Source organism: Thermomonas flagellata (assembly GCF_022419185.1).
GTDB classification, from domain to species: Bacteria; Pseudomonadota; Gammaproteobacteria; order Xanthomonadales; family Xanthomonadaceae; genus Thermomonas; species Thermomonas flagellata.
In genome coordinates, this window is the sequence record NZ_JAJOZK010000009.1 from 1 (window position 1) to 53,804 (window position 53,804).

Annotated in this window: 60 protein-coding genes (1 of these 60 running past the window's edge); 51 read left to right on the forward strand and 9 right to left on the reverse strand. The window is 71.2% G+C overall.

The genetic code is table 11. The annotated features are described in order from the left end of the window. Positions 1–483 precede the first annotated feature (483 nt). From rpsJ to ML340_RS09310, 29 genes are all read left to right on the forward strand, one after another. On the forward strand, positions 484–795 hold the full coding sequence (gene rpsJ, locus ML340_RS09170) for a 30S ribosomal protein S10 (RefSeq protein WP_005408208.1): 312 nt from the start codon (positions 484–486) through the stop codon (positions 793–795). Positions 796–807: 12 nt separating this feature from the next. Next, complete coding sequence (gene rplC / locus ML340_RS09175) at positions 808–1,464, forward strand: 50S ribosomal protein L3 (RefSeq protein WP_240098921.1); 657 nt, start codon at positions 808–810, stop codon at positions 1,462–1,464. A 3-nt stretch (positions 1,465–1,467) separates the two neighbouring features. Beyond that, complete coding sequence (gene rplD, locus ML340_RS09180; protein ID WP_240098923.1) at positions 1,468–2,070, forward strand: 50S ribosomal protein L4; 603 nt, start codon at positions 1,468–1,470, stop codon at positions 2,068–2,070. Next, positions 2,067–2,363, forward strand: coding sequence for a 50S ribosomal protein L23 (gene rplW / locus ML340_RS09185; protein ID WP_240098924.1), 297 nt, complete (start codon positions 2,067–2,069; stop codon positions 2,361–2,363). The genes rplD and rplW overlap by 4 nt, the downstream gene beginning before the upstream one ends. A 10-nt stretch (positions 2,364–2,373) precedes the next feature. After that, entirely contained in the window at positions 2,374–3,201 is an 828-nt protein-coding gene (gene rplB / locus ML340_RS09190; protein WP_240098926.1) for a 50S ribosomal protein L2, read from the forward strand. A gap of 6 nt (positions 3,202–3,207) precedes the next feature. Further along, a complete protein-coding gene (gene rpsS / locus ML340_RS09195) occupies positions 3,208–3,474 on the forward strand; it encodes a 30S ribosomal protein S19 (RefSeq protein WP_240098927.1) in 267 nt (88 codons plus the stop codon). 10 nt (positions 3,475–3,484) lie between these two features. Further along, positions 3,485–3,820: a 50S ribosomal protein L22 gene (rplV, locus tag ML340_RS09200; protein WP_240098929.1), complete on the forward strand. Its 336-nt coding sequence runs from the start codon at positions 3,485–3,487 to the stop codon at positions 3,818–3,820. Between the two features lie 2 nt (positions 3,821–3,822). Then, complete coding sequence (gene rpsC / locus ML340_RS09205; RefSeq protein WP_240098931.1) at positions 3,823–4,578, forward strand: 30S ribosomal protein S3; 756 nt, start codon at positions 3,823–3,825, stop codon at positions 4,576–4,578. A gap of 3 nt (positions 4,579–4,581) precedes the next feature. Further along, on the forward strand, positions 4,582–4,995 hold the full coding sequence (gene rplP, locus ML340_RS09210; protein WP_240098932.1) for a 50S ribosomal protein L16: 414 nt from the start codon (positions 4,582–4,584) through the stop codon (positions 4,993–4,995). Next, positions 4,995–5,180, forward strand: coding sequence for a 50S ribosomal protein L29 (gene rpmC / locus ML340_RS09215; RefSeq protein WP_240098934.1), 186 nt, complete (start codon positions 4,995–4,997; stop codon positions 5,178–5,180). The genes rplP and rpmC overlap by 1 nt, the downstream gene beginning before the upstream one ends. 11 nt (positions 5,181–5,191) lie before the next feature. Further along, on the forward strand, positions 5,192–5,455 hold the full coding sequence (gene rpsQ, locus ML340_RS09220) for a 30S ribosomal protein S17 (RefSeq protein ID WP_240098935.1): 264 nt from the start codon (positions 5,192–5,194) through the stop codon (positions 5,453–5,455). Positions 5,456–5,470: 15 nt separating this feature from the next. Further along, positions 5,471–5,839: a 50S ribosomal protein L14 gene (rplN, locus tag ML340_RS09225; protein ID WP_240098937.1), complete on the forward strand. Its 369-nt coding sequence runs from the start codon at positions 5,471–5,473 to the stop codon at positions 5,837–5,839. 15 nt (positions 5,840–5,854) lie between these two features. Further along, on the forward strand, positions 5,855–6,169 hold the full coding sequence (gene rplX / locus ML340_RS09230; protein ID WP_240098939.1) for a 50S ribosomal protein L24: 315 nt from the start codon (positions 5,855–5,857) through the stop codon (positions 6,167–6,169). Between the two features lies 1 nt (position 6,170). Beyond that, entirely contained in the window at positions 6,171–6,713 is a 543-nt protein-coding gene (gene rplE / locus ML340_RS09235; RefSeq protein ID WP_240098940.1) for a 50S ribosomal protein L5, read from the forward strand. Between the two features lie 9 nt (positions 6,714–6,722). Further along, complete coding sequence (gene rpsN, locus ML340_RS09240) at positions 6,723–7,028, forward strand: 30S ribosomal protein S14 (protein WP_240098942.1); 306 nt, start codon at positions 6,723–6,725, stop codon at positions 7,026–7,028. Positions 7,029–7,145: 117 nt separating this feature from the next. Further along, the gene (rpsH, locus tag ML340_RS09245) at positions 7,146–7,541 is read left to right on the forward strand and encodes a 30S ribosomal protein S8 (RefSeq protein WP_240098944.1); all 396 of its coding nucleotides are present in this window, start codon (positions 7,146–7,148) and stop codon (positions 7,539–7,541) included. Between the two features lie 14 nt (positions 7,542–7,555). Further along, positions 7,556–8,083: a 50S ribosomal protein L6 gene (rplF, locus tag ML340_RS09250; RefSeq protein WP_240098946.1), complete on the forward strand. Its 528-nt coding sequence runs from the start codon at positions 7,556–7,558 to the stop codon at positions 8,081–8,083. Between the two features lie 54 nt (positions 8,084–8,137). After that, on the forward strand, positions 8,138–8,491 hold the full coding sequence (rplR, locus tag ML340_RS09255; protein ID WP_240098948.1) for a 50S ribosomal protein L18: 354 nt from the start codon (positions 8,138–8,140) through the stop codon (positions 8,489–8,491). Between the two features lie 137 nt (positions 8,492–8,628). Then, positions 8,629–9,168 carry a 30S ribosomal protein S5 gene (rpsE, locus tag ML340_RS09260; protein ID WP_240098950.1) on the forward strand — a complete coding sequence of 180 codons (540 nt, stop codon included), beginning with the start codon at positions 8,629–8,631 and terminating at the stop codon, positions 9,166–9,168. After that, positions 9,161–9,355 carry a 50S ribosomal protein L30 gene (rpmD, locus tag ML340_RS09265; protein WP_240098952.1) on the forward strand — a complete coding sequence of 65 codons (195 nt, stop codon included), beginning with the start codon at positions 9,161–9,163 and terminating at the stop codon, positions 9,353–9,355. Before rpsE ends, rpmD begins: the two co-directional genes overlap by 8 nt. A gap of 4 nt (positions 9,356–9,359) precedes the next feature. Then, entirely contained in the window at positions 9,360–9,797 is a 438-nt protein-coding gene (rplO, locus tag ML340_RS09270) for a 50S ribosomal protein L15 (protein WP_240098954.1), read from the forward strand. Between the two features lie 7 nt (positions 9,798–9,804). Beyond that, positions 9,805–11,157, forward strand: coding sequence for a preprotein translocase subunit SecY (gene secY / locus ML340_RS09275; protein WP_425608309.1), 1,353 nt, complete (start codon positions 9,805–9,807; stop codon positions 11,155–11,157). 362 nt (positions 11,158–11,519) lie between these two features. Next, complete coding sequence (gene rpsM, locus ML340_RS09280; RefSeq protein WP_240098956.1) at positions 11,520–11,876, forward strand: 30S ribosomal protein S13; 357 nt, start codon at positions 11,520–11,522, stop codon at positions 11,874–11,876. Positions 11,877–11,891: 15 nt separating this feature from the next. Further along, positions 11,892–12,287: a 30S ribosomal protein S11 gene (gene rpsK, locus ML340_RS09285; protein WP_240098958.1), complete on the forward strand. Its 396-nt coding sequence runs from the start codon at positions 11,892–11,894 to the stop codon at positions 12,285–12,287. A 19-nt stretch (positions 12,288–12,306) separates the two neighbouring features. Beyond that, positions 12,307–12,936, forward strand: a complete 630-nt coding sequence (gene rpsD / locus ML340_RS09290; protein ID WP_240098960.1) for a 30S ribosomal protein S4 — start codon at positions 12,307–12,309, stop codon at positions 12,934–12,936. Positions 12,937–12,991: 55 nt separating this feature from the next. Beyond that, positions 12,992–13,990, forward strand: coding sequence for a DNA-directed RNA polymerase subunit alpha (locus tag ML340_RS09295; protein WP_240098962.1), 999 nt, complete (start codon positions 12,992–12,994; stop codon positions 13,988–13,990). Between the two features lie 200 nt (positions 13,991–14,190). Next, on the forward strand, positions 14,191–14,562 hold the full coding sequence (gene rplQ, locus ML340_RS09300) for a 50S ribosomal protein L17 (RefSeq protein ID WP_240098964.1): 372 nt from the start codon (positions 14,191–14,193) through the stop codon (positions 14,560–14,562). Between the two features lie 182 nt (positions 14,563–14,744). Next, positions 14,745–15,263, forward strand: a complete 519-nt coding sequence (locus tag ML340_RS09305; protein ID WP_240099149.1) for a disulfide bond formation protein B — start codon at positions 14,745–14,747, stop codon at positions 15,261–15,263. Between the two features lie 63 nt (positions 15,264–15,326). Then, the gene (locus ML340_RS09310) at positions 15,327–16,715 is read left to right on the forward strand and encodes a class II 3-deoxy-7-phosphoheptulonate synthase (RefSeq protein ID WP_240098966.1); all 1,389 of its coding nucleotides are present in this window, start codon (positions 15,327–15,329) and stop codon (positions 16,713–16,715) included. A 15-nt stretch (positions 16,716–16,730) separates the two neighbouring features. Here the strand turns inward: ML340_RS09310 and ML340_RS09315 are convergent, their stop codons facing one another. The 3 genes from ML340_RS09315 to typA all read right to left on the reverse strand — a co-directional run bounded on the left by ML340_RS09315 (position 16,731) and on the right by typA (position 20,771). After that, complete coding sequence (locus ML340_RS09315; RefSeq protein WP_240098968.1) at positions 16,731–18,353, reverse strand: amidase; 1,623 nt, start codon at positions 18,351–18,353, stop codon at positions 16,731–16,733. 68 nt (positions 18,354–18,421) lie between these two features. After that, positions 18,422–18,901 (reverse strand): DUF2127 domain-containing protein, encoded by a 480-nt coding sequence (locus ML340_RS09320; protein ID WP_240098970.1) that lies wholly within the window; start codon positions 18,899–18,901, stop codon positions 18,422–18,424. 13 nt (positions 18,902–18,914) lie between these two features. Beyond that, positions 18,915–20,771, reverse strand: coding sequence for a translational GTPase TypA (gene typA, locus ML340_RS09325; RefSeq protein ID WP_240098972.1), 1,857 nt, complete (start codon positions 20,769–20,771; stop codon positions 18,915–18,917). A 102-nt stretch (positions 20,772–20,873) separates the two neighbouring features. On the opposite strand from typA, the gene ML340_RS09330 reads away from it, so the two are divergent. The 6 genes from ML340_RS09330 to ML340_RS09355 all read left to right on the forward strand — a co-directional run bounded on the left by ML340_RS09330 (position 20,874) and on the right by ML340_RS09355 (position 26,407). Then, positions 20,874–21,368 carry a peptidylprolyl isomerase gene (locus ML340_RS09330; RefSeq protein WP_240098974.1) on the forward strand — a complete coding sequence of 165 codons (495 nt, stop codon included), beginning with the start codon at positions 20,874–20,876 and terminating at the stop codon, positions 21,366–21,368. Between the two features lie 117 nt (positions 21,369–21,485). Then, positions 21,486–22,685: a pyridoxal phosphate-dependent aminotransferase gene (locus tag ML340_RS09335; protein ID WP_240098976.1), complete on the forward strand. Its 1,200-nt coding sequence runs from the start codon at positions 21,486–21,488 to the stop codon at positions 22,683–22,685. 52 nt (positions 22,686–22,737) lie between these two features. Then, positions 22,738–23,724, forward strand: a complete 987-nt coding sequence (locus ML340_RS09340) for a malate dehydrogenase (protein ID WP_240098977.1) — start codon at positions 22,738–22,740, stop codon at positions 23,722–23,724. Between the two features lie 107 nt (positions 23,725–23,831). Then, entirely contained in the window at positions 23,832–24,713 is an 882-nt protein-coding gene (prpB, locus tag ML340_RS09345) for a methylisocitrate lyase (RefSeq protein ID WP_240098979.1), read from the forward strand. 30 nt (positions 24,714–24,743) lie between these two features. Next, positions 24,744–25,898 (forward strand): bifunctional 2-methylcitrate synthase/citrate synthase, encoded by a 1,155-nt coding sequence (gene prpC, locus ML340_RS09350; RefSeq protein WP_240098981.1) that lies wholly within the window; start codon positions 24,744–24,746, stop codon positions 25,896–25,898. Between the two features lie 8 nt (positions 25,899–25,906). After that, entirely contained in the window at positions 25,907–26,407 is a 501-nt protein-coding gene (locus tag ML340_RS09355; RefSeq protein WP_240098983.1) for an ion channel, read from the forward strand. Positions 26,408–26,429: 22 nt separating this feature from the next. On the opposite strand, the gene ML340_RS09360 is transcribed toward ML340_RS09355, so the two are convergent. Both ML340_RS09360 and ML340_RS09365 read right to left on the reverse strand, forming a co-directional pair. Then, on the reverse strand, positions 26,430–26,888 hold the full coding sequence (locus tag ML340_RS09360) for a cell wall hydrolase (RefSeq protein ID WP_240098985.1): 459 nt from the start codon (positions 26,886–26,888) through the stop codon (positions 26,430–26,432). Between the two features lie 269 nt (positions 26,889–27,157). Then, positions 27,158–29,176, reverse strand: coding sequence for an NADPH-dependent 2,4-dienoyl-CoA reductase (locus ML340_RS09365; RefSeq protein ID WP_240098987.1), 2,019 nt, complete (start codon positions 29,174–29,176; stop codon positions 27,158–27,160). Between the two features lie 234 nt (positions 29,177–29,410). On the opposite strand from ML340_RS09365, the gene ML340_RS09370 reads away from it, so the two are divergent. The 6 genes from ML340_RS09370 (at position 29,411) to glcF (ending at position 35,723) form a co-directional block, all read left to right on the forward strand. Beyond that, positions 29,411–30,496 carry an OmpA family protein gene (locus tag ML340_RS09370; protein ID WP_240098989.1) on the forward strand — a complete coding sequence of 362 codons (1,086 nt, stop codon included), beginning with the start codon at positions 29,411–29,413 and terminating at the stop codon, positions 30,494–30,496. A gap of 147 nt (positions 30,497–30,643) precedes the next feature. Then, entirely contained in the window at positions 30,644–31,126 is a 483-nt protein-coding gene (locus ML340_RS09375) for a hypothetical protein (RefSeq protein WP_425608310.1), read from the forward strand. Further along, the gene (locus ML340_RS09380; RefSeq protein ID WP_240098991.1) at positions 31,039–31,896 is read left to right on the forward strand and encodes a pseudouridine synthase; all 858 of its coding nucleotides are present in this window, start codon (positions 31,039–31,041) and stop codon (positions 31,894–31,896) included. Before ML340_RS09375 ends, ML340_RS09380 begins: the two co-directional genes overlap by 88 nt. A gap of 73 nt (positions 31,897–31,969) precedes the next feature. Continuing rightward, positions 31,970–33,421 (forward strand): FAD-linked oxidase C-terminal domain-containing protein, encoded by a 1,452-nt coding sequence (locus ML340_RS09385; protein WP_240098993.1) that lies wholly within the window; start codon positions 31,970–31,972, stop codon positions 33,419–33,421. Between the two features lie 5 nt (positions 33,422–33,426). Then, positions 33,427–34,482 carry a glycolate oxidase subunit GlcE gene (gene glcE / locus ML340_RS09390; protein WP_240098995.1) on the forward strand — a complete coding sequence of 352 codons (1,056 nt, stop codon included), beginning with the start codon at positions 33,427–33,429 and terminating at the stop codon, positions 34,480–34,482. A gap of 2 nt (positions 34,483–34,484) precedes the next feature. Further along, positions 34,485–35,723 (forward strand): glycolate oxidase subunit GlcF, encoded by a 1,239-nt coding sequence (gene glcF, locus ML340_RS09395; protein ID WP_240098997.1) that lies wholly within the window; start codon positions 34,485–34,487, stop codon positions 35,721–35,723. Positions 35,724–35,735: 12 nt separating this feature from the next. Here the strand turns inward: glcF and kbl are convergent, their stop codons facing one another. Then, positions 35,736–36,956 carry a glycine C-acetyltransferase gene (gene kbl / locus ML340_RS09400; protein ID WP_240098999.1) on the reverse strand — a complete coding sequence of 407 codons (1,221 nt, stop codon included), beginning with the start codon at positions 36,954–36,956 and terminating at the stop codon, positions 35,736–35,738. Between the two features lie 124 nt (positions 36,957–37,080). Next, complete coding sequence (tdh, locus tag ML340_RS09405; RefSeq protein ID WP_240099001.1) at positions 37,081–38,115, reverse strand: L-threonine 3-dehydrogenase; 1,035 nt, start codon at positions 38,113–38,115, stop codon at positions 37,081–37,083. 137 nt (positions 38,116–38,252) lie between these two features. Here tdh and ML340_RS09410 point away from each other — a divergent pair, with 137 nt between their 5' ends. From ML340_RS09410 to ML340_RS09440, 7 genes are all read left to right on the forward strand, one after another. Beyond that, complete coding sequence (locus ML340_RS09410; RefSeq protein WP_240099003.1) at positions 38,253–40,409, forward strand: S46 family peptidase; 2,157 nt, start codon at positions 38,253–38,255, stop codon at positions 40,407–40,409. A gap of 145 nt (positions 40,410–40,554) precedes the next feature. After that, a complete protein-coding gene (locus ML340_RS09415) occupies positions 40,555–42,648 on the forward strand; it encodes a S46 family peptidase (RefSeq protein ID WP_240099152.1) in 2,094 nt (697 codons plus the stop codon). A gap of 69 nt (positions 42,649–42,717) precedes the next feature. Continuing rightward, positions 42,718–43,368, forward strand: coding sequence for a histidine phosphatase family protein (locus ML340_RS09420; RefSeq protein ID WP_240099004.1), 651 nt, complete (start codon positions 42,718–42,720; stop codon positions 43,366–43,368). Positions 43,369–43,536: 168 nt separating this feature from the next. Further along, positions 43,537–44,814 carry a bifunctional tetrahydrofolate synthase/dihydrofolate synthase gene (gene folC, locus ML340_RS09425; protein WP_240099005.1) on the forward strand — a complete coding sequence of 426 codons (1,278 nt, stop codon included), beginning with the start codon at positions 43,537–43,539 and terminating at the stop codon, positions 44,812–44,814. A 74-nt stretch (positions 44,815–44,888) separates the two neighbouring features. Then, positions 44,889–46,010 carry an SPOR domain-containing protein gene (locus ML340_RS09430; protein ID WP_240099006.1) on the forward strand — a complete coding sequence of 374 codons (1,122 nt, stop codon included), beginning with the start codon at positions 44,889–44,891 and terminating at the stop codon, positions 46,008–46,010. Positions 46,011–46,038: 28 nt separating this feature from the next. After that, on the forward strand, positions 46,039–47,508 hold the full coding sequence (gene purF, locus ML340_RS09435) for an amidophosphoribosyltransferase (RefSeq protein WP_240099007.1): 1,470 nt from the start codon (positions 46,039–46,041) through the stop codon (positions 47,506–47,508). 72 nt (positions 47,509–47,580) lie between these two features. Beyond that, positions 47,581–48,384 (forward strand): ferritin-like domain-containing protein, encoded by an 804-nt coding sequence (locus ML340_RS09440; RefSeq protein ID WP_240099008.1) that lies wholly within the window; start codon positions 47,581–47,583, stop codon positions 48,382–48,384. Between the two features lie 12 nt (positions 48,385–48,396). Here the strand turns inward: ML340_RS09440 and lpxH are convergent, their stop codons facing one another. Continuing rightward, on the reverse strand, positions 48,397–49,128 hold the full coding sequence (lpxH, locus tag ML340_RS09445) for a UDP-2,3-diacylglucosamine diphosphatase (RefSeq protein WP_240099009.1): 732 nt from the start codon (positions 49,126–49,128) through the stop codon (positions 48,397–48,399). 86 nt (positions 49,129–49,214) lie between these two features. On the opposite strand from lpxH, the gene gltX reads away from it, so the two are divergent. Both gltX and ML340_RS09455 read left to right on the forward strand, forming a co-directional pair. Further along, the gene (gltX, locus tag ML340_RS09450; protein ID WP_240099010.1) at positions 49,215–50,621 is read left to right on the forward strand and encodes a glutamate--tRNA ligase; all 1,407 of its coding nucleotides are present in this window, start codon (positions 49,215–49,217) and stop codon (positions 50,619–50,621) included. A gap of 9 nt (positions 50,622–50,630) precedes the next feature. Next, complete coding sequence (locus tag ML340_RS09455) at positions 50,631–51,122, forward strand: transcriptional repressor (protein ID WP_240099011.1); 492 nt, start codon at positions 50,631–50,633, stop codon at positions 51,120–51,122. Between the two features lie 254 nt (positions 51,123–51,376). On the opposite strand, the gene ML340_RS09460 is transcribed toward ML340_RS09455, so the two are convergent. Further along, positions 51,377–53,431, reverse strand: coding sequence for a TonB-dependent receptor (locus ML340_RS09460; protein ID WP_240099012.1), 2,055 nt, complete (start codon positions 53,429–53,431; stop codon positions 51,377–51,379). Between the two features lie 108 nt (positions 53,432–53,539). On the opposite strand from ML340_RS09460, the gene ML340_RS09465 reads away from it, so the two are divergent. Continuing rightward, positions 53,540–53,804, forward strand: partial view of a MerC domain-containing protein gene (locus ML340_RS09465; protein WP_240099013.1) — the 5' portion only. 143 nt of this gene lie beyond the right edge of the window; only the first 265 of its 408 coding nucleotides appear in the window; the start codon lies at positions 53,540–53,542; its stop codon lies beyond the right edge, outside the window.

Below are 53,804 nucleotides of genomic sequence, written 5' to 3' on the forward strand. Positions count from 1 at the left end.
GCGAGGGCGGGCGCACGGTCGGCGCCGGCGTGGTGTCGAAGATCCTCAAGTAAGCCCCTGCGTGTCCCCCGTTCCCGGCGACGGGAACGGGCCGGGGTCGAGGCAGGCGGCGCAAGCCGCCTGCGGGCCGGAAGATTTTGCGCGGGCATGCTTGCAAGCGCGACCGGCGTCGATTTACAATGCAAGACCCTTCGGCAATGTGTGTTGCCGGGGTAGCGAAATGAGGCGCAGGATGCGCCTCGTGTTCGCCAGACAGGGAGATGTCGCGCGGCAGGGCCTCGTCCGTTCCGGAAAGTAGTCCGGAGCATATCGGCGGGGCCTTTCGGCGCGTTCATGGATTCCCGAGGCTGGCGGGCCGGGCGACCGGGCCGCCAGCGTGTTTTTCCGGGCCGCGCCGCGGCCCGCCTGCAGTACCCGCAGTACCCGGGGGTGCGGCGCACGACGCCGCCGCGCCTGTCGCTCTTTCGATACGAGGCATTCCTCATGGCGGACCAGAAGATTCGCATCCGGCTGAAGGCGTTCGATCACCGCCTGATCGACCGCTCGGCCAGCGAGATCGTCGAGACGGCCAAGCGGACCGGCGCGCAGGTGCGCGGCCCGATCCCGCTGCCGACCAAGATCGAACGCTACACCGTGCTGGTGTCGCCGCACGTCGACAAGGACGCGCGCGACCAGTACGAGACCCGCACGCACAAGCGCGTGCTCGACATCGTCGACCCCAACGACAAGACCGTGGACGCGCTGATGAAGCTCGAGCTCGCGGCCGGCGTCGACGTCCAGATCAAGCTGACCTAAAGGAGGCCCGTGATGAGCGCGAAGAAGCATTCGCTCGGCATCGTCGGCCGCAAGGCCGGCATGAGCCGGATGTTCACCGAGGACGGCAAGTCGGTGCCGGTGACCCTGATCGAGGCCACCCCGAACCGCATCACCCAGGTCAAGACCCTGGAGACCGACGGCTACTGCGCGGTGCAGGTGACCGCCGGCGTCAAGCGTGCCAGCCTGCTGACCAAGCCGGAGGTCGGGCACTTGGCCAAGGCCAAGGTCGAGGCCGGGCGTGGGTTGTGGGAGCTGCGGGTCGAGCCCGACCAGATCGGCAAGTACGAGGTCGGCGGCGAGATCCGCGCCGACATCTTCGAGGTCGGCCAGAAGGTCGATGTGCAGGGCGTGACCAAGGGCAAGGGCTTCCAGGGCACCATCAAGCGCTGGAACTTCACCATGGGCGATGCGACCCACGGCAACTCGCTGTCGCACCGCGCGCCGGGCTCGATCGGCCAGCGCCAGACCCCGGGCCGCGTGTTCCCGGGCAAGAAGATGGCCGGCCACATGGGCCACGTCACCCAGACCACCCAGAACCTGCAGGTGGTCAAGGTCGACGCCGAGCGCGGTCTGATCGCCGTGCGCGGCGCGGTCCCGGGTGCGCCGGGCGGCGACGTGATCGTGCGCCCGACCAGCAAGGGAGTCTGATCCATGGAACTGAACGTCAACGGCGGCGCCAAGCTGGCCGTGTCCGAGGCGGTGTTCGGCCGCCCCTTCAACGAGGACCTGGTGCACCAGGTCGTCGTCGCCTACCGCAACGCGGGCCGCGCCGGCACCAAGGCCCAGAAGACCCGCTCGGAAGTCCACGGCACCACCAAGAAGTCCAAGCGCCAGAAGGGCGGCGGCGCCCGCCACGGCGCGCTGACCGCGCCGATCTTCGTCGGCGGCGGCGTGACCTTCGCGGCCAAGCCGCGCAGCTTCGCGCAGAAGGTCAACCGCAAGATGTACCGCGCCGCGATCGCGACCATCCTGTCCGAGCTCAACCGCCAGGGGCGCATCACGGTGGTCGAGGCGTTCGACGTGGATGCGCCGAAGACCCGTGGCCTGGTCGCCAAGCTGGCCGACCTCAAGGCGGGGCAGCGCCCGCTGATCGTCACCGAGGACGCCTCGGAGAACCTGTACCTGTCGGCCCGCAACCTGCCGTACGTGCAGGTGCGTGACGTGCAGGGGCTGGACCCGGTCGCGCTGGTCGGCGCCGACACCGTGGTCGTGACCACCGACGCGGTCAAGAAGATCGAGGAGTGGCTGGCATGAGCGCCAATCTGTACGAAGTGATCCGTGCGCCGCGCGTGTCCGAGAAGACCGCGCGCCTGCAGGAAGTGTCCAACCAGTACGTCTTCGAGGTCGCCAAGACCGCCACCAAGGCCGACGTGAAGGCCGCGGTGGAGAAGATTTTCGACGTCAAGGTCGAGGCGGTGAACGTGGTGAACGTGAAGGGCAAGAACAAGACCTTCAAGTTCCGCCAGGGGCGCCGCGGCGACTGGCGCAAGGCCTACGTCACGCTGGCCGAGGGCCAGTCGATCGACGTCATGACCGTCTCGGCCTGAGGAAGCATCCATGGCATTGATGACCTTCAAGCCCACCTCGCCCGGCCGCCGCGCCGCGGTGCGCGTGGTGACGCCCGACCTGCACAAGGGCGCGCCGTACGCGCCGCTGCTGGAGAAGCAGGGCAAGACCGGTGGCCGCAACCACCACGGCCGCATCACCACCCGCCACATCGGCGGCGGCCACAAGCACCACTACCGGATCATCGACTTCAAGCGCGACAAGGAAGGCATCCCCGCGCGCGTGGAGCGCATCGAGTACGACCCCAACCGCACCGCGCACATCGCGCTGCTGTGCTACGCCGACGGCGAGCGCCGCTACATCATCGCGCCCAAGGGCCTGAAGGCGGGCGACCAGGTGATCGCCGGCCGCGACGCCCCGATCAAGACCGGCAACACCCTGCCGCTGCGCAACATCCCGGTCGGCTCCACCGTGCACTGCATCGAGATGAAGCCGGGCAAGGGCGCGCAGCTGGCGCGCGCCGCCGGCGCCGGCGTGCAGCTGATCGCGCGCGAGGGCGTGTACGCGCTGCTGCGCCTGCGCTCGGGCGAGATGCGCAAGGTCCCGGCCGAGTGCCGCGCCACCATCGGCGAGGTCGGCAACGACGAGCACAACCTGGAGAAGCTGGGCAAGGCCGGCGCCAAGCGCTGGCGCGGCGTGCGGCCGACCGTGCGCGGCGCCGCGATGAATCCGGTCGACCACCCGCATGGCGGCGGCGAGGGCCGCTCCGGCCAGGGCAACCCGCACCCGGTCACCCCGTGGGGTGTGCCGACCAAGGGTTACAAGACCCGCAAGAACAAGCGCACCCAGCAGTTCATCGTGCGCGACCGCAGGAGCTAATCGGCAATGGCACGTTCACTGAAGAAAGGCCCGTTCGTCGACCACCACCTGATGAAGAAGGTGGAGGCCGCGGGCAGCAGCAAGAAGCCGATCAAGACCTGGTCGCGCCGCTCGACGATCCTGCCGGAGATGATCGGGTTCACCATCGCCGTGCACAACGGCAAGAACCACGTCCCGGTGCTGGTCAACGAGAACATGGTCGGCCACAAGCTCGGCGAGTTCGCCCTGACCCGGACCTTCAAGGGTCACGGCGGCGACAAGAAGTCGAAGTAAGGAGATGACAATGGAAGCGAAAGCCATCCTGCGCACCGCGCGCATCTCCCCGCAGAAGGCCCGCCTGGTCGCCGACCAGGTGCGCGGGCTGTCCGCCGAGCGCGCGGTCAACCTGCTGAAGTTCTCCGACAAGAAGGCCGCCGCCATGATCCGCAAGGTGGTGGAGTCGGCCATCGCCAACGCCGAGAACAACCAGGGCGCCGACATCGACGCCCTGAAGGTCAAGACCATCATGGTCGACGAGGGCCCGATCCTGAAGCGCTTCATGGCGCGGGCGAAGGGCCGTGGCACGCGCATCAGCAAGCGCACCAGCCACATCACCGTGGTCGTGGGCGAGGGCAAGTAATCATGGGTCACAAAGTCAATCCGATCGGCATCCGCCTGGGCATCGCCAAGGACTGGAACTCCAAGTGGTATGCCGGCAAGAAGCAGTACGCCGACTACCTCGCCGCCGACCTGAAGGTGCGCGACATGCTGCGCAAGAAACTGGCGCAGGCGGGGATCAGCAAGATCCTGATCGAGCGCCCGGCCAACAACGCGCGCGTCACCATCCACACCGCCCGCCCGGGCGTGGTGATCGGCAAGCGTGGCGAGGACATCGAGAAGCTGCGCAAGGAGGTCTCGGACGTGATGGGCGTGCCCGCCCACATCAACGTGACCGAGGTGCGCAAGCCGGAGCTGGACGCGCAGCTGGTGGCGGAGTCGATCGCGCAGCAGCTCGAGCGCCGCATCATGTTCCGCCGCGCGATGAAGCGCGCGGTCGGCAATGCGATGCGCCTGGGCGCGCTCGGCATCAAGGTCAACGTCGCCGGCCGCCTGAACGGCGCCGAGATCGCGCGTTCGGAGTGGTACCGCGAGGGCCGCGTGCCGCTGCACACCCTGCGCGCGGACATCGACTACGGTTTCGCCGAAGCGCACACCACCTACGGCGTGATCGGGATCAAGGTCTGGATCTACAAGGGTGAGATCTTCGATTTCAGCCAGGTCGGCCAGGAGAAGCAGGACGACGCCCCGGCCGCGCGCGAGCGCGGCGACCGCGAGCGTCCGCGCGGCCCGCGCCGCGACCGTGGCGACCGCGCCGAGCGCGGCGAAGCGAGGGAGTAAACCATGCTGCAACCCAAGCGAACCAAATACCGCAAGGTCCACAAGGGCCGCAACGAGGGCCTGAGCTGGAACGGCAACGCCGTCAGCTTCGGCGAGTACGGCCTGAAGGCGACCGCCCACGGCCAGCTCACCGCCCGCCAGATCGAGGCCGCGCGCCGCTCGATCAGCCGCTACGTCAAGCGCGGCGGCAAGATGTGGATCCGCGTGTTCCCCGACAAGCCGATCACAAAGAAGCCGATCGAAGTCCGAATGGGCTCCGGTAAGGGCAACGTGGAGTACTGGGTCGCGCAGATCCAGCCCGGCCGCATGATCTACGAGATCGAGGGCGTCAGCGAGGAGGTCGCGCGCGAGGCGTTCCGCCTGGCCGCCGCCAAGCTCTCGGTCACCACCCAATTCGTGACCCGGACGGTGCGCTGATGGAACTCAAGCAACTGCGTCAGAAGTCGGCGGACGAGCTCAAGGCCCACCTGGCCGAGCTGCACAAGGAGCGCTTCGCGCTGCGCATGCAGAAGGCCACCGGTCAGCTCGCCAAGACCCACGAGGCCCGCCGCGTGCGGCGCGAGATCGCGCGCGTCAACACGCTGCTCGGGCAGAAGAAGTAAGGACGGCCGCCATGACCGAACAAACCAAGAAGCTGCACACGGTCGAAGGCCGCGTGGTCAGCAACAAGATGGACAAGACCGTGACGGTGCTGGTCGAGCGCCACGTCAAGCACGCGCTGTACGGCAAGTACATCCGCCGCTCGACCAAGCTGCACGCCCACGACGCCGACAACGCCTGCAACGAGGGCGACTACGTGCGCGTGGCCGAGTGCGCGCCGATTTCCAAGACCAAGAACTGGCGCGTGGTGGAAATCATCACCCGCGCGGCCGAGTAAGCAGGAGAGACAGCCATGATCCAGATGCAGAGCTATCTCGACGTCGCCGACAACTCGGGCGCCAAGGAACTGATGTGCATCAAGGTGCTGGGCGGCTCCAAGCGTCGCTACGCCGGCATCGGCGACATCATCAAGGTGTCGGTGAAGGATGCGATCCCGCGCGGCAAGGTGAAGAAGGGCGACGTGTACAACGCGGTCGTCGTGCGCACCCGCAAGGGCGTGCGCCGTCCGGACGGGTCGCTGATCCGCTTCGACGGCAACGCCGCCGTGCTGCTCAACAACAAGCATGAGCCGATCGGCACCCGCATCTTCGGGCCCGTCACCCGCGAGCTGCGTTCCGAGAAGTTCATGAAGATCGTCTCGCTCGCCCCCGAAGTGCTGTGAGCGCAGGAGACTGACATGAACCGTATCCGCAAGGGCGACCAGGTGGTGATCACCACCGGCAACAAGAAGATCAAGGGCCAGACCGGCGAGGTCCTGCGCGTCGAGGGCGACCGCGTGTACGTCGCCAACCTGAACCTGGTCAAGCGCCATACCAAGCCGAACCCGCAGGCCGGCCAGCCCGGCGGCGTGATCGAGCGCGAGGCGTCGATCCACATTTCCAACGTGATGCTCTACAACCCGGCCACGGGCAAGGGCGAGCGCGTTGCCACCAAGGTGCTGGAGAATGGAAAGCGCATCCGCGTGTTCCGCTCCAGCGGCGAGGCCGTCTGACATGACTACCCGACTCGAGAAGTTCTACAAGGACGAGGTGGTGCCGAAGCTGATGCAGCAGTTCGGTTACACCAATCCGATGGAAGTGCCCAAGCTGGTCAAGATCACGCTGAACATGGGCGTGGGCGAGGCCGCGACCAACAAGAAGGTGCTGGAGAACGCGGTGGCCGACATGGCCAAGATCGCCGGCCAGAAGCCGGTGGTCACCAAGTCGCGCATCTCGGTGGCTTCGTTCAAGATCCGCGACGGCTGGCCGATCGGCTGCAAGGTGACCCTGCGCCGCGCGCGCATGTACGAGTTCCTGGACCGCCTGATCAACATCGCGCTGCCGCGCGTGCGCGACTTCCGCGGCGTGTCGGGGCGTTCGTTCGACGGCCGCGGCAACTACAACATGGGCGTGAAGGAGCAGATCATCTTCCCGGAGATCGACTTCGACGCCGTCGACGCCATGCGCGGCATGGACATCGCGATCACCACCACGGCGAAGACCGACGCGGAGGCCAAGGCCCTGCTCGAGGCCTTCCGCTTCCCGTTCCGCAACTAAGGACAGGCCATGGCCAAGACCTGCATGATCAACCGTGAGGCCAAGCGCGCCAAGCTGGCCAAGCAGTACGCTGCCAAGCGCGAGGCCCTGAAGAAGATCATCTCCAGCCAGGACGCGTCCTACGAGGAGAAGATGGCTGCGGCGGTGAAGCTGCAGAAGCTGCCGCGCGACTCCTCGCCGAGCCGCCAGACCACCCGCTGCGTGCTGACCGGGCGCCCGCGCGCGGTCTACAGCAAGTTCGGCCTCGGCCGCAACAAGCTGCGCGAGGCGACCATGCGCGGCGACGTGCCCGGCCTGCGCAAGGCCAGCTGGTAATTGCTACAATACGCGGCTTGCCCTGCCGGGCAAGCCAACCCAGCCGCCGCCATCCGGGGCGGCCGCATCCCCAGACCCATTCGCGCAAGCGGATATCGGTGCTACGCAAGGTGACCCATGAGCATGACTGATCCCATCGCCGACATGCTGGTCCGCATCAAGAATGCGGCGGCGGTCGGCAAGCCGACGGTGAAGATGCCGTCCTCCAAGATCAAGGTCGCGATCGCCAACGTCCTCAAGGCCGAGGGCTACATCGCCGACGCCCGCGTGACCCAGGACGGCGCCAAGGCCGAGCTGGAGATCGCGCTGAAGTACTACGAGGGCAAGCCGGTGATCGAGACCCTCAAGCGCGTCTCGCGCTCGGGCCTGCGCCAGTACCGCGGCAAGGACGCGCTGCCGAAGGTGCTCGGCGGCTTGGGCGTGGCCATCATTTCCACCTCCAAGGGCATCATGACCGACGCGCAGGCGCGCCAGCAGGGCGTCGGCGGCGAAGTCCTGTGCATCGTGGCCTAAGGGAGGAGACGAACATGTCCCGCGTTGCCAAGAAGCCCGTGGCCCTGGCCAAGGGCGTTGAACTCACCGTCCAGGCCGAATCGGTCAGCGTCAAGGGCCCGAAGGGCACCCTGAGCGTGGCCAAGCCGGCCGGCGTGCAGGTCGAGGCCGCCGACGGCCAGGCCCGCATCACCGCCAACGACCCGGCGCTGGTGCCGATGGCCGGCACCCTGCGTGCGATCCTCGCCAACATGGTGCAGGGCGTCAGCCAGGGCTTCGAGCGCAAGCTCGAACTGGTCGGCGTCGGCTACCGCGCCTCCGCCCAGGGCAAGGACCTGAACCTGTCGCTCGGCTACTCGCACCCGGTGGTGTTCAAGGCCCCCGAGGGGATCACCATCACCACCCCGAGCCAGACCGAGATCGTGGTCGCCGGCGCCGACAAGCAGCTGGTCGGCGAGGTCGCCGCCAAGATCCGCGGCTACCGTCCGCCGGAGCCCTACAAGGGCAAGGGCGTCAAGTACGCCGGCGAGAACATCATCCGCAAGGAAGCCAAGAAGGCCTAACGGCGCCTCCCAGACCAGGGACGTCCCGCCTTCAGCTTCCGGAGAGAGAAGACCATGGAAAAGAAGATCGCCCGCCTGCGCCGCGCCAAGTCCACCCGCGCGCGCATCCGCATCCTCGGCGTGCCGCGCCTGTCGGTGCTGCGCACCGGCCAGCACCTGTACGCGCAGGTGTTCACCGCCGACGGCGCCCAGGTCCTGGCCGCCGCGTCGACCGTCCAGGCCGACGTCAAGGACGGCCTCAAGAGCGGCAAGAACATGGAGGCCGCCGCCAAGGTGGGCCGCATGATCGCCGAGCGCGCGCGTGCGGCCGGGATCGAGAAGGTCGCCTTCGACCGCTCGGGCTACCGCTACCACGGCCGCATCAAGGCGCTGGCCGACGCCGCGCGCGAGGGCGGCCTGCAGTTCTGACGCCGTCGCGCACCGCCCGCCGGCGCGGGGTGCGCCGGACGCCGTTCCCGGTTGCGGGGCCGGCGGAACGCCCGCAGCAGACCACAACCACAAGCGGCCCCGCCGCACATCCCATACACACCTGACGAGACATCGAAATGGCAGAGCAGCGCGAACCGCGCGGGCGCGACCGCAACCGCGAACGCGAAGAGATCGATGACGGCATGATCGAGAAGCTGATCGCGGTCAACCGCGTCAGCAAGACGGTCAAGGGCGGCCGGCAGTTCACCTTCACCGCGCTGACCGTGGTCGGCGACGGCGCCGGCAAGGTCGGCTTCGGCTACGGCAAGGCCCGCGAAGTGCCGGTGGCGATCCAGAAGTCGATGGAGTACGCCCGCCGCAACATGAGCACGGTCGAGCTCAACAACGGCACCCTGTTCCACGCGGTCAAGGCCGGCCACGGCGCGGCCCGCGTGTTCATGCAGCCGGCGTCCGAGGGCACCGGCGTGATCGCCGGCGGCGCCATGCGCGCCGTGCTCGAGGCGGTCGGGGTGAAGAACGTGCTGGCCAAGGCGGTCGGCTCGCGCAACCCGATCAACCTGGTGCGCGCCACCGTCAAGGGACTGCAGGCCATGCACTCGCCGGCCAAGATCGCGGCCAAGCGCGGCAAGAAGGTGGAGGACCTGATCCATGGCTAACGAGAATGCCGTCAAGACCATCAAGGTCCGCCTGGTCAAGGGCCTGCGCGGCACCCAGTCCCGCCACCGCCTGTCGGTGCGCGCGCTCGGCCTCGGCAAGGTGGGCAGCGTGCGCGAGCTGAAGGACAGCCCGCAGGTGCGCGGCCTGATCAACCAGTTGCACTACCTGGTGCAGGTGGAGGAGTAATCGCATGAAGCTCAACACGCTCAAGCCCGCCGAGGGCGCCCGCACCGAACGCACCCGCGTCGGCCGCGGCATCGGTTCCGGCCTCGGCAAGACCTGCGGCCGCGGCCACAAGGGTTCGTTCGCGCGCGCCGGCAAGGGCAAGATCAAGGCCGGCTTCGAGGGCGGCCAGATGCCGATGCAGCGCCGGCTGCCGAAGATCGGCTTCCGCTCGCCGCTGGCCAAGGACACCGCCGAGGTCCTGCTGTACCGCCTCGACAGCCTGCCGGCCGGCGAGGTCGACTTCGCCGCCCTGCGCGCCGCCGGGCTGGTGCCGAGCACCGCCAAGCGCGCCAAGGTCGTCGCCAAGGGCGAGGTCACCAAGGCCTACGTGCTGAAGGGCATCGCCGCCACCGCGGGCGCCAAGGCCGCGATCGAGGCGGCCGGCGGCAAGCTGGCGGAGTAATCGGCGCATGTCGCGAACCGCGGACGCGCTGTCGGGCCTGATGGGCGCGGGCAAGTTCACCGAACTGCGCTCGCGCCTGCTGTTCGTGATCGGCGCGCTGATCGTCTTCCGGATCGGCTGCTACATCCCGGTCCCGGGGGTCAACCCCGAGGCCATGCTGCAGCTGATGGAATCGCAGAAGGGCACCATCGTGGACATGTTCAACATGTTCTCCGGCGGCGCCCTGCACCGGTTCAGCATCTTCGCGCTGAACGTCGTGCCCTACATCTCGGCCTCGATCGTGGTCCAGCTGATGACCCAGATCCTGCCGAGCTGGAAGGCGATGTCCAAGGAGGGCGAGTCCGGCCGCCGCAAGATCACCCAGTACTCGCGCTACGGCGCGGTCCTGCTGGCGATCTTCCAGGCCGCGGGGATCGCGATCGCGTTGCAGCACCAGGGCGCGGCCGGCGGCATCCCGGTGGTGTACAACCCGGGTCCCGGCTTCGTCATGACCGCGGTGGTCTCGCTGACCGCCGGCACCATGTTCCTGATGTGGCTGGGCGAGCAGGTGACCGAGCGCGGCATCGGCAACGGCGTCTCGCTGATCATCTTCTCCGGCATCGTCGCCGGCCTGCCCGGCGCGGTGATCAACACCCTGCAGCAGGCCAATGCCGGCGAGATGCAGTGGATCACGGTGTTCTTCATCCTCGCCATCGTGCTCGGTTTCACCTGGTTCGTGGTGTTCATGGAGCGCGGCCAGCGCCGCATCACCGTGAACTACGCGCGCCGCCAGGGCGGGCGCGGCGCCTACATGAACCAGAGCTCGTTCCTGCCGCTCAAGCTCAACATGTCCGGCGTGATCCCGCCGATCTTCGCCTCCTCGATCATCATGTTCCCGGCGACCGCCTCGACCTGGTTCGGGCAGTCCGGCAGCGCGGCCACCACCTGGCTGCAGAAGGTCAGCCAGATGCTGGCCCCGGGCGAGCCACTGCACATGATTCTGTACGCGGCGCTGATCATCGGCTTTGCGTTCTTCTACACCGCGCTGGTATTCAATTCGCAGGAAACCGCGGACAACCTGAAGAAGTCCGGCGCGCTGATCCCGGGCATCCGCCCCGGCAAGGCGACCGCCGACTACATCGACGGGGTGCTCACGCGCCTGACCGGCGCCGGGGCGCTGTACCTGGTGCTGGTCTGCCTGCTGCCGGAGGTCATGCGCACCGAACTGGGCACCTCGTTCTACTTCGGCGGCACCTCGCTGCTGATCGTGGTGGTGGTGGTGATGGATTTCATCGCGCAGATCCAGGCGCACCTGATGTCGCACCAGTACGAGAGCCTGCTCAAGAAGGCCAACCTGAAGGGTGGCCTGCGCACGCGCTGAAAGCGCGTCCCCGCCCGGCCGGAGTGCCAGGCGGCGTGGGCCTCGGGCCCGCGCTATCATGGATGGACGAACACCCGCCGGCACGGAACATACGCGTCCGTACGGCACGATGGGCGACCTGCGCAGCGGTTCCGGGCGCAGGTGGCCGGCGACCGATCCCCGCGCTGGAGGAGCGCGGGGGCGGGGCGGGGCGCAAGCCCGGCCACCGCCAGTCACCGGCCGTCGCCGGAGCATGGGCACACTCCCCATGCCGGCCGCGGCTCGCCGCGGCTTTCCTGAACTGCCGGAACCTTGCTAGAATTCCACGTTTCCCGGCGCCGTGGCCGCAAGGCCCTGCGCACATCGTCATCGGAGATCGCCACATGGCGCGTATTGCAGGCGTCAACCTGCCTGCCCAGAAGCACGTCTGGGTCGGGCTGCAAAGCATCTACGGCATCGGCCGTACCCGTTCCAAGCAGGTTTGCGAAGCGGCGGGCGTGAATGCGTCCACCAAGATCCGCGACCTCACCGAGCCCGAGGTCGAGCGCCTGCGCGCCGAGGTCGGCAAGTTCGTGGTCGAGGGCGACCTCCGCCGCGAGGTCGGCATGGCGATCAAGCGCCTGATGGACCTGGGCTGCTACCGCGGCCTGCGCCACCGCCGCGGCCTGCCGGTGCGCGGCCAGCGCACCCGCACCAACGCGCGCACCCGCAAGGGCCCGCGCAAGGCCATCAAGAAGTAAAGGGAACCTGAGACCATGGCCAAGCCGGCTGCCGCCACCAAGACCAAGAAGAAGGCCAAGCGCGTCGTCACCGACGGCATCGCGCATGTCCACGCTTCGTTCAACAACACCATCGTCACCATCACCGACCGCCAGGGCAACGCGCTGAGCTGGGCGACCTCGGGCGGCGCGGGCTTCCGCGGCTCGCGCAAGTCCACCCCGTTCGCGGCGCAGGTCGCCGCCGAGAAGGCTGGCAAGGCCGCGCTCGACTACGGCGTGAAGTCGCTGGAAGTGCGCATCAAGGGCCCGGGCCCGGGGCGCGAATCGGCCGTGCGTTCGCTCAACGCGGTCGGCTACAAGATCCTCAACATCATCGACGTGACGCCGATCCCGCACAACGGGTGCCGTCCGCCGAAGAAGCGTCGCGTCTGACGCGCGGGAGCACACCAACATGGCTCGTTACATCGGTCCCACCTGCAAGCTCGCGCGCCGCGAAGGCGCCGACCTGTCCCTGAAGTCGCCCGCGCGTGCGCTGGACTCCAAGTGCAAGCTGGAGCAGAAGCCAGGCCAGCACGGCCCGAACGCGCGCAAGGGCAAGCTGTCCGACTACGCCACCCAGCTGCGCGAGAAGCAGAAGGTCAAGCGCATCTACGGCCTGCTCGAGCGCCAGTTCCGCAACTACTACAAGAAGGCCTCCAACCGCAAGGGCAACACCGGCGAGAACCTGCTGCAGATGCTGGAGACCCGCCTGGACAACGTCGTTTACCGGATGGGCTTCGCCGTCACCCGCCCGGCCGCCCGCCAGCTGGTCAGCCACCGCGGCGTGCTGGTCAACGGCAAGCCGGTCAACCTACCGTCCTACGCGGTCAAGGCCGGCGACGCCATCACCCTGTCCGACAAGGCCAAGGCGCAGCTGCGGGTCAAGGAGTCGCTGACCCTTGCCCAGCAGATGGACCTGTCGCCGTCGTGGGTCGAGGTCGATGCCGACAAGTTCAGCGGCGTGTTCAAGGCGGTGCCCGACCGTGCCGACCTGCCGGCCGACATCAACGAAGCGCTGATCGTCGAGCTGTACTCGAAGTAAGCCATTGCCACCGCCCCCGGTATCCGGATGCCGGGGGCCGACGGAGACACCACGAATGACGGTTACCGCCACCCAAGTGCTGCGCCCGCGCGCGCCGCAGATCGAGCGCATCACCCAGAACCGCGCCAAGGTCGTGATCGAGCCCCTGGAGCGCGGTTACGGCCACACCCTCGGCAACGCCCTGCGCCGGGTGCTGCTGTCCTCGATCCCGGGCTTTGCCATCACCGAGGTCGAGATCGACGGCGTCCTGCACGAGTACACCACGGTCGAGGGCATGCGCGAGGACGTGCTCGAGGTCCTGCTGAACCTCAAGGACGTGGCCATCCGCATGCACAGCGGCGAGTCCGACACCCTCGAGCTCAAGAAGCAGGGTCCGGGCGTGGTCACCGCCGGCGACATCAAGACCAGCCACAACGTCGAGGTGCTCAACCCCGACCACGTGATCGCCACCCTGACCAAGGACGTGGCGCTGAACATGCGCCTGACCATCCAGCGCGGCTTCGGCTACCAGCCGGCCGCCGCGCGCCGCCGCCCGGACGAGGAGGCCCGCGCAATCGGCCGGCTGGTGCTGGACGCCTCGTTCTCGCCGGTCCGCCGCGTCGCTTACGCGGTCGAGGCTGCGCGCGTCGAGCAGCGCACCGACCTCGACAAGCTGGTGCTGGAGATCGAGACCAACGGCACCATCGACGCCGAGGAGGCGGTGCGCACCGCCGCCGACATCCTCACCGACCAGCTGTCGGTGTTCGGCGACTTCACCCACCGCGAGCGCGGCAGCAAGCCGCAGCAGGCGCCGGGCGTGGACCCGCTGCTGCTGCGCCCGATCGACGACCTCGAGCTGACCGTGCGCTCGGCCAACTGCCTGAAGGCCGAGAGCATCTACTACATCGGCGACCTCATCCAGAAGACCGAGGTCGAGCTGCTCAAGACCCCGAACCTCGGCAAGAAGTCGCTGACCGAGATCAAGGAGGTGCTGGCGCAGCGCGGGCTCGCGCTGGGCATGAAGCTCGACAACTGGCCGCCGGCCGGCATCGCCAGCCACGGCATGCTGGGCTGAGGCGTACTTCCGCGCGGCGGGGCCGGCCACCCCGGTCCGCCGCGCCCGCCCGCCGCGAGGCGGGCCATGCCGACGGGCCGTCCGGCCCGCGGCGCGCCGGCCATGGACGGGCCGGCTTCGGGCCAGCGTAGCCCACTGCAACAACGCCGGGATGGCGACAGCGACGTACAGCGTTCCAACATTCCACCAGGAGTTCCGCCATGCGCCACCAGAAAGCCGGTCGCAAGTTCAACCGCACCAGCGCCCACCGCCAGTCGATGCTGTCCAACATGGCGGCCTCGCTGTTCAAGAACGAGATCATCCGCACCACCCTGCCCAAGGCCAAGGAGCTGCGCCGGGTCGCGGAGCCGCTGATCACCCTGGCCAAGACCGACGGCGTGGCCAACCGCCGCTTGGCGTTCGCGCGCCTGCGCGACAAGGAAGCGGTGGGGACCCTGTTCACCGTGCTGGGTCCGCGCTACGCGCAGCGCCCGGGTGGCTACCTGCGCATCCTCAAGTGCGGGTTCCGCGCCGGCGACAATGCGCCGATGGCCTACGTCGAGCTGGTGGACCGCCCGCAGGCCGAGGCCTGAGCCAAGTCCCCCTGCACCTGCGCCTGCGCGCAGGGCGGCGATACGCAACCCCGGGCCCGGCCCGGGGTTTTGCGTTTGATCCGGCCCGCGCCACGCGCGATCGGCGCTGCGCCGAGGGATGCCGGGGTGTCGCCTGCCATCGCCCTGGCCCATAATCGGCCGACTCCGTGCCCGGGCTGCCGATGAATCCGTTCCGCTGGTCGTTCCGCACCCAGTTCCTGCTGGGGTTTGCCGTCTGCGCCGGGCTGATCGCCTATGCCCTGTACCTGCAGCTGGTGCAGCAGCTGCAGCCGTGCCCGTTCTGCATCTTCCAGCGCCTGAGCTACGCGGCGCTCGGCGTGGTGTTCCTCGCCGGTGGGTTGCTGGCGCCGCGCGCGGCGGGCGCACGCCGCGCCTGGGCGGTGCTCGCGCTGTTGCCGGCCCTGGTCGGCATGGGCTATGCCGGCCGCCATGTCTGGGTGCAACTGCACCCGCCGCCGCTGCCCAGTTGCGGGCCGGGGCTGAACTTCCTGGTCGAACAGCATTCCTGGCTAGGTGCGGCGCGCCGCGTGCTGCAGGCGACCGGCGACTGCAGCAATATCGACTGGAGCTTCCTCGGCCTGACCATGCCGATGTGGTCGCTGCTGTGGTTCGTGCTGTTGGCGGCCTGGGCGCTGCTGGCCGGCTGGCGCGCGCGCCCGGGATACCGGTTCCGGCGGTAACGGTTGCAGCCGCGCGGTACGCGCGGGATGATGCGACGCATCATCCTCGCAGAGCCTGCCCGCATGTCATCCGCGCTGCCCTTGATCCGTCCGTCCGCCGCCGCCGACTGGGCGCCGGACAGCTGGCGCGCGCGCCCGGCCCTGCAGCTGCCGCAGTACCCGGATGCCGCGGCGCTCGCGCGCGCGCAGGAGGAACTGCGCGGCCTGCCGCCGCTGGTGACCTCGTGGGAGATCCTCGCGCTCAAGCAGCAGATCGCCGAGGCCCAGGAGGGCCGCCGCTTCCTGCTGCAGGGCGGGGATTGCGCCGAGAGCTTCGCCGACTGCACCTCGTCGGTGATCTCCAACCGGCTCAAGGTGCTGCTGCAGATGAGCCTGGTGCTGGTGCACGGGCTGAAGCTGCCGGTGGTCCGCGTCGGGCGCTTCGCCGGCCAGTACGCCAAGCCGCGCTCGGCCGACACCGAGACGATCGACGGCGTGACCTTGCCCTGCTACCGCGGCGACATGGTCAACGCGCCGGAGTTCAGCGCCGCCGCGCGCACGCCCGACCCGCAGCGCATGGTGCGCGCGCATGCGCGCTCGGCGATGACCATGAACTTCGTGCGCGCGCTGATCGACGGCGGCTTCGCCGACCTCCACCACCCCGAGTACTGGGACCTGGCGTGGGTGCGGCATGCGCCGCTCGCGCACGAGTACCAGCGCATGGTCGGCGCGATCGGCGATGCGGTGCGGTTCATGGAGACCCTCGCCGGCGGCCAGGTGCACAACATCAACCGGGTCGATTTCTACACCTCGCACGAGGCGCTGCTGCTGCCCTACGAGGAGGCGCTCACCCGCCAGGTCCCGCGCCAGCACGGCTGGTTCAACCTGTCCACCCACTACCCGTGGATCGGCATGCGCACCGCCGCGCTGGACGGCGCGCACGTGGAGTACTTCCGCGGCATCCGCAACCCGATCGCGCTCAAGCTCGGGCCGTCGGTCGGGGTCGACCAGCTGCTGCGCCTGATCGACGTGCTCAACCCGGACGACGAACCCGGCCGGCTGGCGCTGATCCACCGCCTGAGCGCGGCCAGCATCGGCGAGAAGCTGCCGCCGCTGCTGGAGGCGGTCAAGCGCGAGGGGCGGCGCGTGCTGTGGGTGTGCGACCCCATGCACGGCAACACCGAATCCACCCGCAACGGCTACAAGACCCGCCGCTTCGACAACATCCGCAGCGAGCTGGAGCAGGCGTTCGACATCCATGCCGCGTGCGGCACCCGCCTGGGCGGCGTGCACCTGGAGTTGACCGGCGAGAACGTCACCGAGTGCCTGGGCGGGGCGCGCGAGCTGACCGAGCTCGACCTGCAGCGCGCCTACCGCACCACCGTGGACCCGCGCCTCAACTACGAGCAGGCATTGGAGATCGCGATGCTGATCGTGCGCAAGCACGGCCAGCTCGCCGCCGCCGCCGGCTGAGCCGGCGCGCGGCGGTCACGGCAGCGGCGCGTAGGCCACCGTCGGCAACAGCTTGGGCGGCCGCCGCGCGCGGCTGGCCTGCTCATAGGCATAGGCCAGTTCGATCAGGCGCGGTTCGCTCCAGGCGGTGCCCATGAACACGATCCCGACCGGCAGGCCGTGCACCTGGCCCATCGGCACGGTGATGCTGGGATAGCGCGCGACCGCGGCCACGCCGTAGCCGGCGCCGGTGAAGTGGTCGCCGTTGATCCAGTCGATCGGCCACGCCGGGGACATCGCCGGCGCCACCAGCGCATCCAGCTTGTGCTGGCGCAGGGCGGCGTCGATCCCCTCCGGCCCGGCCAACCGGCGCGCGGCGTCGCGCGCGCGCCGATAGGCCGGCTCGGTCAGCGGCCCCTTGGCCTGCGCCTGCTCGAACAGCTCTTGGCCGAAGTAGGGCATTTCCTGCGCGGCATGCGCCTTGTTGTAGGCGATCAGGTCCGCCAGCGTCTTGTACGGGGTGTCGGCGCCGGCCAGGTAGCGGTTCAGGCCGTCCTTGAACTCGTACAGCAGCACGTCCATCTCCGGCGCGTCCCAGCGCCGGAAGCTGGGCAGGCGGGCGTCCACCACGGTGGCGCCGGCGGCCTTGAGCGCCGCGACCGCGCGCTCGAACTGGGCATCGGTGTCCGGGTGGTAGCCCATGAGCTGGCGCAGCACGCCGATCCGCGCACCCTTGAGGGCGTCGGCCTTCAGGTGCGCGGTGTAGTCGATCGGGGTCGGGTCCTTGCGCTCGCCGGCGGCAGGATCGGCGGGGTCGGGCGCGGCGATCGCGGTCAGCAGCGCGGCCGCGTCGGCCACGCTGCGCGCCATCGGGCCGGCGGTGTCCTGCGAGACCGAGATCGGGATGATGCCGCTGCGGCTGACCAGGCCGACGGTCGGCTTGATGCCGACCAGCGCGGCCACCGCCGAGGGGCAGATGATGCTGCCGTCGGTCTCGGTGCCGATCCCGGCGGCGGCGAGGTTGGCCGCGACCGCGGTGCCGGTGCCGGAACTGGAGCCGCACGGATTGCGGTCGAGCGCGTAGGGGTTCTTGGTCTGCCCGCCGCGGCCGCTCCAGCCGGAGCTGGAGCGGGTGGAACGGAAGTTGGCCCATTCCGACAGGTTGGTCTTGCCCAGGATCACCGCGCCGGCCGCGCGCAGGCGCGCGACCAGGAAGGCATCGGCCTTGGGGCGGTGGTCGGCCAGCGCCAGGGAGCCTGCGGAATTGGCCATCGGGGTGGCGTCGATGTTGTCCTTGAGCAGCACCGGGATGCCGTGCAGCGGGCCGCGGGGTTTGCCGGCCTGGCGCTCGGCGTCCCGCGCCTCGGCCTCCTTCAAGGCGTCCGGATTGAGCTCGATCACCGCGTTCAGCCGTGGCCCGGCGCGGTCGATCGCGGCGATGCGGTCGAGGTAGGCCTGGACCAGCGCGCGGCTGGTGAGCGTGCCGGCGGCCATCTTCGCCTGCAGGTCGGCGATGCTGGCCTCCTCGAACGCGAATGCGGGCTGCGCTGCCGCCGCCGGCGTGGCGGCGGGCTTGGCCGCGGGTGGCGCAGGCGGCGTGGCGGGCTGGCAGGCGGCCAGCAGCAGGGTGCAGGCGAGGGCGAGCGGCAGGCGGCGCATGGGCGGCTCCGGGCGGTCAGGCCCGCAGGATTGCGCGTCGCGCGCGCGCGGGCAAGCCCGCAGGGGCTTCAGTGGCGGCGTCTTCGCCAGAGGTCGCGCGCCAGGGCGTACACCACCACCAGGTTGATGATCAGCACCGCTGCCGACAACCAGCCCGGATGGCGCAGCAGGGCACCGACGTCCAGCGGCAGGTACAGCGCCGCCGAGATCAGGCCCAGCCACGAGCCCCAGGCGCGCGCGCGCCACAGGCCCCAGGCTTCGGCGAAGCGCAGGGCCGCGTAGCCGATCAGGAACAGCGCCGTCATGTGCACCGCATGCGGGTTGATCGCATCCAGCAGATGCGCGATCGGGCCGCGCTCCGGGTGCAGGTGCAGCCGCCAGGTCAGCACCCGGATCGCATGCCGGATCCAGTCCGGCCCGAGCAGTTCCAGCCCGCTGGCGGACGCCAGCGCCAGCGCGCCCTTGAACGCCTCGAACAGCGCGATCAGGTGCAGCCCGGGGTGGTGCCGGGGATCCGGATCGTAGCCGCGGGGCGGGGCGGGAGACATCGCCGGGATCCGGTCAGCTGCGGCTGGCGCGCTTGCGCTCGACTTCGGTGCGCAGCTTCTTGCGCAGGCGGATCTGCTTGGGCGTGACCTCCACCAGCTCGTCGTCGTCGATGAACTCCAGCGCCTGCTCCAGCGAGAACTTGATCGGCGGGATCAGGCCCTCGTCGTCGTCCTTGCCGGCGGCGCGGAAGTTGGTCAGCTGCTTGGCGCGCAGGGCGTTGACGGTGAGGTCGTTGTCCTTGGCGTGGATGCCGACGATCTGGCCCTCGTAGATCTCCTCGCCGGGCTCGATGAACAGCCGCCCGCGTTCCTGCATCGCCGCCTGCGCATAGGCCGGCGAGCTGCCGGTGGCATTGGAGATCAGCACCCCGTTCTGGCGCTGGCCGATGCTGCCTTCCGACTTCGGCCCGTAGTGGTCGAACACGTGGAACAGCAGGCCGGTGCCGGCGGTGAGGGTGCGGAACTCGGTCTGGAAGCCGATCAGCCCGCGCGCCGGGATCAGGTATTGCAGGCGCACGCGGCCCTTGCCGTCCTGCTCCATGTTCTGCAGCAGTGCCTTGCGCTCGCCGAGGCGGCCCATCACCCCGCCCTGGTACTGCTCGTCCATGTCCACCACCAGCGACTCGTACGGCTCGGACAGCACGCCGTCGATCTCCTTGACGATCACCTCCGGGCGCGACACCGCCAGCTCGTAACCCTCGCGGCGCATGGTCTCGATCAGGATCGACAGGTGCAGCTCGCCGCGCCCGCTGACCTTGAACTTGTCGGCGTCCGCGGTGTCCTCCACCCGCAGCGCGACGTTGTGCTGGGCCTCGCGCAGCAGGCGGTCGCGCAGCTGGCGGCTGGTCAGGAACTTGCCGCCGCTGCGCTCCTTGTGGCCGGCGAACGGCGAATCGTTGACCTGGAAGGTCATGCTGATGGTGGGCTCGTCCACCGCCAGCACCGGCAGCGGCTCGACCGCGGCCGGGTCGCACAGGGTGTCGGAGATGCCGATGCCCTCGATGCCGCTGAAGGCGATGATGTCGCCGGCGCGCGCCTCGCCGACCTCGATCCGCTCCAGCCCCATGAAGCCCAGCACCTGCAGCACCTTGGCGTTGCGGCGGCTGCCGTCGGCGGCCACCACCGTCACCGGCTGGTTGGTGCGGACCTTGCCGCGCTGGATGCGGCCGATGCCGATCACGCCGACGTAGTTGTTGTAGTCCAGCGAGGTGACGCGCATCTGGAACGGGCCGTCCGGGTCCACCGGCGGCGCCGGCACGTGGCGGCAGATGGCCTCGAACAGCGCCGTCATGTCGCCCTCGCGCACGTTCTCGTCGAGGCCGGCATAGCCCTGCAGGCCGCTGGCGTACACCACCGGGAAGTCCAGCTGCTCGTCGGTCGCGCCGAGGCGGTCGAACAGGTCGAAGGTCTGGTCCAGCACCCAGCCGGGACGCGCGCCCGGGCGGTCCACCTTGTTGATGACCACGATCGGGCGGAAGCCCATCGCGAACGCCTTCTGGGTCACGAAGCGGGTCTGCGGCATCGGCCCGTCCATCGCGTCCACCAGGATCAGCACCGAATCCACCATCGACAGCACGCGCTCGACCTCGCCGCCGAAGTCGGCGTGGCCGGGGGTGTCGACGATGTTGATGCGCCACGGCTCGCCGGTCTTGGGGTCGGTCCAGCGGATCGCGGTGTTCTTGGAGAGGATGGTGATGCCGCGCTCCTTCTCCAGGTCGTTGCTGTCCATCACCCGCTCGGGCACCACGGCGCGCTCGCTGAGCGTGCCGGACTGCTTGAGCAGCTGGTCGACGAGGGTGGTCTTGCCATGGTCGACGTGGGCGACGATGGCGATGTTGCGCAGGCGTTCGACGGAATCGGAGGCGGACATGCGGGCGGGCGCCGGATGCGGGGCAGGCCAGGCGCGGAAGATCGTGGGGGCAAGCCCGCTATCATACGGGAACCGGGCGATCCCCGCCCGCAGGAGCGCCCCATGTCCCTCACCGCCATCCTCGACACCGACCGCGGCCCGATCCGCATCGAACTGGCCGCCGCCGAGGCGCCGCTGACCGTGGCCAACTTCGTCAACCTGGCCCGGCGCGGCTTCTACGACGGCCTCACCTTCCACCGCGTGATCGCCGACTTCATGATCCAGGGCGGCTGCCCGGAGGGCAGCGGCCGCGGCGGCCCCGGCTACCGCTTCGAGGACGAGACCGGCAACGGCCTGCGCCACGAGCGCGGGGTGCTGTCGATGGCCAATGCCGGCCCCAACACCAATGGCAGCCAGTTCTTCATCACCCACGTGCCCTGCGGCTGGCTGGACGGCAAGCACACCGTGTTCGGCAAGGTGGTCGCCGGCATGGACGTGGTGGACGCGGTGCGCCAGGGCGACGTGATCCGGTCGGTGACGATCGAGGGCGACGCCGAGGCGGCGCTGGCGGCCAAGGCCGACCGCGTGGCCGAGTGGAACAAGATCCTGGCGGCCTGATCCCGTCCCGCGCCGGCCGCCGCGCGGCCGGCCGGCGCGGGTGGCTGTGCTAGCATTCGCCGCATCCTCCCAACGTGGCAGCGCCGCCTCCGGCGGCGGTCGCCGAGGTTCCCCACGATGCCCCAGCTCGCCCGGCGCATGAGCCGCGCCAAGCCCAGTGCGATCATGGCGGTGGCCGAGAAGGCCAAGCGCCTGAAGGCCGAAGGCCGCGACATCATCAGCTTCTCGATCGGCGTCCCCAACTTCCTGCCCGGCGAGCACGTGTATGCCGCGGCGCGCGAGGCGCTGGCCAAGGACAGCGGCCAGTACGGCAGCAACCGCGGCAGCGACCGCCTGCTGGACGCCTTCCTCGCCCACCTGGAGGGGCTCGGCCTGACCGGCTACGGCCGGGTCAACTGCGCCACCGGGATCGGCGCCAAGCATGTGATCTACAACCTGGCCGAGGTGCTGCTCGACGAGGGCGACACCATCGCCTTCGCGGTGCCGTACTGGACCAGCTACCTGGACATCGCCGAGATCGTCGGCGCGCGCGTCGAGCTGCTGCCGTGCCCGCCCGAGCAGGACTACAAGCTGACCCCGGCCCAGCTGGACGCGGCGCTGGCGCGCAAGCCCAAGGTGTTCCTGTTCAACAACCCGAACAACCCGACCGGGATGGCCTACACCGCGGCCGAGGTCGACGCCCTGGCCGAGGTGGTGGCGCGCCACCCGGACACCTGGGTGATCACCGACGACATCTACAACCGGATGGTGTTCGACGGCATCGGCTACCGCAATTTCCTGCACAGCCGGCCGGAGCTGCGCGAGCGGGTGATCTTCATCGACTCGCTGTCCAAGACCTACGGCATGCCCGGCTGGCGGGTCGGTTTCATGGCCGGCCCGGAGGCGGTGGCCGCCGCGGTCACCACCATGAACTCTAACCACATCACCAACATCCCGGAGATCGTCACCGCCGCCGCGATCGCCGCGCTGGAGGGCCCGCAGGACGTGCCGGCCGCCAAGTGCGCGGAGTTCCAGGCGCGCCGCGACCAGGTGATGGCCGCGCTGGCGGCGATCCCGGGCATCGTCTGCCCGCGCCCGCAGGGGGCGTTCTACGTGTTCCCCGACGTCAGCGCGTATTTCGGCAAGTCGCACGCCGGGCGCCGGATCGAGAACGACGTGGACCTGTGCAACGCGCTGCTGGAGGCCAAGGGCGTCGCCTGCGTGCCGGGCTCGGCGTTCGGCGAGCCGCGCGCGCTGCGGATCAGCTACACCTGCCCGGCGGCGCAGCTGGCGCCGGGCCTGCAGCGGTTCGCCGAGTTCTTCGCCGAACTGTCCTGACCGACTTCCGGGCGCGCCGCGCGCGCCTTTCCCACCGCGAGGATCCCGTCCCATGAAAGCCCCCGTTCGTGTCGCCGTGACCGGTGCCGCCGGCCAGATCGGCTACGCCCTGCTGTTCCGCATCGCCTCCGGCGAGATGCTCGGCAAGGACCAGCCGGTGATCCTGCAGATGCTGGAGCTGCCGCTGGACAAGGCGCAGGCCGCGCTGAAGGGCGTGATGATGGAGCTGGAGGACTGCGCGTTCCCGCTGCTGGCGGGGATGGTCGGCACCTCCGACCCGAACGTCGCGTTCAAGGACGCCGATTACGCCCTGCTGGTCGGCGCGCGCCCGCGCGGGCCCGGCATGGAGCGCAAGGACCTGCTGTTGGAGAACGCCAAGATCTTCATCGAGCAGGGCAAGGCGCTGGACGCCGTCGCCCGCCGCGACGTCAAGGTGCTGGTGGTCGGCAACCCGGCCAACACCAATGCCTACATCGCCATGAAGTCCGCGCCCGGGCTGCCGGCCAAGAACTTCACCGCGATGCTGCGCCTGGACCACAACCGCGCGCTCAGCCAGCTGGCGGCCAAGGCCGGGGTGGCGGTGGCCGACATCGAGCACCTGGTGGTGTGGGGCAACCACAGCCCGACCATGTACCCCGACTACCGTTTCGCCACCGCCGGCGGGGTGTCGCTGAAGGACAAGATCGCCGACGCCGACTGGAACGCGAACGTGTTCATCCCGACCGTGGGCAAGCGCGGCGCTGCGATCATCGAGGCGCGCGGGCTGTCCTCGGCGGCCTCGGCGGCGAACGCCGCGATCGACCACATGCGCGACTGGGCGCTCGGCACCGGCGGCAAGTGGGTGACCATGGGCGTGCCCTCGGACGGCAGCTACGGCATCCCGGAGGGGATCATCTACGGCGTGCCGGTGACCTGCGCGGGCGGCGAGTACACCCGCGTGCAGGACCTGCCGATCGACGCCTTCAGCCGCGAGCGCATGGACAAGACCCTGGCCGAGCTCGAGGAAGAGCGCGCGGGCGTCGCCCACCTGCTGGGCTGAGCGCCGGCATGGCTGCCGGCGATCCATCCGCCGCGCCGGCATGACCGATGGCATGCCGGGCCCGCGGGCCTGGTCGCTACAATCGCCACACTCGCGGAGTCCAATCCATGAGCAGTAGTCCCGGGGCGCGCTTCCGCGCCGCGCTGGCCGCCGAATCGCCGCTGCAGGTGATCGGTGCGATCAACGCCAACCATGCCTTGCTGGCGCAGCGCGCCGGCTTCCGTGCGCTGTACCTGTCCGGCGGCGGGGTCGCGGCCGGCTCGCTGGGCCTGCCGGACCTCGGCATCAACACGCTGGAGGACGTGCTGGTCGACACCCGCCGCATCACCGACGTGTGCGAGTTGCCGCTGCTGGTGGACATCGACACCGGCTTCGGCCCCAGCGCCTTCAACATCGCGCGTACGGTCCGGAGCCTGATCAAGGCCGGCGCCGCCGCCTGCCACATCGAGGACCAGGTCGGGGCCAAGCGCTGCGGGCACCGCCCGGGCAAGGAGATCGTGCCGCTGGCGGAGATGGCCGACCGGGTCAAGGCCGCGGCGGACGCGCGCACCGATCCGGCGTTCTTCCTGATCGCGCGCACCGACGCGATCGCGGTCGAGGGCGTGGAGGCCGCGCTGGAGCGCGCGGTGGCCTGCGTCGAGGCCGGCGCCGACGGCATCTTTGTCGAAGCCGCGCACGACCTGCCGACCTACAAGCGGTTCGTGGACGTGCTCAAGGTGCCGGTGCTGGCCAACATCACCGAGTTCGGCAAGACCCCGCTGTACACCCGCGACGAGCTGGCCGCGGTCGGGGTCGCGATCCAGCTGTTCCCGCTGTCGGCGTTCCGTGCCGCCAACAAGGCCGCCGAGCAGGTGTACCAGGCGATCCGCCGCGACGGCCACCAGCACGCGGTGCTGGACACCATGCAGACCCGCGAGGAGCTGTACGACCGCATCGGCTACCACGCCTACGAGCAGCGCCTCGACGCGCTGTTCGCCGGCAAGCACTGACCGGGCCACCCGGCCCACGGAGTCCCATCCATGAGCGAGCCTGCCATCGCCCCCGGCATCAAGCCGAAGAAGTCCGTCGCCTTGAGCGGCACCCTCGCCGGCAACACCGCGCTGTGCACGGTGGGCCGCAGCGGCAACGACCTGCACTACCGCGGCTACGACATCCTCGACCTGGCAGAGGCCTGCGAGTTCGAGGAGGTCGCGCACCTGCTGGTGCACGGCAAGCTGCCCAACCGCGCCGAGCTGGCCGCCTACAAGGCCAAGCTGAAGGCGCTGCGCGGCATCCCGGCCGCGGTCAAGGCCGCGCTGGAGGAGCTGCCGCCGTCGGCGCACCCGATGGACGTGATGCGCACCGGCGTCTCGGTGCTGGGCTGCGTGCAGCCGGAGAAGGACGACCACAACCATCCCGGCGCGCGCGACATCGCCGACAAGCTGATGGCCTGCCTGGGTTCGATGCTGCTGTACTGGTACCACTACAGCCACAACGGCCGGGTGATCGACGTCGAGACCGACGACGACTCCATCGGCGGCCACTTCCTGCACCTGCTGCACGGCGCGCCGCCGCCGGCCTCCTGGGTGCGCGCGATGCACACCTCGCTGATCCTGTATGCCGAGCACGAATTCAACGCCTCCACCTTCACTGCGCGGGTGATCGCGGGGACCGGCAGCGACATGCACTCCTGCATCGCCGGCGCGATCGGTGCGCTGCGCGGGCCCAAGCACGGCGGCGCCAACGAGGTCGCGTTCGAGGTGCAAAAGCGCTACGAGACGCCGGACGAGGCGGAGGCCGACATCCGGGCGCGGGTCGAGCGCAAGGAAGTGGTGATCGGCTTCGGCCACCCGGTGTATACCGTGTCCGACCCGCGCAACAAGGTGATCAAGGAAGTCGCACGCCGGCTCTCGGCCGAGCAGGGCAACATGAAGATGTTCGCCATCGCCGAGCGCCTGGAGGCGGTGATGTGGGACATCAAGAAGATGTTCCCCAACCTCGACTGGTTCAGCGCGGTCAGTTACCACATGATGGGCGTGCCCACCGCGATGTTCACCCCGCTGTTCGTGATCGCGCGCACCAGCGGCTGGAGCGCGCACGTGATCGAGCAGCGCATCGACGGCAAGATCATCCGCCCGTCCGCGAACTACACCGGGCCGGAAGACCGCCTCTTCGTCCCCCTCGATCAGCGCTGAACCGCGCCGTGGACTGGCTGCTGCCGGCCGACCAGGGGATCGAGTACGGCATGGTTGCCGTGGCGACCGTGCTGGTGACGGCGCTGGCGGTGGTCATCCACCACCTTGGGCTGGATGCGCTGGCGCGCCGGCTCGGCGGGCGTCGCCACCGCCGCCACCGTTTCGTGATGGCCGGGGTGATCCTGGCCCTGCTCGGCCTGCACGTGCTCGAGATCGCCTGCTACGGGGCCGCCTACTGGGGCCTGGACCAGATCCCGGACATGGGCTTCGTCGAGAACCGCCTGAACCTGGGGCATGTGCACGGCGGCCCGAACATGGCGCATCTATTCGACGCGATCTACTTCTCGGCGATGGCCTACAGTACGGTCAGCTTCGGCGACGTGGCGCCGACCGGGGCGATGCGCATCCTCGCCGCGACCGAGGCGATCGCGGGGTTGATCCTGATCGCGTGGTCGGCCAGCTTCACCTACCTCGAGATGTCGCGCATGTGGACGCCGCCGCGCGAGTGAGCGGCGGCACCTGCGGCGCGCGTCAGCCGCGGCGCGGCTTGAGGTTTTGCACCCGGTAGAAGGTGTGGTCGCCGATCGTGGCGACCTGGTAGGCGGTGCGCCAGTTGGGGCTGGCGATCGCATGCGCGGCGAAGTGGCTGGCCCCGGGCACGATCTCGCGGCGCTGTCCCGGCGGCAGGGCCCAGTTGCGCTGCGATTCCAGGGCGACGGTGACCGCTTCCGCCCAGGCCTCGGTATTGGCCAGCCGCGTCTGCGGCGGCAGCAGGGTGGGCGCGAACTGGTTGCGCGCGGTCACCACCTGGCACACGTTGCGGCCCCATAGGCCGCTGTCGCGGCGGCGCAGGGCGACCTCCGCGACCGCCTGCTGGCCGCGCGGCGACTGGTCGCGCGCCTCCAGGTAGACGGTGGTGGACAGGCACAGCGAATCGGCCATCGGCTGCGGCAGCACATGCGCCAGCCACAGGATCCACGCCAGTTTCATGTCGGACTCCTTGCTCCGTTGCGGCGCCGGGCGGGGCATCGGTGGAACGGATGCCGCACGTCGGCGTCATGGCGTACTGGGGAGGGCGGCGGCTCTGCGGCCGCCTTTGCCCGGGCCACCGCGCCAGGCGGGAGTGGCGGTGGCCGGTGTCCTGCCGAACGCCAGACGCGGGCGGGGCAGGCCGGAAGTGCGCGCACCTTAGGGGCGCGATTTGGAACGAATGCTGAATGCAATCCGGCAAGCGCTTGATTTTCAAGGCGTGCGCTGGATCAGAGCGCGGCGCCCAGCCGGCTGCCTTCATCGATCGCGCGCTTGGCGTCCAGTTCGGTCGCGAGCCGGGCGCCGCCGATCAGGTGCACGCGCCGGCCCTGTACCTGCAGGGCATCGAACAGGTCGCGCCGCGGCTCCTGGCCGGCGCAGACCACCACGTGGTCCACCGCCAGCACCTGCTCGCTGCCCTCCATCCGGATGCGCAGCCCGGCCGCGTCCATCCCGAGGTACTCCACCCCGCCCAGCATCCGCACGCCCTTGGCCTTGAGCGTGGCGCGGTGGATCCAGCCGGTGGTCTTGCCCAGGCGGGCGCCGGGCTTGCCGGGCGAGCGCTGCAGCAGCCACAGCTGGCGCGCCGGCGGCGCCGGTTGCGCCGGCACCAGCCCGCCGGCCGCTTCGAAGGTCGGGTCCACGCCCCATTCGCGCATCCAGCGTGCCGGGTCCAGGCTGGGCGAGGGCCCGGCCTCGGCCAGGAACTCGGCCACGTCGAACCCGATCCCGCCGGCGCCGATGATGGCGGCGCGGGCACCGACCGTGACCCGGCCTTCCAGCACGTCGAGGTAGCCGACCACGCGCGGATCGTCCGCACCGGGGAATGCCACCCGGCGCGGCGTCACCCCGGTGGCGACCACGACTTCATCGAACCCCGCCAGATCCGCCGCCGCCACCCGCGTGCCCAGCCGCCGCTCCACCCCGGCGTCCGCCAGGCGGTGGTCGAAGTAGCGCAGGGTCTCGTGGAACTCCTCCTTGCCGGGGATGCGCTTGGCCAGGTTGAACTGGCCGCCGATGGCCGTCGCCGCGTCGAACAGCACCACCCGGTGCCCGCGCTCGGCGGCGACGCTGGCGCAGGCGAGGCCGGCGGGCCCGGCGCCGACCACCGCAACGGTCTTGGGCGTGGGGGTCGGGCGGTAATTCAGCTCGGTCTCGGCACCGGCGCGCGGGTTCACCAGGCAACTGGCGCGCTGGTAGGCGAACACGTGGTCGAGGCAGGCCTGGTTGCAGGCGATGCAGGTGTTGATCGCATGCGCGCGGCCACTGCGCGCTTTTTCCACCCATTGCGGGTCGGCCAGCAGCGGGCGCGCCATCGACACCAGGTCGGCATGGCCCTGCGCCAGCACGTGCTCGGCCACGTCCGGCATGTTGATGCGGTTGGTCGCCACCAGCGGCAGCGCCACGTGCGGCTTCAGCTTGGCGGTGACCGCGGTGAACGCGGCGCGCGGCACCGAGGTGGCGATGGTGGGGATGCGCGCCTCGTGCCAGCCGATGCCGGTGTTGATGATCGTCGCGCCGGCGGCCTCGACCGCCCGCGCCTGGGCCACGATGTCGTCCCAAGCGTTCCCGTCTTCCACCAGGTCCAGCAGCGACAGGCGGTAGATCAGGATGAAGTCCGGGCCGCAGGCCTCGCGCACTCGGCGCACGGTCTCCACCGCGAAGCGCATCCGCCGCTGCGCATCCCCGCCCCAGGCGTCGCGGCGGTGGTTCGTGCGCGGGGCGGTGAACTCGTTCAGCAGGTAGCCTTCCGAGCCCATGATCTCCACCCCGTCGTAGCCGGCCTCGCGCGCGCGCGCGGCGGCACTGGCGAAGTCGCGCAGGGTGCGTTCGATGCCGCGCGGGCTGAGCGCGCGCGGGGTGAACGGATTGATCGGCGCCTTCAGCGCGCTCGGCGCCACCGACAGCGGGTGGTAGGCGTAGCGCCCGGCGTGCAGCAGCTGCAGGCAGATCTTGGCGCCGTGCGCGTGCACTGCGGCGGTCACCTGGCGGTGCCGGGGCACGTGCCAGGGCAGGCTCATGCGCCCGGCGAAGGGCTTGAGCCAGCCGCGCAGGTTGGGCGCGAAGCCGCCAGTCACCATCAGCCCGACCCCGCCGGCCGCGCGCTCGGCGAAGTAGGCCGCCAGCTTCCGGAAGTCGCGGGCATGGTCTTCCAGCCCGGTATGCATCGAGCCCATCAGGACCCGGTTGCGCAGGGTGGTGAAGCCGAGGTCGAGCGGCGCCAGCAGATGCGGGTAGGGCGTGTCCATGGCACCAGCATACCCGTCCGTATGGATGGGTGCGGGGCTGCGGGTCCCGCACTGTCCGGATCGGGCCGGGCGCTTGCGCGCGGAGCGTGTTTTGCAAGCCTTGGGGCGTTATGCTAGCGTTAACACGGCTTTCACGGCTCCCGCCCTACCGTGATCGGGATGTCGGGGGCGAGCCGTCTGCATCGCATCACTGTTGGCCTCACCGGTTTCTTTAAAACGATCAAGGAGCTGCACATGAAGAAGAAACTCCTCTGCGCTGCCCTGCTGGGCGGTCTGGCGCTGGCCCAGGCGGCGTCCGCTCAGAGCTGGGATGACCGCTGGTACGTGTCCGGCTCGACCGGCGTGAACTTCCAGGACAAGGACCGCCACACCGAAGACACGATTTTCGGGACCCTGGGCTTTGGCAAGTTCCTCAGCCCGCACTTCTCGCTCGATGCCGAGGTCAACTACCAGAACCCGGACAAGAAGGTCAATCCGAATCTGTGGTGGAGCCAGTACGGCGTGTCGCTGGATGGCCGCTACCACTTCCGCAACCCGGATTCCAAGTGGTGGCCCTATCTGCGCGGCGGCCTGGGCTGGCAGCGCCATGAGGAGGAGTACAATGCCTTCCCGAACCCGAATTCCCCGGGCCAGCGCGAAGGCTCCAACCTCGCGGTCAACCTCGGCGCCGGCCTGCAGTTCGATTTTGGCCGCGTCAATATGCGTACCGAGGTCGGCGGCCGGGTGGACTTCGACGACAAGTCCTGTTGCTCGCGCGCCAACCAGTTCACCGACCTGCTGGCCTCGGTCGGCCTGACCGTGGCCCTGGGTCCGGAGCCGGTCGCGCCGGTGGCCCCGGCCCCGGCGCCGGCCCCGGCGGCCCCGAGCTGCGCGGATCTGGATGACGACGGCGACGGTGTCAACAACTGCAACGACAAGTGCCCGAACTCGCAGCCCGGCCAGACCATCGGTCCGGACGGCTGCCCGGTGCCGGTCTCGATCGACCTGAAGGGCGTCAACTTCGACTTCGACAAGGCCACCCTGCGTCCGGATGCGATCGCCATCCTGAACGAGGCGGTCGAGATCCTGAAGCGCTATCCGGAGCTGAAGGTCGAAGTGGCGGGCAACACCGACCAGTGCGGTACCGCCGCCTACAACCAGAAGCTCTCCGAGCGCCGCGCCAAGGTGGTGTACGACTACCTGGTCAAGAACGGCATCGACAGCAGCCGTCTGGCCGGCCCGATCGGCTACGGTTTCAGCCGCCCGCTGGAGGACAAGGGTCACAAGTACCCGCAGTGCCGCAGCGAGATCAACCGCCGCACCGAGCTGAACTCGCAGTAAGCCCGGCGCCTGCCCTGCAGGCCCATCGCGGAGCCCGGCCTTGGCCGGGCTCCGTTTTTTCGAGGCATGCGCATTACCGAAAAACCCGATTGCAGCACGCGATCCAGAGCCACTAGACTGACCCCGCCGTCGAGAGCCGCCATGCCGATGCCGTCGCGTCGTTTCCCTTGGATCTTGTCCTGCCTGTTGCCACTGGCCATGCCGGCGCAGGCGCAGGTGTGCACGGCCGAGGTGTTGGCCGCGCTGCCGGTGCGCACCGGCGTACTCAACCCGGTCGCGATCGAACTGGACAACGGCGGCAGCCAGCTCGGGGTCTCCAGCGGAGTGCTGGGGCAGGCGCTGGACGAGGCGCTGTCGGTCGACAATGTGCTGCTGCGGATCCGGCAGGACGGCTGCCGTGCGTTGGCCAAGGCGCGTCCCGCGGCGCTGCCGGATCCGAACGATCCGGCGGCCTATAAGCCCAAGACCCAGTTCGACAACACGCCGTGGCGGTTCAACATGACCCAGAACGGCAAGCGCATGACTGCCGACGAGTTCGACGCATGGATGAAGGCCAAGGGCGTGCGCGTGGTCGGGCGCAAGGACCCGACGCCGGCCGAGGTGCCGGCCGCGGACGCCCCCAAGCCCTGACCGCGGCGACACCGGCGCGTGGCCATGAGCGCCGGGTGGGGCTGGCGCGGGCATTGTCCAAACACGGCATCGCCTCGCGCACGCAGGCGGCGGCGTGGATTCGCGCCGGGCGGGTGGAGGTCGACGGTCGCTGCGTGCGCGATCCGGAGCACCCGACGACCGCCGGCAGCCGCATCCGCATGGATGGCCAGCCTCTCGAGGCGCTGCAGCCGCCGCGCCGTTACCTGATGCTCAACAAGCCGCGCGGCCTGGTGACCACGGCCTGCGACGAGCGCGGCCGCGACACGGTCTATCGCTGCTTCGACGGCGCCGGGCTCGGCTGGATCGCCCCGGTCGGTCGCCTGGACAAGGCCAGCGAAGGGCTGCTGCTGTTCAGCAACGACCCGCAGTGGGCGGCGCGGATCACCGATCCGGCGACCGGGCCGCACAAGATCTACCACGTGCAGGTGGACGGCATTCCGGACGCGGGCGTGCTCGCCGCGATGCGCGCCGGGGTGGACGTCGCGGGCGAGCCTCTGGCGGTGGTCGCGGTGCGCGTCCTGCGTACCGGCACCAAGCAGGCGTGGCTGGAAATCGTGCTCGACGAGGGCCGTAACCGCCACCTGCGGCGCCTGCTGCAGGCCTGCGGGTTCGCGGTGCGGCGCCTGCTACGGGTGGCGATCGGGCCCTTGCCGCTGGGCACGCTGCAGAAGGGCCGCTGGCGCGCGCTCACCCCGCAGGAGGTGGCCGCGCTGGCCGGTGGGCACTGGCCAGCGGGGAATCCGGGCTGAGCGCACGCCGCCGGCTTGCCGCCGGTGGCCGGTGCTGGGCACACTCGACGGGCCTCCCGCCCGCACCCGCCCCGTGCCCGACGCCGCCTTCCTCGCCCGCCTACGGGCCCTGCTGCCCGCCGATGCGGTGCTGACGGCGCGCGCGGACTGCATCGCCTACGAATGCGACGGCCTGCCGATGCACCGCCAGGTGCCGGACGTGGTGGTGCTGCCACGTAGCGAGGCGGAGGTCGCCGCGGTGCTGCGCATGTGCCACGCGGCGGGCGTGCCGGTGGTGACCCGCGGCGCCGGCACGGGTCTGTCCGGCGGGGCGCTGCCGGTGGCCGGCGCGGTGCTGCTGGTGCTGGCGCGGATGGACCGCCTCCTGCACCTCGACCCGCAGGCACGGGTGGCGGTGGTCGAGCCCGGCGTGCGCAACCTGGCGGTCTCCGAGGCCGCAGCCGCGCACGGGCTGTATTACGCACCGGACCCCTCCTCGCAGATCGCCTGCTCGATCGGCGGCAACGTCGCCGAAAACGCCGGCGGCGTGCACTGCCTGAAGTACGGGCTGACCGTGCACAACCTGCTTGGCCTGCGCGCGCTGACCTGCGCGGGCGAGCTGCTGGAGCTCGGCGGGCTGGCGCCGGACGCGCCCGGCTACGACCTGCGGGCGCTGCTGACCGGATCCGAGGGCATGCTCGCGGTGGTGACCCAGGCCAGCCTGCGCCTGCTGCCGCGCCCGGCCTGCACCGCGGTGCTGCTGGCGGCGTTCGATGCGGTCGCCGCGGCCGGCGCGGCGGTCGGCGAGATCATCGCCGCCGGGATCGTGCCGGCGGGACTGGAGATGATGGACCGGTTGGCGATCGCCGCCGCCGAGGCCTATGTCGGGGCCGGCTATCCGCAGGCCGAGGCGCTGCTCTTGGTCGAACTGGACGGGGTCGAGGAGGAGGTCGAGGCCGCGGTCGCGCAGGTGCTGGCGGTGCTGGCCCGCTGCGGCGCACGTGACTGCCGCCGCGCGCGCGATGCGGACGAACGCGCGCGGTTCTGGGCCGGGCGCAAGGCGGCGTTCCCCGCGGTCGGGCGGCTGTCCCCGGACTACTACTGCATGGACGGCAGCATCCCGCGCGCGCAGCTGCCGCGGGTGCTGGAGGGCATCGCCGCGCTGGCGCAGGCGCATGGCCTACGAGTGGCCAACGTGTTCCACGCCGGCGACGGCAACCTGCATCCCTTGATCCTGTACGACGCCAGCGTGCCCGGGCAGTTGCGCCAGGCGGAGGCGCTGGGCGCGCGCATCCTCGAGCTGTGCATCGCCGCCGGCGGCAGCATCACCGGCGAGCATGGGGTCGGGGTCGAGAAGCTGGACCAGATGTGCGTGCAGTTCGACGCCGCCGAGCTGGAATGCTTCCATGCGATCAAGGCCGCGTTCGACCCGCGCGGCCTGCTCAACCCGGGCAAGGCGGTGCCGACCCTGCGCCGCTGCGCCGAGGGCGGGCGCATGCACGTACACGCCGGCAGCCTGCCGCATCCGCACCTGCCGAGGTTCTGAAGGGCATGGACGACGCGCTGCTGCCCCTGCTCGAGCGCATCCGCGCGGCGCACGCGGCTGGCCGGCCGCTGGCGATCCGCGGGCACGGCAGCAAGGCGTTCTACGGCAACCCGGTTGCGGGCGAGGTGCTGGATGTGTCCGCCCTGGCCGGGATCGTGGATTACCAGCCGCGCGAGTTGGTCATCACCGCGCGCGCCGGCACCGCGCTGGCCGAACTCGAGGCCGCGCTGGCCGCGCATGGGCAGATGCTGGCGTTCGAACCGCCGCGCTTCGATGGCCGCGGCACCCTCGGCGGCACGCTCGCCTGCGGCCTTGGCGGGCCGCGCCGGGCCTATGCCGGCGGCGTGCGCGACGCGGTGCTCGGGGTGCGCATCGTGGACGGACGCGGGCAGCCGCTGCGGTTCGGCGGGCAGGTGATCAAGAACGTCGCCGGCTATGACGTGGCGCGGCTGATGGTCGGCGCGCTCGGCACCCTGGGCCTGATCACCGAGGCCACGCTCAAGGTGCTGCCGCGCCCGGTCTGCGAGCAGACCCGCGTGTTCGCCTGCAGCGAGGCCGAGGCGATCGCGCGCATGCACGCCTGGGCGGCGCAGCCGCTGCCGATGTCGGCCAGCGCCTGGCACGACGGCCGGCTGTGGCTGCGCCTGTCCGGGGCGGAGCCGGCGGTGCGCGCGGCGGCGGCGCGCCTGGGCGGGGAGGCCTGTACCGATGGCGCGGCGTTTTGGGACGGCCTGCGCGACCACGCCCTGCCGCTGTTCGCGGCGCGCCCGCTGTGGCGGCTGGCGGTGGCCAGCACCGCGCCGCCGCTGGGGCTGCCCGGCCAGACGCTGGTCGAGGCCGGCGGCGGCGTGCGCTGGTCGGATGCCGATCTGCCGCCGGCGCAGCTGCGCGCGCTCGCGCGCGCCCACGGCGGGCATGCCACCCTGTTCCGCGGCCCGCCGCTGGCGGACGGCAACTTCCCGCCGCCGTCGCCGGTGGTGGCGGCGCTGCAGCGCCGGCTGCGCGCGCAGTTCGATCCGCGCGCGGTCTTCAACCGCGGCCGCCTGTTCCCGGAGGGTTGACGATGCAGACCACCCTGGCACCGCGCCACCAGGGCACGCCGGAGGGCGAGCAGGCCGCCGCCGCGCTGCGCGCCTGCGTGCACTGCGGGTTCTGCCTGGCGACCTGCCCGACCTACCGCGAACTCGGCGACGAGCGCGACTCCCCGCGCGGCCGGATCTACCTGATGAAGCAGGTGTTCGAAGGCGAGGCGAGCGGCGAACCGCTGCGCCGCCACCTCGACCGCTGCCTGACCTGCCGCGCCTGCGAGACCGCCTGTCCCTCCGGGGTCGCCTACGGCCGCCTGCTGGACGCCGGGCGCGCGGTGCTCGCGCGCGAGGCGCCGCGCCCGGCCGGGCGGCGGCTGGGCCGGCAGGCCCTGAGGCTTGCACTGACGACGCGCCCATTGTTCGCCACGGGGCTCGCCCTCGCGCGCAGGCTGCGGCCGCTGCTGCCGGCCGCGTGGCGGGCGCGGGTGCCGCCGGCGCAGACGGTCGGCGCCTGGCCGCCGCCGCGGCATGCGCGGCGGATGGTGGTGCTGCGCGGCTGCGTGCAGCCGGCGCTGGACCCGGGAATCGATGCCGCCGCCGCGCGCGTGCTGGACGCACTGGGGATTTCGCTGCTGGCGGTCGACGCCGGTTGCTGCGGCGCGCTGGCCCACCACCTCGACCAGCACGACGCCGCTGTGGCGGCGATGCAGCGCAGCGTGCGGGCCGCGGCCGCGGCGCTGGACGCCGGCGCCGAGGCGGTGGTCAGCACTGCCTCCGGCTGCGGGGTGATGCTCAAGGACCTGGGCTGGCAACTGCGGGCGGACCCGGCGCTGGCGGCGGAGGCGGCGCGGGTGTCCGCGCGGGTGCGCGACATCGGCGAAGTGGTGTTGGCCGACGCGGCCGCCCTGCGCGCGCGGGTCGCGCCTGGCGCGGTGCGCACGCGCGTCGCGTGGCAGGCACCGTGCACCCTGCAGCACGGACAACGCCGCGCCGACGGCATCGGCGACCTGCTGGCGGCGCTGGGCTACGAGCTGTCGCCGGCCGCCGAGGCCGCGCTGTGCTGCGGCTCGGCCGGGACCTACTCGCTGCTGCAGCCGGCGCTGGCCGGTGCGCTGCGGACGCGCAAGCTGGCCGCGCTGCTGGCCGGCCGGCCGCAGCTGATCGCGACCGCCAACATCGGCTGCCAGACCCACCTGCAGGCCGGCACCGCGCTGCCGGTGCGGCACTGGATCGTGCTGGTGGACGCCGCCCTGCGCGGCGTCCCGCCGGCGTGAGCGCGGCGGCCGTCAGCCGGCCAGCACGCCCAGTTCGCGCCCAATCCGGGTGAAGGCGTCGATCGCGCGGTCCAGGTGCGCGCGGGTGTGTGCCGCGCTCATCTGGGTGCGGATGCGCGCCTGGCCCTTGGGCACCACCGGGAAGAAGAAGCCGACCGCGTAGATGCCTTCCTCCAGCAGGCGCTCCGCGAAGCGCTGCGCCAGCGGGGCGTCGTACAGCATCACCGGCACGATCGGGTGCTCGCCGGGCTTGAGGTCGAAGCCGGCGGCGGCCATGCGCTGCCGGAAGTAGGCGGTGTTCTCGCGCAGGCGCTCGCGCAGCTCGCCCGCGGACGCGAGCATCTGGAAGGCCTTGATCCCGGCGGCGACCACGTGCGGCGGCAGCGAGTTCGAGAACAGGTAGGGACGCGAGCGCTGGCGCAGCAGTTCGATCACCTCGCGTTTGCCGGTGGTGAAGCCGCCCAGCGCGCCGCCCATGGCCTTGCCCAGGGTGCCGGTGAAGATGTCGATCCTGTCCAGCACGCCTTTCACTTCTGCGCTGCCGCGGCCGGTGGCGCCCAGGAAACCGGTGGCGTGGCATTCGTCGATGTGCACCAGGGCCTCGTACTTCACGGCCAGCGCGGTGATCTCATCCAGCGGCGCGATGAAGCCGTCCATCGAGAACACGCCGTCGGTGGTGATCAGGATCGTGCGCGCGCCATCGGCGCGGGCCTGTTGCAGCTGCGCCTCGAGGTCGGCCATGTCGCAGTTGGCGTAGCGGTAGCGGCGGGCTTTGCACAGGCGCACGCCGTCGATGATCGAGGCGTGGTTGAGCGCATCGCTGATGATCGCGTCGTGCTCGTCCAGCAGCGGTTCGAACAGGCCGCCGTTGGCGTCGAAGCAGGCGGCGTAGAGGATGGTGTCCTCGGTGCCGAAGAAGTCGGCGATGGTCCGTTCCAGCTGCTTGTGCAGGTCCTGGGTGCCGCAGATGAAGCGCACGCTGGCCATGCCGAAGCCGTGGGTGTCGAGCGCCTGCTTGGCCGCGGCGATGATGTCCGGGTGGTCGGCCAGCCCGAGGTAGTTGTTGGCGCAGAAGTTCAGCACCGTGCGTCCGTCGGCGAGGGCGATCTCGGCCGACTGCGGGCTGGTGATGATGCGCTCGGACTTGAACAGGCCGGCGGCGCGGATCTCCTCGAGGGTCTCGGCGTAACGTTGGGTCAGGGACATGGGGATACCGTGGGGTTGCGTGTGCATGGGGCGGTCGCGGCTGGCGCTGCCCGACACGCCATCAAGGCGTCCATGCAGGTCCTTGTGCGGCCTCCATGCCGCCGCGGGTCGCGCACGGACAGCCGCAGCCGCCCATGCGCGGCCCGTTGCATCAGGTCCAGTTCAAGACGACCTTGCCGGACTTGCCCGATTCCATCAGCTCGAAGCCGCGCTGGAACTCGTCCACCGGCAGCTGGTGGCTGAGCACCTTGTGCAGCGGGAAGCCGGTCAGGACCAGCTGGGTCATCTTGTACCAGGTCTCGTACATGCGCCGGCCGTAGATGCCGTGCAGGGTCAGGCCCTTGAAGATCACCCGGTCCCAGTCGATCCCGGCACCCTTGGGCAGGATCCCGAGCAGCGCGATCTTGCCGCCGTGGTACATGCAGTCGAGCATGTCGTTGAAGGCGCGCGGGTTGCCGCTCATCTCCAGGCCGACGTCGAAGCCCTCCAGGTGCAGGTCGGCCATCACGTCCTTGAGCGACTGGTTGGCGACGTTCACCACCCGGGTCGCGCCCATGTCGGCGGCCAGCTTGAGGCGGAAGTCGTTGACGTCGGTGACCACCACGTTGCGCGCGCCGATCCACTTGCAGATGCCGGCGGCCATCACCCCGATCGGGCCGGCGCCGGTGATCAGCACGTCCTCGCCGACCACGTCGAACTCCAGCGCGCAGTGCGCGGCGTTGCCGAACGGGTCGAAGAACGCGGCCAGCTCGGACGGGATCTGGTCCGGGATCGGCCACAGGTTGCTGGCCGGCATCACGATGTACTCCGCGAACGCGCCGTCGCGGTTGACGCCGATGCCGACCGTGTTCGGGCACAGGTGCTGGCGCCCGGCGCGGCAGTTGCGGCAGTGCCCGCAGACGATGTGGCCCTCGGCGCTGACGCGCTGGCCGGGCGCGTAGCCGCTGACGCCGGGGCCGACCTCGGCGATCCGGCCGACGAACTCGTGGCCGATCACCAGCCCGGGACGGATGGTGCGCTGCGCCCACTCGTCCCACTGGTAGATGTGCAGGTCGGTGCCGCAGATCGCGGTCTTCTCCAGCCGGATCAGCACCTCGTTGGGGCCCGGGCTGGGCACCGGCACCTGCTCCATCCAGATGCCCTTGGCCGGGTCGCGCTTGACCAGCGCACGCATGGTCCGGGTCATGCCGGTGCCTCGCAGGGGAACGGGGCGTGCATTCTAGCGCCGGCCGCCGCGGCCCCGGGCATGACCGCGGTCATGGGCGGCGCGGGCAGGTGGCGTGCTCTAATCGGGCGTTGCCCGTCCTTGCCTCCCGGTCCACCATGCGCCCACGCCTGCTCGCTGCCACCCTTGCCGCCGCCATGACGGTCGCCGCCAGCCTCGCCCATGCCGACGAAGGCATGTGGATGCCGCGCCAGCTGCCGCAGATCGCCGGCGCGCTGCGCGCGGCGGGCTTCGCCGGGGATCCGGCCGCGCTCGCCGACGTCACCGCCGACCCGCTGGCCGCGGTGGTCTCGCTCGGCGGCTGCACCGCCAGCTTCGTCTCCCCGCAGGGGCTGATCGTCACCAACCACCACTGCGCGATGGGCGCGATCCAGCTCAACTCCACACCCGAAAAGAATCTGATCCGGGACGGTTTCATCGCCGCCACGATCGCCGACGAGGTCTCCGCCGGGCCCGCCGCGCGCGCGTTCGTGACCGTCGGCTTCGACGACGTCACCGCGCGCGTGCTGGAGGCCGCGCGCGGCAAGACCGGGCGCGCCTACTACGAGGCGGTGGAGGCCGCGCGCAAGGCGATCGTGGCCGAATGCGAGCGCGAGCCGGGGATGCGCTGCAGCGTCGCCGACATGTACTACGGGCTGCAGTTCTTCCGCATCCGCCAGCTCGAGCTGAAGGACATCCGGCTGGTGTACGCGCCGCCGGAGTCCATCGGCAACTACGGCGACGAGATCGACAACTTCATGTGGCCGCGCCACAGCGGCGACTTCGCCTTCTACCGCGCCTACGTCGGCCAGGACGGCAAGCCGGCCGCCTACAGCCGGGACAACGTGCCGTACCGGCCGCCGGCGGTGCTGCCGGTCTCCACCGCACCGCTGCAGGCCGGGCAGTTCGTGATGGTCGCCGGCTACCCCGGGGTGACCTTCCGCCTGCGCACCGCGATGGAGTTCGCCAACCAGGTCGGCTGGGTGCTGCCGAACCGGGTGGCGATGGCCGAGGGGCTGATCCGCACCATCGAGCAGGCCACCGCCGGGGACCCGCGCCGGCAGGTGCTGTATGCCTCCAGCGTGGCCTCGCTCAAGAACACGCTCAAGCGCGCCCAGGGTGAACTGGAGGGCCTGCGCCGCAGCGACGCGGTGGCGCTGCGGCGCGCCGACGAGGACGCGATGCTGGCCTGGCTCGCGCGCCAGCCGGGCAGTACCGCCCAGCGCCGCGACATCCAGGCGGTCATGGCGCAGCTGGCGGCCGGGCAGGCCCAGCAGCAGCGCGACAGCGTGCTCGGCTACTTGCGCACCGGGCTGCTGGGCGCGGCGATCACCCTGCAGCGGCTGGCGCACGAGCGCGCCAAGCCGGACGCCCAGCGCGAGGCCGGCTACCAGCAGCGCGACGAAGCCCTGATCGAGGCCAACCTGAAGCAGCTCTCGCGCCGCTACGATCCGGAGGTGGAGCAGGCCATCCTGGGCTTCGTACTGGCGCGCTACTACGCGCTGCCGGCCGACCAGCGGGTGCCGGAGGTGGAGGCCGTGTTCGGCGGCGACCTCGCGCAGGCGACCGACCTGCTGCGCGCGATGTACGCCGCCACCCGCTTCGGCGACGAGGCCACCCGGCTGGCGGCGATGCGCCAGGACGCCGCCGCGCTGGCCGCCTCCGACGATCCGCTGCTGAAGGCGGCGGCGCGGCTGCAGCCGGCCTGGCTGCGCCTGGAGGACGCCGCCAAGCAGCGCGAGGGCGAACTGCTGCGCCTGCGCCCGGCCTACATGCGCGCGCTGATCGCCTACCGCCAGACCCAGGGCCGCGCGGTGTACCCGGACGCGAACGGCACCCTGCGCGTCAGCTACGGCCACATCGCGCCGCTCGCGCCGCGCGATGGGGTGGAGTACCGCCCGTTCACCACGGTTGCCGGCATCCTCGAGAAGCACACCGGGCAGGCCCCGTTCGACGCCCCGGCGCCGCTGCGCGAGGCGATCGCCAAGGGCGACTTCGGCAGCACCGCCGACCCGCTGCTCAAGACCCAGACCGTGGACTTCCTGAGCAACCTCGACACCACCGGCGGCAATTCCGGCTCGCCGGTGCTGGACGCGCACGGGCGCCTGGTCGGGCTGAACTTCGACAGCAACTGGGAGGCGGTCAGCGCCAGCTGGATGTACGACCCGCGCTACAAGCGCGCGATCCACGTCGACATGCGCTACCTGCGCTGGATCCTGGCCAAGGTCTACCCGGCCCCGGCGCTGCTGCGCGAGATGGGCCTGCCGCCCGAATGAGCCGCGGCGGCCCTGCCGCCGCACCCGATTCCATTTCCAACACATCGCAAGGGACGAGACGATGCGCAAGACGACACTCGCCGCGGGACTGGCCGCGGCCCTGTTCGCGATCGGTGCCGGCCGGCCGGCCGCCGCAGTCGAGGGCATGTGGGTACCGCAGCAGCTGCCGGAGATCGCGCCAGCGCTGAAGAAGGCCGGGCTCAAGCTGGATCCGAAGCAACTGGCCGACCTGACCGGCGATCCGATGGGCGCGGTGGTCTCGCTCGGCGGCTGCACCGCCAGCTTCGTCTCGCCGAACGGGCTGGTCGCGACCAACCACCACTGCGCCTACGGCGCGATCCAGCTCAACTCCACCCCGGAGAAGAACCTGATCCGCGACGGCTTCAACGCGATGACCGACGCCGAGGAGCTCTCCGCCGGCCCCGGCGCGCGCATCTACGTGCTGGAGGCGATCACCGACGTCACCGCCCAGGTCAAGGACGCGATCGCCGGCGCGCGCGACCCGCTGGCGCGCACCCAGGCGGTGGACGACCTCGAGAAGCGCCTGGTCGCCCAGTGCGAGCAGGAGCCGGGCTACCGCTGCCGGCTCTACAGCTTCATGGGCGGCAACACCTGGCGCCTGTTCAAGAACCTGGAGATCCGCGACGTGCGGCTGGTGTACGCGCCGCCCGGATCGGTCGGCAACTACGGCGGCGAGATCGACAACTGGATGTGGCCGCGCCACACCGGCGACTTCGCGTTCTACCGCGCCTACGTCGGCAAGGACGGCAAGCCGGCCGCCTACAGCAAGGACAACGTGCCCTACCGGCCGAAGCATTGGCTGAAGATCGCGCGCACCCCGCTGCACGCCGGCGACTTCGTGATGGTCGCCGGCTACCCCGGCCGCACCGACCGCTACGCGCTGGCCGCCGAGTTCGACTTCACCGCGGACTGGCTGTACCCGACGGTCAGCCGCCGCTACAAGGAGCTGGCGGCGATGGTGCACGCCGCCGGCGAGAAGGACCCGGAGATCGCGGTCAAGTACGCGGCGACCGTGAAGGGCTGGGAGAACACCCTGAAGAACTACGACGGCCAGCTGGAAGGCTTCAAGCGCATGGGCGCCGGCCGCATCAAGCACGAGCGCGAGCAGGCGGTGCTGGACTGGCTGCGCGCGCAGGGCGGCAAGGGCAAGCCGGCGCTGGAGGCGCACGCGCGCCTGCAAGCGCTGCTGCAGCAGGCCAACGCCACCCGCAACCGCGACATGATCGTCGCCAACGCCGGCGGCGCGCTCGGCAACACCGCGCTGACCCTGTACCGGCTGGCGGTCGAGCGCGCCAAGCCGGACGCCGCGCGCGAGCAGGGCTACCAGGACCGCGACCTGCCCGGGATCGAGGGCAGCCTGAAGCAGATGGACCGCCGCTACGTGCCGGCCATGGACCAGCAGCTGCAGCGCTACTGGCTGATGCAGTACATCGCGCTGCCGGCCGACCAGCGCCTGCCGGCGCTGGATGCCTGGCTGGGCGGCAACGACGCGGCCGCGGTGGACGCTGCGATCCGCCGCCTGAACGCCAGCAAGCTCGGCAGCCAGGACGCGCGCCTGTCCTGGTTCAAGGCCGACCGCGCCGCGTTCGAGGCCAGCGACGACCCGGCGATCCGCTTCGCGGTCGCGCTGCTGCCGGCGACCCTGGCGCTGGAGGAGCAGCGCAAGCGCCTGGCCGGCGAGCTGGTCGTGCCGCGCATGACCTACCTGCAGGCGGTGGCGGACTACAACCGGGCGCACGGGCGCGCGGTCTATCCGGACGCCAATTCCTCGCTGCGGATCACCTTCGGCCACGTGATGGGCTACACCAAGCCCGGGCACAGCAAGCCCGAGCCCGCGTTCACCACCCTGCCGGAGGTCGCCGCCAAGGCCACCGGCCAGGAGCCGTTCGACGCTCCGCCCGCACTGCTGGACGCCATCCGTGACAAGCGCTACGGCGGGCTGGCGGACAAGGCGCTGGGGACGGTCCCGGTCAACTTCCTGTCCGACCTCGACATCACCGGCGGCAACTCCGGCTCGCCGGTGCTGGATGCCGAAGGACACCTCGTCGGGCTGGCGTTCGATGGCAACTGGGAGTCGGTGGCCAGCAACTGGGTGTTCGACCCGAGCGTGACCCGCATGATCGCAGTCGACCAGCGCTACATGCGCTGGGTGATGCTGGAGGTGATGCCGGCGCCGCGCCTGCTGTGGGAGATGGGCGTGCCGGCGCGCGACGACTGATCCTCGCCGCCGCGGGCAGGCGCGCCGGCTCTGCTAGGCTGGTGCGCATCCCCACGCCGCGACCGCCGTATGCGCATCCTGCTCGCCCGCCACGGGGAGACTCCGTGGAACGCCGAAGGCCGCTACCAGGGCCAGGTCGACATCCCGCTGTCGGAGGTCGGCCTGGCGCAGGCGCGCGCGCTCGGCGCGCGCCTGGCCGGGGTGCCGATCGCGCGCGCGGTCGCCTCGCCGCTGGTGCGCGCACGGCGGACCGCGGAACTGGCGCTGGGCGAGGCCCGCGCCGGCCTGCTGCAACTGGATCCGGACCTGCGCGAGATCGGCCACGGCGACTGGGAGGGCCTGCTGGCCAGCGAGATCGCCGCGCGCGACCCGGAGCGGCTGGCGGCCTGGCGGCAGGCACCCGACACCGTGCAGATGCCCGGGCCCGGCGGCGAGTCGCTGCGGCAGGTGCAGGAGCGCGCGTGGCCGGCGCTGGCGCGCGCCTGCGCCGGGCTCGGCGCGGACGACCTGCTGCTGGTGGTGGCGCACGACGCCGTCAACCGGGTGCTGCTGGCGCGCGTGCTCGGCATCCCGCTGGCGCGGCTGTGGAGCTTCCGCCAGGCGCCGACCACCCTCAACCTGCTGGAGGGGCCGCACGTGGAGGCGCTCGACGTGGTGCGGCTGAACGACAGCACCCACCACACCGACCTGTTCGGCGAGGCCGTGCACCGCGCGCTGTGAATCGCCTGCTCGCGGCGTATAGTGCGACCTCGGCCGCCGGCAGGCGCAGGCACCGGCATGGAGGGCCAGCAGCACGGGCAGCAGGACAGGCAGGCACGGCATGCTCCGCCTTATGTGGCATGCAGGGCGATGGATGCGGCGCCTGCCGGGCGCGCGGATAATCGCCGCATGCACGCAACCCTCGACGACTGGCTGGCGCGCCTGCAAACCCAGCATCCGCAGGCGATCGCACTCGGCCTGGAGCGCATCCGCGCGGTGGCCGCGCGGATGCAGCTTGCGCGCCCGGCGCCGCGGGTGGTGGTGGTCGGCGGCACCAACGGCAAGGGATCGACGGTGGCCTTCGTGGAGGCGATCGCGCGCGCCCACGGCTGGCGCACCGGCGCGTACACCTCGCCGCATCTGCGGCGCTACTCCGAGCGGGTGCGGATCGACGGGCGCGAGGCCGAGGACGCCGCGCTGGTCGCGGGCTTCGAGGCGGTCGAGGCGGCGCGCGGCGAGATCCCGCTGACCTATTTCGAGCACGGCACCCTGGCGGCGCTGTGGCTGTTCGCGCGCGCCGGACTGGACCTGGCGGTGCTGGAGATCGGCCTCGGCGGGCGGCTGGACGCGGTCAACCTGGTGGATGCGGACGTGGCGGTGATCACCACCGTGGACCTCGACCACCAGGACTGGCTGGGCCCGGACATCGAGCGGATCGGCTACGAGAAGGCGTGGATCGCCCGCCCCGGGCGGCCGCTGGTGCTCGGTGACGACGACCCGCCGGCCAGCGTACTGCGGCACGCCTACGCGATCGGCGCGCAGGCCTGGCGGATCGGCTGCGACTTCTTCGCCGAGCCGCTCGACGCCGCGCGCTGGCGCTGGCGCGAAGTCGGCTTCGCGCTCGAGCTGCCGCGCCCGGCGCTGGCGGCGCCGGTGCAGCTGCGCAACGCCGCCTGCGCGATCGCTGCGCTGCGCGCGCTGGATGCCGAGGAGGCGATCGCGCCGGAGGCCTATGCCGCCGGCATCGCCGGCGCGCGCATCGCTGGGCGCCTGCAGCGGTGCGTGCGCGACGGGGTCGAGATCGTGGTCGATGTCGGCCACAACCCGCAGGCCGCGCGTGCACTGGCGGACTGGCTGCGCGCACAGCCGCCACGCCCGACCCGCGCGGTGCTGGCGGTGCTCGCCGACAAGGATGCCGCCGGGCTGGTGGCGCCGCTGGCGGCGCAGATCGTCGGTTGGCACTTGGCCGACAGCACCGCGGCCGGCCGCCGCGGCCAGGACGCGGACGCGCTGGCCGCCGCGCTGGCCGCCACCCCCGCCGCGCGCGGCACGCGCCATGCGGACGTCGCGGCCGCGCTGGACGCGGCCTGCGCCGCCGCCGGTGGCGGCGGGCGGGTGCTGGTGTACGGCTCGTTCCACGCCGCGGCCGCCGCGCTGCAGGAATTGGAAGCGGCGACCCTCGGCTGAACGCGGCGGCGCGCGGCACCGGGGCGGGGGGAGGCGCCGGTATAATCACGCTCCACGCGGTTGCGGACCTCCCGATGGATTCCTCGCTCAAGCAGCGCCTGGTTGGCGCGGTGGTGCTGGTCGCGCTGGGCGTGATCTTCCTGCCGATGCTGGTCAAGGGCCCGGCCCCCGACAGCGGCGTGGCCGACGTGCCGCTCACGGTGCCGGTGCCGCCGCGCAGTGCGGGCACGGAGACGGTGGAACTGCCGCTGGACGTGCCCGCGGCGTCCCCGGCCGGCGGCGTGACCGGCATGCCGGCCCCGGCCGCGGCCGACACCGCCGCCGCGGCGCCGGCTGCCAGCGCGTCCGCGGCGCCTCCCGCGGCCGGCGCGCAGGCCGCCGCCGGCGACTATGTGGTCGAGTTCGGCCGCTATGCCAGCGCCGGCGATGCCGACAAGGTGATCGCCGCCTTGCGCGGCGCGGGCCTCGCCGCCTACCGCGAGGCCACGACCGTGGCCGGCAAGCCGGCGCAGCAGGTGCGCATCGGCCCGTTCGCCGATCGCGCCGCCGCCGAATCCGCGCGCCTGACCGCGACCGGGCTGGATCCGCGGGTCAGCGCCAGGGTCATCGTGCTCGATGCCGGCAACGGCCCTGCCGCGCCCGCCGCCGGCGCCTCCCCATCCACCACGGCGTCGGCGTCCGCCGCGACGCTCGCCTCCCCGGCGGCGGCCCCTGCGCCGAAGCCGGTGCCGCCTGCTACCGCAGCGCCCGCCGCCAAGCCAGCGGATGCGCCGGCCGCTGCGGCAAACCCGGCCGAGCCGGCGCCGGGCAAGCCCGCCGCGACACCGGCGGCCAAGCCCGTGGAGGCTGCGTCCGCCAGCGCGGGCAAGCCTGCCGCCGCGGCGGCCGCGATGCCGAAGCCGGCGGAGCCAGCGTCGACGGCGGCCAAGTCGGCCGCGCCGAGCGCGGCGAACGCGGCCGGCACCGGTTTCGTGGTGCAGGTCGGCGCGTTCGCGGATGCCGCCGCGGCCACCGCGCTGCGCGACCGCCTGCGCGCGGCCGGCTTCAATGCCTTCACCGACCGCGTGCAGACCGAGGGCGGCGCGCGCACCCGGGTGCGCGTGGGCCCGGCGGTGACCCGCGCCGAGGCCGACGCGCTCCAGGCGCAGGTCAAGGCCAAGGCCGGCCTCGACGGCATCGTCCGCCCGCATCCCTGATCCCCATCCCTGCGCAGGACCCGCCCGCATGTGTGGCATCGTCGGCATCGTCGGACAAACCGAAGTCGCGGCCCGGCTGTACGACGGCTTGACCGTGCTCCAGCACCGCGGCCAGGACGCGGCCGGGATCGCCACCGCGCAGGCCAGCCGCATCCGCGTGCACAAGGGCAACGGCCTGGTGCGCGACGTGTTCGACCCGGCCGCGATGGCGCTGCTGCAGGGGCGGGTCGGGATCGGCCACTGCCGTTACCCGACCGCCGGCAGCGAGGGCAGCGACGAGGCGCAGCCGTTCTACGTCAACTCGCCCTACGGCATCGCGCTGGCGCACAACGGCAACCTGGTCAACACCGAGGCACTGCGCCGGCAGGTGTTCGAGCAGGACCGCCGCAACGTCAATACCGATTCCGATTCGGAAGTCCTGCTCAATGTGTTCGCGCACGAGCTGGACACCCAGAACGCGCTGACCCCGGAGGCGGTGTTCGCCGCGATCGCCGGCGTGCACCGGCGCGCGCGCGGCGGCTACGCCGTGGTCTGCCTGGTGCTGGGGCTGGGGCTGGTCGCCTTCCGCGACCCGCACGGCATCCGCCCGCTGGTGCTCGGGCGGCGCACCGGCGAGGCGGGCGAGGAGTGGATCGTGGCCTCCGAGTCGGTCGCGCTGGACGTGCTCGGCTTCGAGCGGGTGCGCGACGTGCGTCCGGGCGAGGGCCTGGTGATCACCGCGCGCGGCGAGCTGCACGCGCGCGCCTGCGCGCCGGCCGCGGTGCATGCGCCGTGCATCTTCGAATACGTGTACTTCGCGCGCCCCGACTCGATGATCGAGGACATCTCGGTGCACAAGGCGCGTATGCGCATGGGCGTGGCGCTGGGCGAGAAGATCCTGCGCGAGCGCCCCGAGCACGACATCGACGTGGTGATCCCGATCCCCGACACCAGCCGCGACTCCGCGCTGGAGCTGGCCAACGTGCTCGGGGTGAAGTACCGCGAGGGCTTCATCAAGAATCGCTACGTCGGCCGCACCTTCATCATGCCGGGGCAGGGCGAGCGCGCCAAGTCGGTCAAGCGCAAGTTGAACCCGATCCCGCTGGAGTTCCGCAACCGGGTGGTGCTGCTGGTGGACGACTCGATCGTGCGCGGCACCACCAGCCGCCAGATCGTGCAGATGGCGCGTGATGCCGGCGCGCGCAAAGTCTACCTGGCCTCGGCCGCGCCGCCGGTGCGCTACCCGAACGTGTACGGGATCGACATGCCGGCGGCCGAGGAGCTGATCGCGCACGGCCGCAGCGAGCAGGAGATCGAGCAACTATTGGGCTGCGACTGGCTGGTGTACCAGGACTTGGCCGACCTCGAGGCCGCGGTCGCCGGGCCCAAGTTCCCGGGGCGCCGATTCGATTCGTCCTGCTTCAGCGGCGAATACGTGACCGGGATCGAGCCTGGCTACTTCGAGCACCTGCGCCAGCTGCGCTCGGACGAGGCGAAGAAGAAACGCAGGGCGTCCTGACGGGGCAAGACGCACTGCAGGGCGAGACCCGGCTCCCCCGCCACACGCCTTGGGTTATTCCTGGTTGCCGACATGAAGAGCCTCTTCGCCGCCGCCCGCGCCTGCCTCGACGCCGCCACGCCGGACGCCAAGCCCGCGCTGACGCTGGCGATGGCGGAGGCGTTCGCGCGCGGTGAACTGGCGATCGACGACGATGCCCCGCCGCCGGCGCCGATCCGGATGCCGGGCCGGCCCGCGCGCCCGCGCCTGGTACATCCGCGCGACCTGCCGCGGCGCGGCTTCGGCAGCCGCGAGGGGCGCGCCGCCTTCCTGCACGCGGTGGCGCACATCGAGTTCAACGCCATCGACCTCGCCTGGGACGCGGTGTACCGCTTCCGCGGCATGCCGCCCGCGTTCTACGCGGACTGGGTGGCGGTGGCCCGCGACGAGGCCCGCCACTTCACCCTGCTGCGCGCGCGGCTGCGCGAATTCGGCCACGACTACGGCGACTTCGACGCCCACAACGGCCTGTGGGAGATGGCCGAGAAGACCGCGCACGACGGCCTGGCGCGCATGGCGCTGGTGCCGCGCGTGCTGGAGGCGCGCGGGCTGGACGTCACCCCGGGCATGATCGTGAAGCTGCGCGCGCTGGGCGATGGCGCAACCGCGGACATCCTGGAGCTCATCCTGCGCGAGGAAGTGGCGCACGTGGCCGCCGGCAGCCGCTGGTACCGCTGGCACTGCGAACGCGCCGGGGTGGAGCCGCGCGCGTGCTTCCGCGCACTGCTGCGCGAGTACGCCAGCGGCGTGCTGCACAAGCCGTTCAACACCGCGGCGCGGCTGCAGGCCGGGTTCGATCCGGAGGAACTGGAAAGCCTGCTGGCCGAAGCGGACTGAGCGCGGCCGCCGTCAGGCCGGGGCGAGGGCTGCCAGCGTGCAGCCGTCCGGGGTGACCCGCAGCACTGAGCCCTGTTCGTACCAGTCGCCGAGCACGATCCGGGTGCGCCCGTGGCCCTCGTCGTGGATCGCCGGGCGGTGGGTGTGGCCGTGGATCATGCGCCGGACGCCGTAGCGTTCGAAGAACGCCTGCACCGTGGCCGGCGCCACGTCGCCGATGGTTTCGGCCATGCCCTGCGCGGCCAGTTCGCCATGGCGGGCCTGGCTGGCGCTGCGCGCCCGCGCGGCGAACGCCAGCCGCGCCGCCAGCGGCTGCGCGAGGAACTGCGCCCGCCAGCGCGGATTGCGCACCTGCGCGCGGACCTGCTGGTAGGCCGTGTCCTCGCTGCACAGCAGGTCGCCGTGCAGCAGCAGGGTCGGCGTCCCGTACAGCACCACCACCGCCGGATCGGCCAGCAGGGTCATGCCGCAGCGGCGGGCGTACTCGGGGCCGAGCAGGAAGTCGCGGTTGCCGCGGATGAAGTAGGCCGGCACGCCGCGATCGACCAGCGCGCGCAGGTGGGTGGCCACCGCGGCGCCGGCCGCGGAGGGGTCGTCGTCGCCGACCCAGGCCTCGAACAGGTCGCCGAGGATGTACAGCGCATCGGCGCCACGCGCCTCGCCGTCGAGGAAGCGGCAGAACAGGTCGGTGATCGCCGGGCGCGCGGGATCCAGGTGCAGGTCGGAGACGAACAGGGTGGCCATGCGCGCAGTGTACGCGCGCGCCCGCGCCGGCCGGCGGACGCGGGCGCCGCGCTAGAATGCGCGCCACTGCCGTCCGCCGCCGCGCCATGACCGTCCGCACCCGCTTCGCCCCGTCCCCCACCGGCTACCTGCACATCGGCGGCGCGCGCACCGCACTCTACTGCTGGCTGTACGCGCGCCGGCACGGCGGCCGGTTCGTGCTGCGGATCGAGGACACCGACCGCGAGCGCAGCACCCAGGCGGCGATCGACGCGATCCTGCAGGCGATGGACTGGCTGGGGCTGGACTACGACGAAGGCCCGATCTACCAGACCGATCGCCTCGACCGCTACCGCCAGGTCGCCGAGCAGCTGGTCGCCGCCGGCCACGCCTACTATGCCTACGAGACCAAGGAGGAGCTGGAGGCGATGCGCGAGGCGGCGATGGCCGCCGGCCAGAAGCCGCGCTACAACGGTGCCGCGCGCGACGCCAACCTGCCCTGGCGCGACGATCCCAACCGGGTGATCCGCTTCAAGAACCCGCTGCACGGCAGCGTGGCCTGGGACGACGCGGTGAAGGGCCGGATCGAGATCGCCAACGGCGAGCTCGACGACCTGGTGATCCTCCGCAGCGACGGTTACCCCACCTACAACTTCGCGGTGGTGGTGGACGACCTCGACATGGCCATCACCCATGTGGTGCGCGGCGACGACCACGTCAACAACACCCCGCGCCAGATCAACCTGTACCGCGCGCTGGGGGCGCCGGTGCCGGTGTTCGCGCACCTGCCGATGATCCTCGACGAGCACGGCGCCAAGCTGTCCAAGCGCACCGGCGCCGCCGACGTGATGCAGTACCGCGACATGGGCTACCTGCCGCATGCGCTGCTCAACTACCTGGTGCGGCTGGGGTGGTCGCACGGCGACCAGGAGCTGTTCTCGATCGCGCAGATGCAGGCGCTGTTCGACCTGGCCGATGTCAACGCCAAGGCCTCGCGGCTGGATCCGGCCAAGCTCGGCTGGATGAACCAGCAATACCTGAAGACCTCCGATCCGGAGGCGGTTGCGCAGCACCTCGTCTGGCACCTGCGGCAGGCCGGCTACGATCTCGCCCGCGGCCCCAAGCCCGTCGAACTGGTGTTGGCCCTGCGCGAGCGCGCGCAGACCCTGAAGGAGCTGGCGGAGAAGTCCGCGGTGTGGTTCCGGCCACTCACCGAGTACGACGCAGCGGCGGTGGCCAAGCACCTGGTGCCCGCCGCGCGGGCACCGCTGGCCGAGGCGCGCGCGCGCCTGGCCGCGCTGGCGGACTGGACCCCGGAGGCGATCGCCGACGCGCTCAAGGCCACCGCCGAGGCGCAGGGCCTCGGCATGGGCAAGATCGCGCAGCCGATGCGGGTGGCCATCACCGGCACCCAGGTCAGCCCCGACATCGGCTGGACGGTGTACCTGTGCGGGCGCGATGAGGCGCTGGCGCGGATCGACGCCGCCCTTGCAAAGATCCCCGCGGCGGCCTAGATCAGGGCCATGGCCAAGCCGCACGCCTGCACCGACCCGGCCCACCACGTGCACGACGCGCGCGGCTTCGTGGCCGCGGTCGAGCAGGCCTGCCACCGCCGCGGCCTGCGCCTGACCCCGGTGCGCGCGCGCATCCTCGGCCTGATCGCCGAGGCCGGGCAGCCGGTCAAGGCCTACGACCTGCTGGAGCAGGTGCGCACGCAGGAGGGCGCGGGTGCCGCCGCGCCGCCGACCGTGTACCGCGCGCTGGACTTCCTGCTCGCCAACGGCTTCATCCACAAGCTGGAGTCGATCAACGCGTTCGTCGCCTGCCACCATCCGGACGCCGCCCGGCACTCGGTGCCGTTCCTGATCTGCGACCGCTGCCATTCGGCCACCGAGCTGGAGGACGCCAGCATCGTGGCCCAGCTCGACGCCGCCGCGCGCGCGCTGGGCTTCGCGCCGCAGGCGCAGACCCTGGAAGTGCACGGGCTGTGCGCGCGCTGCGCGCGCTCGGCCTGAGCCCACTTCGTCGCGCGGCCGTGTGCGCACGATGCAGGCCGGCCTGCTGTCCGTGGATCGCGGCAGCGGGGGCCTCGCCGCCGAGGTCGCTGCCCGTATCTGCATGGTGACGTGGCGCGCGCATGGACTCTGCGTGCGCGCCACCGCGGCCGGCGCCTGCCGGTCGCGTGACGCCCCAAAAGCAAGAACGCCCCGGCCCGGGGCGGGTCGGGGCGCTTGCCCAAGCGCACGGATCGTGGCGCCGGCCGCGGGGATCAGAAGAACACGCGCACGCCGACGCCGACGCTGCGGCCGGGCAGCACCACTTCGTCCTTGAGGAAGGAGGTGGCGACCCGCCCGACCTGGTTGGTCAGGTTGGTGCCGTCGGCGAACAGCTCCCAGCTCAGGTTGCCGGTGTCGAAGTGCTTGCTGACGTGCGCATCGACGAAGGTGAAGCCGGCGGTCGGGGTCTCGTATTCGCCGATCTTGTCCTGGCGGTTGGTGCGGGTCGCGCCCAGCGCGGCGCGCCAGCCGTCGTGCTGCCAGCGCAGCTGCGCGCCCAGCCGCGACGGCGGGATGCGCGGCACGTTGCCGCCGCCGACGAAGGTCGCGCGCACGGCATCGCCGAACACCCGCAGGTCCCAGTCGCCGCGGTCGCTGCGCGCGAGGTGGAACACCGCCTCGCCCTCGACCCCGCGGAAGCGCGCGTCCGCCTGCGACCACTGCCGCACCGGCAGGTCCTGGTCGCCTTCCTCCCAGTACCAGGTCTGGCCGGTATCGGCGATGTAGATGAAGTCGCGGAAGCGGTTGTAGTAGGCCGACAGCTTGGCATCCACCAGCGCCGACTGGTACTGCAGCCCCAGTTCGAGTTGGTTGGCGGCCTCCTTGCGCAGGTTCGGGTTGCCGATCTCGTAGGCGAGGGTGGCGATGTGCGGGCCGTCGGAGAACAGTTCCTCCTCCACCGGCGCGCGCTCGGCGCGGTCGAGGTTGAGGGTCAGCTTCCAGCCGTCGGCCAGCTTCCACGCACCGGCGGCGGACAGGCTGACCGGGTGGAAGCGGCGGCCGGCGCCGCCCACCGGGGTCGACTTCACCCGGTCCAGGCGCGCGCCGAGATCGAGCTGGAAGCCGTCCCAGCTGCGGCGGGCGACGCCGAACAGGCCGTAGGCGCGGGTACTGGTCTCCGGCACGAAGGCCTCCTCGCCGATCGCCACGAAGGTGCTGGCCGCGATCTGGGTGCCGAGCGCGCCCTGCCAGCCGTCGCGGCTGCCGAAGGTCGCCTCCATCCGCCCCTCGTTGGCGTTCTTGCGGAACACGGTGCCCGGCTGGTCGCCCTCGAACTCGGTGTGTTGGTAACTGGTATGCGCGAACGAGAAGCGCAGGCCGTTGCCCTCGCCCCACAGGTCGCGCAGCGCGCCCTTGGCCTCGTAGCGGTCCTGGCGCATCTTGATGTAGACCCCGCGTTCGCCGAGCGCGATGTCGCCCGGCTCGCCCGGGTTGCCGTACTCGTCCTTGTAGCGCGCGGCGGACAGGCCGACGAAGCCCCAGTCGCCCAGCAGCGAGCCGCCGACCGCGCCGGTACGGGTGTCCACGAACGAGTTGCGCTGGCGGCCGTCCGGCGTGTCGTAGTCCGGGGCGTGCCGGTACACCGCGTCCGCGTGCAGGGCGAAGCGGTCGCTGCCGCCGTCCACCCGCGCCATGGTGGTGTTGCCGTGCTGGTCGCCGGCGAAGAAGCGGGTCTCGGCGCGCCCGCTGAAGCCGTTGTCGATCGCGTATTCGGGGATGCGGCCGTCGACCACGTTGACCGCGCCGCCGATCGCGCCGCTGCCGTAGAGCAGGGTGGACGGGCCTTTCAGCACCTCGATCTGGTCGGCGAGGAACGGCTCGATCGCCGGCGCATGGTCCTGGCTCACGGTGGACACGTCCTGGCTGGCCAGGCCGCCGTCCAGGATCGCCACCCGCGGCCCGTCCATGCCGCGGATGATCGGGCGGCCGACCCCGGGGCCGAAGTTCGAGCTCTGCACGCCCGGCAGGCTGGCGACGGTGTCGCCAAGGGTCCCGGCGCGGGCCTCGTCCAGGCGCTGCCCGGACAGCACCTCGACCGGCTTGCTCAGGGTGTCGGCGGTGTCCTGCAGGGCGCTGGCGGTGACCACCACGCCGCTGAGGTCCTTGATGTGGTCCTGCTCGGACTTGGACTGGTGGCGGGTGTCGCTGGGCGGGGTCTTCTGGTCGTCGGTCGGCGGGTCGGCGGCGAACGCCGGCAGCGCGGGCAGGGCGAGCAGGAGGGCGGTCGCCAGCAGGGCGCGGCGCGGGGCGGGGCGGGATTCACGCATGGGCGGCAATGGGTCGTGTAGGGTAGGGGGGAGAATTAAAAATGTTATAACATATCAGCCGCGGGCCCGGTCCCGTGCCTGAAGTCATCCGGTACCGCACGTGCGTCCATGAGCCCGCGTCTGCATGCCCTCTTAGACCGCTTCGGCGCCACGGGTTCCCTGCTGTGCGCGCTGCATTGCGCGCTGCTGCCGGTGGTGATCGCGCTGCTGCCCACGGTCGGGGTCGCCAGCCTGCTCGGCGAGCGCTTCGAACTGGCGTTCGTGGCCTTCGCCAGCGCGGTCGGGCTGTACAGCGTGGTCAGCGGCTACCGCCGGCACCGGCTGTGGCAGGCGCTGGCACTGATGCTGCCGGGGCTGCTCATCCTCTGGGGCG

What these genes read in the sequence shown, in the direction of transcription:
- ML340_RS09310 (WP_240098966.1), top strand. Translation starts at nt 15,327, where the DNA reads ATGTCATCCGCGCTGCCCTTGATCCGTCCGTCCGCCGCCGCCGACTGG.
- ML340_RS09410 (WP_240099003.1), top strand. Translation starts at nt 38,253, where the DNA reads ATGCGCCCACGCCTGCTCGCTGCCACCCTTGCCGCCGCCATGACGGTC.
- rpsD (WP_240098960.1), top strand. Translation starts at nt 12,307, where the DNA reads ATGGCTCGTTACATCGGTCCCACCTGCAAGCTCGCGCGCCGCGAAGGC.
- ML340_RS09305 (WP_240099149.1), top strand. Translation starts at nt 14,745, where the DNA reads ATGAATCCGTTCCGCTGGTCGTTCCGCACCCAGTTCCTGCTGGGGTTT.
- ML340_RS09370 (WP_240098989.1), top strand. Translation starts at nt 29,411, where the DNA reads ATGAAGAAGAAACTCCTCTGCGCTGCCCTGCTGGGCGGTCTGGCGCTG.
- ML340_RS09365 (WP_240098987.1), bottom strand. Translation starts at nt 29,176, where the DNA reads ATGGACACGCCCTACCCGCATCTGCTGGCGCCGCTCGACCTCGGCTTC.
- rplR (WP_240098948.1), top strand. Translation starts at nt 8,138, where the DNA reads ATGGAAAAGAAGATCGCCCGCCTGCGCCGCGCCAAGTCCACCCGCGCG.
- rplV (WP_240098929.1), top strand. Translation starts at nt 3,485, where the DNA reads ATGGAAGCGAAAGCCATCCTGCGCACCGCGCGCATCTCCCCGCAGAAG.
- rpsJ (WP_005408208.1), top strand. Translation starts at nt 484, where the DNA reads ATGGCGGACCAGAAGATTCGCATCCGGCTGAAGGCGTTCGATCACCGC.
- rplD (WP_240098923.1), top strand. Translation starts at nt 1,468, where the DNA reads ATGGAACTGAACGTCAACGGCGGCGCCAAGCTGGCCGTGTCCGAGGCG.
- ML340_RS09430 (WP_240099006.1), top strand. Translation starts at nt 44,889, where the DNA reads ATGGATTCCTCGCTCAAGCAGCGCCTGGTTGGCGCGGTGGTGCTGGTC.
- rpsH (WP_240098944.1), top strand. Translation starts at nt 7,146, where the DNA reads ATGAGCATGACTGATCCCATCGCCGACATGCTGGTCCGCATCAAGAAT.
- rpsC (WP_240098931.1), top strand. Translation starts at nt 3,823, where the DNA reads ATGGGTCACAAAGTCAATCCGATCGGCATCCGCCTGGGCATCGCCAAG.
- rpsE (WP_240098950.1), top strand. Translation starts at nt 8,629, where the DNA reads ATGGCAGAGCAGCGCGAACCGCGCGGGCGCGACCGCAACCGCGAACGC.
- ML340_RS09295 (WP_240098962.1), top strand. Translation starts at nt 12,992, where the DNA reads ATGACGGTTACCGCCACCCAAGTGCTGCGCCCGCGCGCGCCGCAGATC.
- rplB (WP_240098926.1), top strand. Translation starts at nt 2,374, where the DNA reads ATGGCATTGATGACCTTCAAGCCCACCTCGCCCGGCCGCCGCGCCGCG.
- rpsQ (WP_240098935.1), top strand. Translation starts at nt 5,192, where the DNA reads ATGACCGAACAAACCAAGAAGCTGCACACGGTCGAAGGCCGCGTGGTC.
- rplE (WP_240098940.1), top strand. Translation starts at nt 6,171, where the DNA reads ATGACTACCCGACTCGAGAAGTTCTACAAGGACGAGGTGGTGCCGAAG.
- prpC (WP_240098981.1), top strand. Translation starts at nt 24,744, where the DNA reads ATGAGCGAGCCTGCCATCGCCCCCGGCATCAAGCCGAAGAAGTCCGTC.
- purF (WP_240099007.1), top strand. Translation starts at nt 46,039, where the DNA reads ATGTGTGGCATCGTCGGCATCGTCGGACAAACCGAAGTCGCGGCCCGG.
- ML340_RS09315 (WP_240098968.1), bottom strand. Translation starts at nt 18,353, where the DNA reads ATGCGCCGCCTGCCGCTCGCCCTCGCCTGCACCCTGCTGCTGGCCGCC.
- rplC (WP_240098921.1), top strand. Translation starts at nt 808, where the DNA reads ATGAGCGCGAAGAAGCATTCGCTCGGCATCGTCGGCCGCAAGGCCGGC.
- ML340_RS09380 (WP_240098991.1), top strand. Translation starts at nt 31,039, where the DNA reads ATGGATGAAGGCCAAGGGCGTGCGCGTGGTCGGGCGCAAGGACCCGAC.
- ML340_RS09360 (WP_240098985.1), bottom strand. Translation starts at nt 26,888, where the DNA reads ATGAAACTGGCGTGGATCCTGTGGCTGGCGCATGTGCTGCCGCAGCCG.
- ML340_RS09320 (WP_240098970.1), bottom strand. Translation starts at nt 18,901, where the DNA reads ATGTCTCCCGCCCCGCCCCGCGGCTACGATCCGGATCCCCGGCACCAC.
- rplN (WP_240098937.1), top strand. Translation starts at nt 5,471, where the DNA reads ATGATCCAGATGCAGAGCTATCTCGACGTCGCCGACAACTCGGGCGCC.
- ML340_RS09335 (WP_240098976.1), top strand. Translation starts at nt 21,486, where the DNA reads ATGCCCCAGCTCGCCCGGCGCATGAGCCGCGCCAAGCCCAGTGCGATC.
- ML340_RS09440 (WP_240099008.1), top strand. Translation starts at nt 47,581, where the DNA reads ATGAAGAGCCTCTTCGCCGCCGCCCGCGCCTGCCTCGACGCCGCCACG.
- glcE (WP_240098995.1), top strand. Translation starts at nt 33,427, where the DNA reads ATGGACGACGCGCTGCTGCCCCTGCTCGAGCGCATCCGCGCGGCGCAC.
- rpsS (WP_240098927.1), top strand. Translation starts at nt 3,208, where the DNA reads ATGGCACGTTCACTGAAGAAAGGCCCGTTCGTCGACCACCACCTGATG.
- ML340_RS09330 (WP_240098974.1), top strand. Translation starts at nt 20,874, where the DNA reads ATGTCCCTCACCGCCATCCTCGACACCGACCGCGGCCCGATCCGCATC.
- ML340_RS09340 (WP_240098977.1), top strand. Translation starts at nt 22,738, where the DNA reads ATGAAAGCCCCCGTTCGTGTCGCCGTGACCGGTGCCGCCGGCCAGATC.
- rplF (WP_240098946.1), top strand. Translation starts at nt 7,556, where the DNA reads ATGTCCCGCGTTGCCAAGAAGCCCGTGGCCCTGGCCAAGGGCGTTGAA.
- rpmD (WP_240098952.1), top strand. Translation starts at nt 9,161, where the DNA reads ATGGCTAACGAGAATGCCGTCAAGACCATCAAGGTCCGCCTGGTCAAG.
- ML340_RS09420 (WP_240099004.1), top strand. Translation starts at nt 42,718, where the DNA reads ATGCGCATCCTGCTCGCCCGCCACGGGGAGACTCCGTGGAACGCCGAA.
- rplQ (WP_240098964.1), top strand. Translation starts at nt 14,191, where the DNA reads ATGCGCCACCAGAAAGCCGGTCGCAAGTTCAACCGCACCAGCGCCCAC.
- rplX (WP_240098939.1), top strand. Translation starts at nt 5,855, where the DNA reads ATGAACCGTATCCGCAAGGGCGACCAGGTGGTGATCACCACCGGCAAC.
- rplW (WP_240098924.1), top strand. Translation starts at nt 2,067, where the DNA reads ATGAGCGCCAATCTGTACGAAGTGATCCGTGCGCCGCGCGTGTCCGAG.
- rpsM (WP_240098956.1), top strand. Translation starts at nt 11,520, where the DNA reads ATGGCGCGTATTGCAGGCGTCAACCTGCCTGCCCAGAAGCACGTCTGG.
- ML340_RS09460 (WP_240099012.1), bottom strand. Translation starts at nt 53,431, where the DNA reads ATGCGTGAATCCCGCCCCGCCCCGCGCCGCGCCCTGCTGGCGACCGCC.
- ML340_RS09375 (WP_425608310.1), top strand. Translation starts at nt 30,644, where the DNA reads ATGCCGTCGCGTCGTTTCCCTTGGATCTTGTCCTGCCTGTTGCCACTG.
- typA (WP_240098972.1), bottom strand. Translation starts at nt 20,771, where the DNA reads ATGTCCGCCTCCGATTCCGTCGAACGCCTGCGCAACATCGCCATCGTC.
- lpxH (WP_240099009.1), bottom strand. Translation starts at nt 49,128, where the DNA reads ATGGCCACCCTGTTCGTCTCCGACCTGCACCTGGATCCCGCGCGCCCG.
- glcF (WP_240098997.1), top strand. Translation starts at nt 34,485, where the DNA reads ATGCAGACCACCCTGGCACCGCGCCACCAGGGCACGCCGGAGGGCGAG.
- gltX (WP_240099010.1), top strand. Translation starts at nt 49,215, where the DNA reads ATGACCGTCCGCACCCGCTTCGCCCCGTCCCCCACCGGCTACCTGCAC.
- secY (WP_425608309.1), top strand. Translation starts at nt 9,805, where the DNA reads ATGTCGCGAACCGCGGACGCGCTGTCGGGCCTGATGGGCGCGGGCAAG.
- ML340_RS09455 (WP_240099011.1), top strand. Translation starts at nt 50,631, where the DNA reads ATGGCCAAGCCGCACGCCTGCACCGACCCGGCCCACCACGTGCACGAC.
- prpB (WP_240098979.1), top strand. Translation starts at nt 23,832, where the DNA reads ATGAGCAGTAGTCCCGGGGCGCGCTTCCGCGCCGCGCTGGCCGCCGAA.
- folC (WP_240099005.1), top strand. Translation starts at nt 43,537, where the DNA reads ATGCACGCAACCCTCGACGACTGGCTGGCGCGCCTGCAAACCCAGCAT.
- ML340_RS09415 (WP_240099152.1), top strand. Translation starts at nt 40,555, where the DNA reads ATGTGGGTACCGCAGCAGCTGCCGGAGATCGCGCCAGCGCTGAAGAAG.
- rpsK (WP_240098958.1), top strand. Translation starts at nt 11,892, where the DNA reads ATGGCCAAGCCGGCTGCCGCCACCAAGACCAAGAAGAAGGCCAAGCGC.
- kbl (WP_240098999.1), bottom strand. Translation starts at nt 36,956, where the DNA reads ATGCACACGCAACCCCACGGTATCCCCATGTCCCTGACCCAACGTTAC.
- rpsN (WP_240098942.1), top strand. Translation starts at nt 6,723, where the DNA reads ATGGCCAAGACCTGCATGATCAACCGTGAGGCCAAGCGCGCCAAGCTG.
- rplO (WP_240098954.1), top strand. Translation starts at nt 9,360, where the DNA reads ATGAAGCTCAACACGCTCAAGCCCGCCGAGGGCGCCCGCACCGAACGC.
- rpmC (WP_240098934.1), top strand. Translation starts at nt 4,995, where the DNA reads ATGGAACTCAAGCAACTGCGTCAGAAGTCGGCGGACGAGCTCAAGGCC.
- tdh (WP_240099001.1), bottom strand. Translation starts at nt 38,115, where the DNA reads ATGACCCGGACCATGCGTGCGCTGGTCAAGCGCGACCCGGCCAAGGGC.
- rplP (WP_240098932.1), top strand. Translation starts at nt 4,582, where the DNA reads ATGCTGCAACCCAAGCGAACCAAATACCGCAAGGTCCACAAGGGCCGC.